The sequence below is a fragment of the Gemmatimonadota bacterium genome, assembly GCA_041390105.1.
In the GTDB taxonomy this organism is placed as follows: domain Bacteria; phylum Gemmatimonadota; class Gemmatimonadetes; order Longimicrobiales; family Gaopeijiaceae; genus JAGQIF01.
In genome coordinates, this window is the sequence record JAWKQO010000002.1 from 519,043 (window position 1) to 576,713 (window position 57,671).

Genomic DNA, 57,671 nt, shown 5'->3' on the forward strand with positions numbered 1-57,671 from the left:
CTCTCGACCCAGGCCGGGAAAGCCAGCGTCAGCGCGGCCGCGGCCGTACACGCGATGCACGTGATCATCTGGACCCACCAACGGATCCCCAGACGTCTCAACATTTTGTTCTCCTTTGGAAGGTGAGCGGGGCCACCGTCGCGGTGGCCCCGACCCGTCGCTGATTCAATCAGCGCTCGATCAACCGTTTCAGGAGCCGGTGCTGCTGACGCAGCTCCTCCAACAGCTCCTTGCAGCAACGTTCGAAGCCGCCCGACCCCCCTCCGCCACCCGGTGGCGTGCTGGTGCGAGGGAGCACGGCCTTGTCGCGGAACGCCTCGCGCACCACGGGTTCGCCGTCCCGGCTATAGCCGGTGGCGCGGAAGCGGAAGTGGTACGTTCCCGGCTGAACGGTGTGTGTGAACGAGCTCCCGTAGTCGCCGTCGTCCGCCGACCCGTCGGCATGAGCGCCGTCGTCGTGCAGACCTTGCGTCCAGGTCGCGCCACCTGGGGCCGTGGTCTCTACGGAGACCGTGCAGCCGGTCACCGGTAAGCCGGCCTCCGTCACGACCGCCGTCAGTTGGATGGGATCACCTACGTAGACCGGTCCCGGAGTCACGTAGGGCATCATGCGGAAGTTGCTCCCGACGCCGATGGCGATGCCGTAGAGCAGCGGGTCCTTGTACTCGCCGCAGTCGCGCGGCAGGAAGCCGAGGCCCCTGGCCTTCTGGCTGGGCGTTCCGCGACAGACCATCCCCGGGTGTTCGACCATGACCCGCCAGCGGCCGGCGTACCGATCGGGCTCCTTCAGCGGCATCTTGAATTCGACGATGCGCGCTTGACTCGTCGATCCCGCTCTCAACTGATATCCGGCCGGTATCGCACCAGGGTCGATGACCTCACCGGCAGGTGAGACGCAGAAGAAGGGAAGTCGCATTCCCTTGAAGTCGTAGAGCACCACCAGCGCGTCGACGTCACCGCGCAACACGTCGAACTCGATCTCGTGCTTCTGACCAGGAGCGATCCAGAACATCGGGTCGGCCACAGAGGACGTACCCACGATGTCCATGAAGATCTGCGTGTAGTACTTCTCCAGCTCGAAGTATTTCGCGCCGGTCAGATCTTGATTGACGTGCAGATAGTGGTTGGCGCTCCCTGCCAAAGCCTCGAGCTGGGCCGCGTCGATGTCCGTGTCCCGACCGAGTCCGATGGAGTAGAAGTCGACGTTCCCCGGCTTGACCACCGGCGACGTGCTGACGTTCCCGCTGGCCGGTAGGGGCTGCAGCATGTTGCCCCCCAGGATGCTGAACCAGTTTCCGCTGCCTGAGGGGTCCTCGAAGCCCGTGTTTTCGATTCCGTCGCTCAGGACGACCACGGCACGCTTCAGGTTGGCAGGCGTGGTGGCGCGCGGCTTGAGTACCTCACGAGCGCCGGTGATCGCCCCGGCCGCGATGGCCGTGTTCCCTTGCGCGGGCGGGAGATTGGCGGGTACCGACTGAAGGATCTGGTTCTGGGTGGGCACGCCGGTCGTGGTGATCGGCGTCATCGGCGTGGGGACGTCGGGAAGGTGGTTGAAGCGCACGATGGCTCCCCGGTCGTCCAGATCGGGACGCAGCAGCTCCACGAAGAGCTGCGTGGCCGAGACGGCTGCCTCCATCTTCACGCGGGATCCGAGCGGATCGTTCATGCTGCCGGAGTGGTCGACCACCACCGCCACATCCAACGCCACCGGCGGCGTGATCTCCGCGGTCAGCGGAAAGACCCAGGTCTGGCCCACCGGAACGTTGGTCGCGTTGCTTCCAGACAGGGTCAGGCTGGCGGTGGCGACCCGAGGCGTGTCGGCTGCCACGAACGAGACGGCGACCACCGTCTTCCCGCTTCCAGCCGCACCGGGCCCGCAGGGCGAGACGGGCAGCACGTCGTAGACGCGGGTCCCGGGGGCGTTCGTGATCGAGCCCTGAGGGTCGGGGAGCCCGAACAGGGCGGCGTCCGCGCCAGAGATCGTCCCGGTGAACTGGAGCGGGCCGTCACCGGGGTTGCTGACCTCGATGAAGCGCACTGTACGGAAGCCTTGCTCCACTTGCAGGAAGTCGATGGGAGCCGAGGGGGGTACGGCGATCTCCGCGTTGGCGACACAGCCCTCTCCGTTCAACGTGATGGTGTGCGGGCTGCCGGGGGCGCCGCTCACGACGCTGAGTGTGGCCGTCTGGGGCCCCTCTGCGGGGGGTGTGAATCCGAGGGCGATGGTCTGCGCCTGCCCACAGTTCAGCGTGCCGTTGAACCCGGCGCAGGTGAATCCCGACGCGCTGAGCACCGGCACGCTGACCGAGAGGGGTAGGCTCCCTGTGTTGGTGATGGAGAGCGTCTTGCCGGGTGCGGGCGTGCCGACCGGGTGCTTGCCGAAGTTGAAGGACGTGGCGCTGAACGTCACCTTCGCCTGGGCCGCGACCGCTTTGCCCTTGCACTGGAGTCGATCCGCCCCGTTCGCGGGGGACCGGGTGATCATCAGGTCCTGCGTGTTCCAGTTCCCGACCGTGGTCGGGTTGAACGCCACCGTGACCGTCATGGTCTCGTTCTTGGCCAGAGTCGCTGGCAGTGGCGTCGAGGTGGATTGCACGGAAAACGGTGCCGCGTTGGCGATGGCGCTGATCGTAAGGCAGTCGTCGCCGGTGTTCTTGATCGTGAACTGTTTGGTTTCCGGCGTGAACGGACAGCCACCCACGGCCACGTCCGCGAAGGACTGCAGTGACGGTGTGACCTGACAGTTCCCGGCCGGAAGCGCACAGGCCTGCGTGTGGCTGGTGCCACCGGTCGAGAAATGGATGATCAGCTGCGTGGCTGTGGCCTCTCCGGCGGTCTGCCCCGTGGGGACGATGGGGGAGCCCAGCGAGCAAAGCGTGGCACCGGTGTCGCTGCGATGGATCGCCACGCTGGTGTGATTGGTGCCGTCCTGCCCAAACGCGAGGAACACAGCCCCGTTGCCCTGGCTCTCGTTCACGATGGGGGGTGCGACCGCGGTCGAGCTCGTGAGGACCGTCAGGATATTGACCTCGGTCCAAGGACTCTTGGTGAAGTCGACGAGCGAGACGCTGCGTGTGCTGGGGCTCGTGGTTTCGCTGTCCAGAATCACGAGGAACTTGTTGCCCAGCACTCGATAGCGCAGCGTGCGGTTGGCGAGTTGTGGGTGGAAGATGTTGTTGCCGCCCTGCTGGACCGACAGGCCGGGACTGCCTCCGGTGGTGGTCAGTGTCAGCGACTTGCCGTCGAACGTCTTGGAGGGCGTGTTCTCCCAGATCGAAGCGGTCAGGAACAGCCCCGGGGTGATGGAGAGCGGGGTGCAGGACATGCGATCGAGCTCCCTGGAACGGGGCCCGCAGTGGGTCGGGCCTGCCCGGGCGGGGGCACGTCCACCGGGCCCCCGGGGACGGCGCGACGCTCAGGCCTATGAGCGCAGGCACGAGCGGGGACCGGCCAAGGTGAACAGCAGACGAAGGCACCTGTCATCCGACGGGAGTCGGCACCGGAAGGAGCGACCTACCACGCGTGGTGGCCACCCTCGGGGGTGGGCCGATGGATCGTGGTTGGAGCCAGTCCCTGCGCTTCGTTCCCCCACTGCGCAAACGCGCGCGGGCGCTGCCATGGAAGCGGGGCCGTTTCCGGGGTTCCGGTCCGTAGGGGGTCCCACCACAACGAAGGCAGAATGGTCCCTACGCCGTGGGGCCGCTGCGCCCGACTACTTTGGAAGACGATGACCCGCTTCACCCCCGCGCCCGGCCCCCTCGAGCGCGGGAAGGGGACCAACCATGATCGGCATCGTCTTCCTGCTTCTCGGTGCCTTCGGGGCCGCGGTCATGGCTCTGATCATCGTCATGTTCTTCGACGCAACCCGTGGGGGAGCGGACCGCGTCGCTTCCGAGCGCGAGCGAGAGGCGCGGCAGTGGCTGCCTCCGTTTGCCCGTGGTGCCGAGCTCGTGTACTGGGCGTCCCGGCGTGCTCGCGGCGCCGTGCGACGGGCATTGGAGGGCGAGCCCGGAGCGTCCACGCCGAGGACCATCATCACGGCGCTGCACGACGGTGCCACTCGTGCCATGCTGCCCAGGGTGCGGGCGCGCGACCGGGCCCGACCGGTGGCGTGCCCCCGCGAAGGTCAGGGGACCATCGGCGTCACGGGGATCGAAGCGCTCGCGCTGGCGGAGCACCTGCGGGAGGATCTCTCCGCCTCCGAGTTGGCGGCTGTGCAGCGGCGCTCCCGCGAGATCGCCGCGCTGCTCGCGAAAGGGGACCCAGCCGCGGTTGTGCCGCCGTGTGCCCTGCAGAGTGGTGACTGCATGTGCATCGCGTATCCGACTCGACCTTTGAACTGTCGGCCCCTGCACGCTGCGGCGACCGCCGATCGCCTCGGCCTGGATGGCGGCGTCCCGGGCGGCCGGGTACCGCTCTGGCTGCGGCACGCCGAGACGGTGGCGGCAGGTGTGGAGCAGGGCCTCCGTAGCGCCTTGGAGCAGGCGGGCCTCGACGGTCGGATCTACGAGCTCCATAGCGCACTGGCCTGCGCTTTGGAGCGCCCCGACGGCTCCAGGCGCTTCATGGCTGGGGAGAATCCCTTTGCCGCCGCCCGCCCCCTGCGGGCGTAGGGAGCACCCACAGAGCTCCGCCCGGCGGGAGATCTGGCAGGCTGGGGGTGGCCGCCGCATGTTGGGCGCTCCCAGCGGCGGCCGGTGGCCGTCGTCCGTTCCCGGCCTCCGGAGACCGAATCCATGACTGCGCGCCCGCAGCTTCGCGCCCGCAGGTTCGTTGCACCCATCGTGTGCCTGCTGGGAGCCTGCACGCAGGCTGCCCGCGCCCCCGAGCCTTTCGACGTGGTGGAAGCCACCATCCCCGAGATGCAGCAGGCCATGGCGGAGGGTCGGGTCACGTCGCGGCAGCTCGTCGAGGCCTACCTGCAGCGCATCGCGCTGTACGAGGAGCGCATCAACGCGACCATCGCCGTCAATGAGCACGCGCTGGCAGAGGCCGATCGTCTGGACCAGGAGCGGGCGGCCGGGAGCGTGCGGGGTCCGCTGCACGGCATCCCGATCGCGCTCAAGGACAACGTCCACACCACCGACATGCCGACGACGGGCGGCGCGTTGGCCTTCGAAGGGTTCGTGCCGCCCTACGAAGCGACGCTCACCACGAACCTGCGGGAAGCCGGTGCCGTCATCATCGCCAAGACGGTCATGACGGAGCTGGCCAACTTCATCGCCAACGGCATGCCGGGAAACTACAGCTCCAAGGGCGGCTATGGCCTGAATCCCTACGATCCGCGCAGGGACCCGCGCGATGACCGCTACGACGGGCGCCCCGTGATGGGAACCGGCGGCTCGAGCTCCGGCATCGGGACGGCTGCGAACTTCTGGGCGGCGAATGTAGGGACCGAGACGTCGGGCTCGATCCTGTCGCCGTCGAACTCCAACATGCTGGCGGCGGTGAAGCCGACCGTGGGGCGCGTGAGTCGTTGGGGCGTGATCCCGATCACCGGCGATCAGGATACGGCGGGCCCCATGGCGAAGACCGTCACCGACGCCGCGATCCTGCTGGGCGCGCTCGAAGGTGCTGCGCCGGACCCCAACGATCCCGCGACATCGCGTTGTGAGCCACCCGCCAACCGCGACTACACGGCATTCCTGAACCCGAACGGTCTGCAAGGCGCACGCATCGGTATTCCCCGGGCGCTCTACTACGATTCGGTCCAGGTGCCGGGCTCCGACCGCTGGCGGGGCGGGATGACTGGCGAGCGTCGCGCCGCCATGGACGAGGCGATCGCGATCCTTCGGCAGCAGGGCGCCACCGTTGTCGATCCTGCCGATATCCCGAGCGTGTTGGATCCGGATCCCGAGAACAACCTCATGGGCCCGGGCGCGCGCAGCGTGGTGCTGCACTACGGGATGAAGCGTGATTTCAACGCATGGCTGGCGTCGCTCGGCGCGTCGGCGCCCGTCAAGACGCTCACCGAGCTGCGCGAGTGGAACCTCGCGCACGAGCGGCTGGGCACGCTCAAGTACGGTCAGGCCAACCTGGACACGTCCGACGACTTGGACCTCGAGAAGGACCGGCCGCGCTACGAGGAGGACCGGGCCCGTGACCTGCGGCTCAACGGGGAGCACGGAATCGACGAGGTCATGGCGGCGCACGAGCTGGATGCTCTCCTCTTCCCCGGGTCCGGGGGAGCCGGGATCTCCGCAAAGCCCGGCTATCCGACGGTGATCGTCCCCTTCGCCCTGGTGCAGGCGGAGATGGATCCGCCCCTGCCGGACGGGTTCGACATGCGGCCTTCTCCGTTCGGCGTAAGCTTCGCGGGCACCGCGTGCAGTGAGCCCCGGCTGCTGGAGCTTGCCTACGCGTTCGAGCAGGCCACCAAGCGGCGCGTGCCGCCTCCCGGGCTGCCGTAGCCCCCGGCCAGAGCCTGATTGACCGACTCCCGCCGGGCCTCCAGGGCCCGGTGGGAGGCTCTGGACCTCCTCTTTCGAAGATCTCCCCACAGCGCCGCAACCCCGCCCGTGTCGAGCTTCACACAGCGCCCCCCGACGCTGGTTCGACAGGGTGGGAATCATGAAGAGGAGAATCCTGGTCGCCGGTGGCACCGGACTCCTGGGGGAGCCTGTTGCCCGAAGGCTGCACGAGGACGGATTCACGGTCCGCGTGCTGGCCAGAGACCCGGAGAGAGCTCGACGCCTCTTCGGCGATGCGTTCGAGATCGTCGCGGCGGATATCACCGACCTGAAGGCTCTGGAACGGTCGCTGCTGGGGTGCTGGGGTGCGCACATCAGCATCGGCGGAGCCGTCGATCAGGTCAGCGCCGAGAACGTGGCGGACCTGGCGCTCGCAACTGGGCTCCAACGGGTCGGATACATCTCCGGAAGCACAGTGTGCGAGGAGAATGGCTGGTTCCCGATGGTCGCGCAGAAGCTCATGGCCGAGAAGGCAGTGGGCGCGTGCGGCGCGCCCTTCACCATCTTCTGCCCCACCTGGCCCTTCGAGACGCTGCTGCGTTTCGTTCGAGGCGGGCGCGCTACCCTGATCGGGAAGCAACCAACGCCCTACCACTTCTTCGCAGCCGAGGATCTCGCTCGGATGGTCTCCCGCGCCTATCGGAGCGACGAGGCCGCCAACAAGCGTCTCTACGTCCACGGGCCGGAGGCCATTCCCATGCGCGTGGCCCTGGAACGCGTCTGTGCTGCGCTGTATCCCGAGATCGAGTCGGTCTCGGTTCTGCCCATCGGGCTCGCGCGCATCATGGCGCTGCTTACCCGGAACGCGGGCCTCAAGTATGCCACGGAGCTGATGGCGTACTTCGACAAGGCCGGGGAGCCGGGGGACCCTGCGGAGGCCAATCGCCTGCTGGGCGCGCCGACCCTGACCCTGGAACAGTGGATCGCGAAGCGATTGAACGGGGCCGCGGCCGAGAGCGAGCCGGTGGCGGCGGGTTGATCCGGGCCCGTGCATCGGGCCCTTCCCGAAACCGACGTCTTCACACCGGACCGATCATGACGATGGAGAAGATCAAGATCGAGCAGCACAGCATCGCCGGGACCCTGTGGTTCGGCGCGTGGCTGTTCACGCTGGGATTCTTGAAGCTGGGCTTCTGGAAGGCCGTTCTGGCTCTGCTGGTCTGGCCCTACTACCTGGGCGTGACCTTCAGCGGACTGCTGCCGTCCTGAGCGCGGGTTTGCACGGTGCCGGCCGCGTCCCGGGGCCCTTGCCCCTCCCGCGGTCGCGGGGATTTCCCTTCTTGCCACACGCGGTCGGCCCGACCAAGGTCGGTGGATGGACTCCAGGGATGGAGCCCTTGGAAACCCCTGTTCCGGCGTGAGGCTGGCTCGCGCTGGGAGTGGATCCCGACCGAGGTAACCCGATGAACCGCCTTCCGGGTCTTTCGGCCCCGAGCCTTCTGGCTCTCCTGGCCACGATGCTGCTGGCCGCCGACACCGCAGCGCAGACCTATCCTGCCGAGCTCTACGAAAACCTCGAATGGGAGAACGTGGGGCCCTCCCGAGGCGGACGGTCCACCGCCGTGGCGGGCTCCGAAGCAAGACCCCTCGAATACTACTTCGGCGCCAGCGGCGGAGGTCTGTGGAAGACCACCGACGCCGGGACCACCTGGAACCCGGTGACCGATGGTCAGCTGGGCAGCGCATCGGTGGGCGCCGTTCAGGTCTGCGCGGCCGACCCGGACATCGTCTACATCGGAATGGGCGAGTCCGAGATCCGCGGCAACATCCAGCAAGGGGACGGCGTCTACCGCTCCGACGACGCGGGCAAGACCTGGAGGCACCTGGGGCTGGCGGAGAGCCAGGCCATCTCGCGCATCCGCATCCATCCGGACAACTGCGACATCGCCTGGGTCGGGGCCTGGGGCCTGCACTCCATGCCCAGCGAGGAGCGTGGAGTCTACAAGACCACCGACGGGGGTCGGTCGTGGAGGAAGGTGCTCTACCGGGATGCCAACACCGGCGCGCAAGATCTGGCCCTGGATCCGCGCAACCCAGACGTGATGTACGCGGCGCTCTGGGAGGCCTGGCGCCGCTCCTGGGGAATGAGTTCCGGCGGGCCCGGCTCGGGCCTGTTCAAGTCCACCGACGGTGGCGAGACCTGGCAGGAGTTGACCCGCAATCCGGGCCTGCCTGCAGGGACGATCGGGAAGATCGGCCTTGCGGTGAGTCCCGCGGATCCCAACCGCATCTGGGCCCAGGTCGAGGCCGCCGAGGGCGGCCTGTTCCGTTCCGACGATGCGGGACGCACCTGGGAGCTGATCAACACCAGTCGGGATCTGCGGCAGCGGGCGTTCTATTACACGCGGGTCTATGCCGATCCGCAGGACCGGGACGTGATGTACGCGCTGAACGTGGGGATCTACCGCTCGCGCGATGGCGGCAAGACGCTCGAGTCCATGCAGGTCCCACACGGCGACAACCACGACCTCTGGATCGCGCCCAACGATCCGAACCGGATGATCGAATCCAACGACGGAGGCGCCAACGTCAGTTGGAACGGCGGGGAGACGTGGACGGAGCAGGACTTCCCCACCGCGCAGTTCTATCGGATCACCACCACGAATCACTTCCCCTACCACATCTGCGGAGCGCAGCAGGACAACTCGACCGCGTGCGTGCCCAGTCGCGGGTGGGATCACCTGTACGGCGGCGACATGCCGCAGACGTTCCTGTACGACGCGGGCGGGGGTGAGTCCGGCTACATCGCCGTGAACCCCGACAAGCCCTGGATCCTCTATGCGGGGTCCCACTCGGGGACGCTCACGCGCAAGAACCAGCAGAACGGTCAGCAGCGAGCCATCAACGTGTGGCCCGAGAATCCGATGGGGCAGTCATCGGCTTCGCTGGTCGAGCGCGTGCAGTGGACGTTCCCCATCGTGTTCAGCCCCTTGGACTCCAACGTGCTGTACACCACTTCGCAGCACGTGTGGAAGACCACGAACGAGGGGCAGAGCTTCCGGCGCATCAGCCCCGACCTGACGCGGGCCGTCGATTCCACCATGATCGAGTCCGGCGGACCCATCACCAAGGACCAGACCGGTGTCGAGGTCTATGCCACCGTGTTCGCGCTGGCGCCCTCCTATCACAGCGCCGACGTGATCTGGGCCGGCTCGGACGACGGTTTGGTGCACGTGACCCGCAACGCCACGGCCGCGAGCCCCGACTGGAGGAACGTGACGCCTCCGGATGCGCCCTACCTGCTCCGCATCAACACGATCGAGGCGTCGCCCAACACGCCTGGGAAGGCCTACGTGGCGGGAATCCGCTACCTGGTGGAAAACGACCGTCATCCCTACGTGTGGAGGACCGAGGACTACGGAGCGACCTGGACCAAGATCGTAGCAGGCATCCCGGACGATGACTTCGTGCGCTCGGTGCGGGAGGACCCCAAGCGGCCGGGTCTGCTGTACGCGGCCTCGGAGCGCACCGTCTACGTGAGCTGGGACGATGGGGGCCACTGGCAGCCCCTCAGCCAGAACCTCCCCAACGTGCAGGTCTCCGACATCCAGGTGAAGGACAACGATCTGGTGATCGCCACCCACGGGCGGTCGGCCTGGGTGATGCGCGACATCACTCCGCTGCGCGAGATGGGCCCCACCGTGGCGCAAGCGGATGTGTACCTCTACCCGCCGGTCCCCACCTACCGAGGGGTCGACCCCGGTGTGCAGATCCGGTACTACCTGGCGGAGGACGCCGACATCCGCCTGGACTTCCTGGACGAGAACGGGGCCGTCCTCGAGACCTACTCCGGTGACGCCAGTGTGGAGCCGTCCCGGCCCGGCGGTGGCCGGCGGCGCTTCGGCGGAGGCGGGCGGCCGCAACCCACGGGAAAGGCCGGAGCGCGGACGTTCATGTGGGACCTGCGCTACCCAGGGTTCGTGGACTTCGAGGGAATGATCTTCTGGAGCGGAGCCAATCAGGGCCCGGTGGTCCTGCCGGGTACCTATACCGTGCGGCTCACCGCGGCCGGGCAGGTGCTGGAGCAGCCCTTCGAGATTCGTCTCGATCCGCGCAACGAGCCCGTCACCATCGCGCAGCTGCAGGCCCAGCTCGATCTCGCGCTCGAGGTCAGGGACAAGGTGACCCAGGCCAACAATGCCGTCATCGACATCCGTGAGATCGAGGGACAGATCGACGACCGGACCGGTCGCACCCAGAACGCGCAGATCCACGAGACCGCGGACGACGTGCGCGGGAAGCTGAACGACGTCGAGCAGGAGATCTACCAGGTCAAGAACGAGAGCCGGCAGGATCCGCTCAACTTCCCGATCAAGATCAACAACAAGCTCGCGGCGTTGTTGGGTGGGGTCTCCCAGGGGGATTTCCCGCCCACCGAGCAGTCGCGTCAGGTCTTCGAGCGACTGGACGGGTTGCTGCAGGCAGAGATGGTGCGCCTGCAGCTGATCATCGACCAGGACATCAGTCGCCTGAACGAGCTCCTGCAACAGGAGGGACTGGATCCCATCTTGATCCGCAGGCTGATCAGCTAGGGGACAGCGGCCACCGTCCCACGTTGGAAGGGGGGGCCGATCCGATCCGGGTCGGCCCCCGGGTTTTTCTGGAGGGCCAGGCCGTGGTCAGGGCCCCGCCAGGTTGGAGCCGCCAGCGACCATCGCCGCGATCCAGTCGCGCACCCAGGGCCAACTCGCGTCCGCGATGCGCGCTGCACCGAGTGCATTGGGATGGGGATCATCGGGGAACAGCAGCGCATCCAGGTTGCCGCCCACGCTCGCCTTCAACTCGGGTCCGATGTCGTGGTAGGGGATGCCGAGCTCTGCGAAGAATCGCGGCGCGTCCGCGTAGAAGGTCCGCGCCGCGGCCGTGGTGGGCTCCATGCGGCTGAGGTCCGCGTCCAGGAACCCGGTGCTCAGCACGAGCAGGGGAAGACGTCGTTCCCGGCAGAGCTCCTGTAGACGCTGAAAGAGGGCCTCGGCGAGCTGGACGTGCGCCTCGGTGCCCCGGGGGTGCGGATCGATCATGGGCGCGGCCCGCTCGGGACGCTGCAGGAGGAGCCGCCGGGTCGCCTGGGCCAGGTGGGAGTGCTCCAGCAGGAAGTTGTATCCGGGGATCGAGCGGGCGACTTCGCGGAAGCCCTGGGAGCGAGGGGGTGGTGGCCTCCGTCGCAGTCCCGCTTCCGGAGTCCACTGGTAACGGTTGCCGTCGAAGGACCGATCCACATCGAAGGCGTTGAGGTACACCAGGACTCCGTCGATGTCGAGCGACTCGGCGTAGCGCTCCACGAAGTCGACGTAGTCCGCCGCCCCCCATCCGGAGTGTGCCCCGTTCAGCAGCTCGATGCCCTTGTCCGGGAAGGCGTGCTCGATGGAACTGCGTAGCCGGGCCACGTAGGTGTCGGGTTCATCCAACCGCCAGCCAAACGTGTAGGAGTCGCCAAGCACGAGAAGGCGGACGCTGCCGGACGCCGCAGTACTGCGCATGCCAGTGGGGGGGATGCGCAGACCCCGTGCGTCGAACCTGTACGTGACACCGGAGGGCAACCTGATGCGGCGATTCGGTTGATGCAGTGTGAGGCCCTGAGCGTCACGGATCCGGAAGGTCCCGGTCAGCTCCTGGGGAGCCACATGGGCCACCACGACCTCGGCTGCCAGCAGGGAGATCGCGAGGCTGATGGCCAGTAGCCCCGCGTTGGTCCATGCTTTCCCGGCCGTTCCTCGTTTTGGCACCCGGGCTCCCTTTCCCCTGTGGGATCTCGCGATACGGCCTTTGGCAGGGTACAACGGGCGCGCGGCTCGGACCAGCCGCAGCGAGACGGGCGCCCCCCGAGTACCTTGCTCGGCTTCCGGACTGCGGACCTCGAACAGGAGCCCCCGTGCCAGGTACCCCCGCCAGCAGGGCGGCCGCTGCTCCTGTGGCGGAGCTTCGTCGGGCGATCCGACTGCCGCAGGCTACCGCCATGGTGGTGGGCACCATCATCGGTGCGTCCATCTTCGTTCAACCGTCCGAGATCACGGGCCGCATCCCCTCGGCCACCGGTGTCGCGGCCGTGTGGATCCTGGCCGGGCTGCTCACGCTGCTGGGTGCCTTGGTATGCGCCGAGCTGGCCTCGACGTTCACGCAGTCGGGCGGCGTCTACGTCTACCTGCGCGAGGCCTACTCTCCGCTGCTGGGCTTCCTGTGGGGCTGGGCCATGCTTTGGGTGATGCATTCCGGCATTCTGGCGGCGATCGCCACGGTCTTCGCGCGCTATGCCGCGGTTTTCATTCCCGTGGGTGACCGCGGCACGCGCGGGATTGCAGCCGGTGTGATCGTCCTCTTGTCTGCGGTCAACGTCGTCGGCGTGCGTCAGGGAACGATGGTGCAGACGCTGTTCACCGCGGGCAAGCTCCTGGCCATCGCCATCATGGTGCTGGCTGCCTTCCTGCTTGGTACACCGGCAGGGGGATCATCGGAGGTGATGTTGCAGGCGGGTCCCACCGATTTCCTGTTGGCCATCGCGGCGGGCCTGTTCGCATTCGGCGGGTGGCACATGGTCACCTACAGTTCTGAAGAGACCGTGGAGCCGGAGCGCACCATCCCGCGGGCCTTGGTGGCAGGAACGCTGATCGTGACCCTGTGCTACGTGCTGCTGAATGCGGCCTACCTGTATGTGCTGCCCCTGGAAGCGGTCGCGTCATCGACACGCGTGGCGGCGGACGCGGCGGATGCGGTCCTGGGGACGGGCGGTGCAAGGGCCATGTCCGCTCTGGTGATGTTCTCCACGTTCGGGGCGCTGAGCGGCATCGTGCTGGCGGGACCCCGAGTGTACCTGGCCATGGCGCGGGACGGATTGCTGTTCCGGGGACTGGCCGCGGTCCATCCGCGCCGGCAGACACCCCATCGCGCGATCGCCTTGCAAGCCGTGATCTCGGTGGCGCTCGTCCTCACCGGCACCTACCGCACGCTGTTCACCCGCGTGGTCTACACGGAGTGGATCTTCTTCGGGCTCATGGCCCTGGGGCTGATGCGGCTGCGCCGCCGACCGGATCTGGCGCGCGGTTACTCCATCTGGGGCTATCCCTGGGTGCCTCTGATCTTCGCGTTGTGTGCCTTCGCGATCGTGGTCAACCAGATCGTCTCCGAGCCGGCCCAAAGCCTGACGGGCTTGGGTCTCGTGCTTCTCGGCGTTCCTGTCTATGCTCTCTGGGCCCGCTCCACTCGCCAGGACGCGACGTCATGATCATCGACTTCCACAACCACTACTATCCGCCCGAGTACCTCGAGGAGTTGCGTCGGGGCTCCAGCCGCTACCGCATCACCGAGGATGCGGACGGGAACCCCGTCCTGCACTCGCCGGGTGACTACAACATCGTGGTGCCGGGGCACCGGGACGCGGCCTTCCGCACCACGGTGCTGGATGACGCGGGGGTGGACCGCCAGGTGATCACGTTCACTGCGCCCGGGACCGCGATGGAGACACCCGAGCGTGCAGTGGAGCTGTGCCGCATCGTCAACGACGCTCTGGCCAAGGTGGTCGCGACCTATCCTGACCGCTACGCCACGTTGGCCACCCTTCCCATGCAGGACCCTCAGGCCGCCACGGCCGAGCTGCTGCGCGTCATGGACGAGCTGGGATTGAAGGGCGCCATGCTCTACAGCAACGCCAGCGGAGTGGCGTTGAGCGACCGACGTTTCTGGCCGCTCTATGAGAAGGCCGCCGAGCGAGACGCCGTGCTCTACATCCACCCCACCTATCCCGTGGGTGTGGAGGCGATGACCGAGTACATGTTGATGCCCATGGTCGGCTTCCTCATGGACACGACGCTGGCGGCGGCGTCGCTGGTCTATTCGGGGACCATGGAGCGGTTCCAGGGCATCCGCTGGGTACTGGCGCACCTGGGTGGGGCCGTGCCCTACATGGCGGAGCGCTTCGATCGCGGATTCGAGGCCTACCCGGAGTGTCGGGAGCACATCCGCACCCCGCCCAGCGAACAGTTGTCCCGCTGCTACTACGACACGGTCAACTTCAACCCCGACGCACTGGCGTTCACCATCCGCTTCGCCGGCGTGGACCGGATCCTGGCGGGCAGCGACTACCCCCACCAGATCGGGAGCCTGGCGAAGATGAAGTCGAGCTTGGCAGCCGTGGACTTGAGCGACGGGGATCGCGCCAAGATCCTCGGGGGGAACGCGGCTCGGTTGTTGGGGCTGTAGCGCGCGCGCTCGTCTCCTCTATTGGCACGATTCGCGGGCCCCGGTCAACCACAGGCAGGGCGCTTCCAGAGCACGGCATGGCTTCCCTGACCCTGCAGGGGATCGCCACCCATGGGATAGTGCCCCCCTGCGATCCAGCCGCACGAGTTCAGCGCAGAGGCGGTCCACTGGTCACCGGCCGGACCGGGTGCGGGCAGGTCGAGCGTGGTGCCACCCAAGCGAGTCCAGGCCCGCAGACCGACCCTGGACCGCGGTCCGTCCCAGCGAGCACCGGCGATGCGGCCGGACGCGTTCACGTCGTGCGCAGAGGCCGTGTAGCCCAGCCCCAACCCGATGGGCGTTCCCAGTCGAGGGGACCACACCAGCGCCTCCTTGGTCCCGTCTGGACGCAGACCATAGCCCACCGCCACCCGCGAGCTACTCAGCGCCCAGCCGATGGTCTTGGTGAGACCGGACTGCGTTCCCAACAGCGACGGCGTGCCCGCTGCGTTCCACAGGTACGTGCGTGTGCCAGCGTTTCCGAGAACCACACCCGCGTCGTTGATGTCCGTGACGTTCAAGGACGTCGCCCCGGACGGGACGCCCATCCACTGGACTCCTGATCCCGGGGTCCAGCGCCACGGCACTTCGACGGAGCCGAAGCGAGTGTAGCCCGCGATCACCCCGGTGGCGTTGATGGCGGCAGCGCGGGACGGCGTGCCTACGCCGGAGAGTGCTTCGATGGCCTGGCCCGGGACCTTGCGGAAGGCGCGATCCGCGGAGACGCCTACGATCACGCCCGCCCCATTGATGTCGAGGGCGTAGGTCCCGGTGGAGGCTCCCGGGAGATGTCCGATGGAGATCTGGGGGCCTCCGCCGACCGAATAGGCCGATTCATGGAACGTGACGTCCACCCGCGAGTTCACGACCAACACCACGCCCCAGTCGCTGACGGCGGTGGCCTCGGACTGGTGGAATCCAGGCAGCACCCCGAGATCGATGGGGGCGAGGTAGGCGGGGTCGGTCGGCAAGGCGGCTGCCGCGAGCGCCACCGGTCCGTCCTCCCGCGCGGCGTCCGGCGCGGTGAGCAGGTCGTCCGGAGAGCAGGCGCCAAGCAGGAGGAGCGGAAGCAGCCACGCGCGACCGGTGGCGCGGCCACGACGGTGGCGATGAGCAGGTGAAGGGGTGTCCATGTTGGGTCTCCCAGGGCGGCAGGGAAGCGCACAGGCGCTCGCTCCGGAGGCATAGACGCAACTCCGGGGACCTGGGGGACACTGAGGGTATTGAGGGGCCCGACTACGGCGACCACTCAGGCGCGGGTTCAGCGCCTCAGGGTCGTCCCCGTCAGCTCCGCGATCGCCGCCAACGTGGTCTGGGCCGCGTTGAGCCCCAAGCGGAAGTCGTCATCCGAGTAGGTGATGAAGACGTCGGTCGGTTGGTGCCAGTTCGGATCCCATCCCGCGCCCACCTGCGCGCCCCGCTCGTTCTCCCTCAGGCTGATCGAGGGGACGATGTCCATGAAGGGAGTGGAATCGGTGTTGGTCATATGTGGACCCACCGTGGCCGGATAATCCGTGGCGTAGCGTTCATTGGCCGACTTGAAGAAGAACGCCAGCCCCATGGAGTCGCTCGCCCGTTCCGAGTTCGACTGGAACTCGATGTTGACGTCTGCCTCCGGACGCTGATCCCGGCTCACCGTCCCGTCGGGTCGGGGTGCGCCGTGATCCCAGAGCATCATGTCGTGCTGGACCATGCCGAGCCAGCGTGGCTCTGGATACTGCCCAGAGCCCCGGGGCTGCTCGATGCCCTGGAGCGCCTGACGCTGCTCCACGTAGGCGCGCGCACCGTTGAGGCCCGTCTCCTCGTTGTTCCAGAGCACGAAGCGGATGGAACGCTCGGTCTGGACGTCGGGTGCGCTGAAGATGCGCGCCAGCTCCATGACCAACGCGGTGCCGGACCCGTCGTCGTTGACGGCTTCGTTCACGCCGTGGCCGTCCATGTGTCCGCCCACGATGTACATCTCGTCCGGATGGGTGGTCCCCACCTTGGTGCAATAGACCTGTTGCCGCTCCCCGTCGACCGGCTCTTCGGCGTCGAGCGCGCGGATGCGCTCATCCGGCTGCGCCATCGGATCCCGGTTGACGCCCGTGGGTCCGCGGTGCCCGAAGATCATGCTGCCTCCGGGGCCCGACCCGCGCCGTCCCACCCGACCCCCCGTGGGCGTGGTGAGATCCTCGACTTCGGGGGCACGGCGGCCTGCAGGGGGCCCGCCGCCGCCACGCGGAGGTGGCGAGGTGTACTCGTAGGTGATGCGCTCGGTGTTGGTGCAGCCGAATGCCTTCAGCTGCGCCTCGATCCAGTCGACGGCGTCGCGATTGCGCTGCGTTCCCTGACGGCGGTCTCCGAATTGGGTCAGGCCCTTGAGCGTAGCCTTGTACTGCTCCAGGTCCAGGCGTGCCACCAGCGTCTGAATGCCCTCGTCGGCCTCTTGGGCCGGTTGCTGGGCGGCCATGGGCGGCGTGAAGAGCAGCGGGGCGGCCAAGACGACCAGCGAGGACAGCGGGGCAGGGCAGCGAGGCATGGGCGCGCTCCGGACGGTCTGAGGACGGCGATCGGGTCTAGGCTATGCCCAAACCAACCCGAACGCGAGCCCTCGCCGCCGGGAGCCCGCGCGCCAGGACCGCCGCATCCTCATCCTGACTGGCACAACACCAGCGCCCGGGACGTATTCCCCAGAGCCGGGCGCCGTTCCGGCGCCCCGGGTGGAATCTGGGAGGTGATGATGGGAAGGCTCATGAGCGGGCTCCTGGCGCTGGCGTTGCTGGCCGGCGCGCCGGTCGCATCGCTGGCGCAAGAGAAGCCCTTCGAGTTTGCATTGTACAGCCCGATCCAAGCGCGTTCCGAGACGGACGCCATCCAGGTCTTCCGCTTCAGCTTGCTCTATGGACGAAACGTGTCCGTGAAGGGACTGGACGTGGGGTTGGTGGCGCGCAACACCGGCGGGATCTCCAAGGGGCTGCAGTATGCGCTGGTCGGAATCGTGGATGGGGATTTCGTCGGGTGGCAGAACAACGGCGTGAGCATCACCCGCGGTCGCTACACCGGGCTGCAGACCGGCGTGTACACCGAGATCGCCGAGGGTGAAGCCATGCAGGTGGGCTTCGTCAACCGGGCCCGCAACGTGAGCGGGTTCCAGCTGGGGCTCATCAACGTGGCGGACAACCTGTACGGCGTGCAGATCGGCTTGCTGAACGTGATCTCGTCCAAAGACGCGTTCGGCGTGCTCCCCCTGGTCAACTGGAAGTTCTAGGGCGTCAGCTGGAAGTTCTAGTCGAAGGGGCGGGTGGGGGGCGCCGGGATCCGGCACCCCCCACGCGTGTACGCACGAGGCCATGGAGCTTCTCGTCCCCATCGTGCTGGGCCTCAGCCTGATTGGATCCGCGGTGACCGCCATTCCCACCCTGGTGGTCGAGTGGGCCCGTCATGACACGCCGGAGGTGGTCTTCTACGCTGAGACCTCCCAGCCTGTGGTGGCGCTGACGATCGACGACGGCCCCTCGGAGGCGACCTCCGAGATCCTGGAGGTCCTCGACGAATACGGCGTGCGCGCCACCTTCTTCCTGATCGGAGAGCACCTGCGCGCGCATCTCGACCTGGCGCGTCGGCTGGTGCGGGACGGGCATGAGCTGGGGAACCACATGATGGTGGACGAGCCCTCCATCGATCTTTCGCCGGAGGCCTTCCACAGCCAGCTCCTGCAGATGGATCGCCTGCTCGAAGGCTTCGGCGGCAGTCACTGGTTCCGGCCGGGGTCCGGCTGGTACGACGACCGCATGGTGGAGGAGGCCGGGCGCCTCGGATACACCACGGTGCTGGGCTCGGTCTATCCCTTCGACGCCCAGGTCTCCGCCCCCTGGCTCTCCAGCTGGTACGTGTCCAACCTGGCCAGCCCGGGCGCCATCATCGTGCTGCATGACGGGGCGGAGCGGGGTCCCCGGACGGCGGACGCGCTGCGGTCCATCCTCCCGGACCTGCTGTCGCGCGGCTACCGGGTGGTGCCGTTGGGCGAGTTGCTCGGGGAGAGGGGCAGAGGAAACACGTCTCCTCCCTGAGCCAGGGCGCGGGACGCATGGAGCAGCGCTTCTGCCGCGTCGTCTTCCAGGCCGCCGTAGCGGAGCAGCGCGCGGACCTTCTCGTCCAGAGACCGATCGTCCAGAGGAGCTTCCGGATCGCCGCGGGCAGCCTCACAGCGGGCGTGCGAGGTCCCCCCCTCCCGCCAGTCCACCTCCACCGCGGCGCCCCAGCGGGCAGGGTAGGCGGCTTCGAGGTCGGGAACCACGGACACCTCGGTGCGGCGGAGCAGTGCCCGCACTGCTGCATCCTCCAGCCGGGGTGATTCGAAGGACGCCAGCTCGGGCCGGCCGCGCAGCAACGCGGTGGCGACGCAGAACTGGATGCTGAACTTGGCAGCGTACGGCACCTGCGGATCCGGGTCATCGGTGACCTGCCGGGCAGCCGAGTAGGTCTGCACCCGGAGGGCGCGTACCGCCGAGACGTCCAGCCCGGCCTCAGCGCGGGCATGCTGGATCTCCAGGGCGGCGTCGATGGCGGGGTGCGTGTGCCGACAGCAGGGATAGGGCTTGAGGGAGGTCTCGGCGAGCTTCCACCCGTAGGCTCGCTCCAACACCGCTTCGGGACGGGCGTCCGGACAGAGTGCGCGGAAGAAGCCCTGCTCTCCTTCCAAGATGGCGCTGGGTCCGGTGAAGCCACGCTGGGCCAGCAGCGCCGCCCGCACACCCGCCTGGGCCGCGTGTCCGGCATGCAGGTGTTTGGACATGCTGGCGTCGTGCTTGAACTGCCACAGCCCTGCGGCCTGCGTCCCGGCATTCCCCAGTGCCCACACCCACTGGTCCTCGTCCAGGTCGAGCAGACTGGCTGCCGCGGCCGCTGAACCGAACACACCGGCGGTGGCGGTATTGTGGAACAGACGGTAGTGAGCGGGCCCCAGCGCCTCGCCTACCCGCAGCATCGCCTCGTACCCGGAGAGCACGGCGCGGAGCACGGCGGCGCCACTCGCGCCCAGGGAGTGCCCGAGCACCAGCGCGGCAGGAATCACAACGCAGGCCGGATGCGTCACGGACGCCCTGTGCAGGTCGTCGGTTTCCGTGATGTGCGAGAGCGCCGCCGCCAGGAAAATCCTCGACTCCAGATCCTGCTGGCCGTCTGCGTAGGCGAGCAGGGCGCGGCCCGCGGGTGTGGCGTGGCCGGCCACCAAAGAGCCGACCCAATCGCGCACGTAGCGCTCTGCGCTACGGAGATCGTCGGGTGCCACCGGTGCTGTGCGAACGAGGCGCGTGAGCTCTCGTGTGAGCGTAGCGGAGTCGAGCGCGCTCATGTGAGCCACGTCCGCTGCGGTGGTGCGAGTGCGCTCATGTGAGCCACGTCCGCTGCGGCGGTGCGAGTGCGAACTCTGCCGTGGCCGCCATAGCGCTGCTCCGGTCGGTGCCCGCCCACAGCTCGAGGGTGTGGGAGTCTCCGTCCATCTCTCGTGCGTGCAGGAGCACCCGCTCACCGCAGAAGACGGGAGAAAGCGCGCGATACGAGAAGCGCGTGACCGTGGCGGTGGCCGATGTCTGACGCGCGACCCGCCGGGCGCCGTCCAGGAGCAGCAGCGCCAGGAGAGGCCCGTGCACCACGAGACCGGGGTAGCCCTCCACGCCGGTGGCGTAGGGCTGGTCGTAGTGGATCCGATGCCCGTTGAAGGTGAGCGCCGAGAACCGGAACAACGCGACCGGATCGGTGGCGAAGGATCCGATGGAGCGCGCGTCGGCAGGCGGCGCTGCTCCACCCGCGGGCGCGCGCGGGGGCACCTCGCCCGGCACCGGGTCGCGGTAGACGAGATCCTGCTCCTCGCGCACCGAGGGGCCCTCAGCGACACTGACCTCGTGCCCGACCGTCACGAAGACCAGGGGCCCGGAGCGCCCGATCTTCTCCTCTACCGTCTGGATGGTGGAACGGCGCCAGGCCATCTGACCCAACCGGAGCGGCGGTCCGAACTGGAGCCGCCCGCCGGCCCACATACGGCGGGGCAGGGGCACGGGGGGGAGGAAGTCACCCCGACGCTCGTGACCGTCCGCCCCCAGTGCCGAGGAGGGGGCCGGCTCGTGGAAGTACAGCCAGTGCCAGCCGTCCGGCAGAGCGGCGCCGGTGTCCAGCGCAGCGGGATCGCGGTCCAGCAGCGCGCACATGGCGCGCGCAGGGAAGGGCGCGAGCAGATCGGTGCTGGAGCGCGTGCGGCCGATCCAGTCGGTCAACGTCTCGCCGCTCATGCGTCCTTCCGCGCGCGCGCATCCATGGACCGCGCCCGCGCCAGCGTCGCGCGGGCCGCCCGAACCACCGGCGCGTCGATCATCTTGCCCTCGACCACGAACACGCCTTCCTGCCCCGCCGCTGCGGCGTCCGCAGCCTCGACCAACTGTCGGGCCCGCTCGACCTCGCTCGGGGCGGGGGTGAACACGTCGTGCAGGATGGGCACATGACCGGGGTGGATGGCCATCTTCCCCTGGAAGCCCAGCCGCCGCACGCGCGACGCCTCTCGTTCGAGGCCCTCCAGGTCTTCGACATGGGTGAAGGGGACGTCCAGCGCCGCGATGCCGGCCAGAGCTGCGGCATGCACGATCCGTGAACGGGCGTAGAGCAGGCTGTCCCACTCGGGGACCGCGCCCAGGTCCGCCGCCAGGTCCAACCCTCCCATCGGCAGCGCAGCCACGCGCACGCTCGCACAGGCCACCGCCTCGACCTGGTGGAGCCCGGCTGCGCTCTCGATCAGGGGAAGAAGCGCAGCACCGGTGGCCGAGTGCGTCTCCAGGTGCAGCGCGACTGCGTTCACGTCGTCGGGGCCCTGCACCTTGGGCAGCATGAGCGCATGGGGCGCGGCGCAGCTCTCCTCCAGCGCCGCCAGGTCCAACGCGCCCGCTTCGCTTCCGAAGGCATTGATGCGGAGGATCAGCTCCGGGCCCGAGTCGACGCTGCCGGGCACGCACACCGATCCGATGAACTCGAGGGCGGCCGCGCGCGCCCGGGCCTTCGCCGACGCGGCCACGGCGTCTTCCAGATCGATGCAGACGGCATCGGCGCCCGAGGCGCAGGCCTTCTCGAAACGATCCGGCCGGTCGCCCGGGACGAAGAGGATGGTACGCCGTGGTCGCAGGCGGGGATGAGCGAGGGGCACGCGTGACTCCGGTTCAGAACGATCGGGGCATGCCGAGCACGTGCTGACCCACGTAGCTGAGCACGAGGTTGTTGGAGATCGGGGCCACCAGATAGAGGCGCGCCTCTCGGAACTTGCGCTCGATGCCGTATTCCTCGGCCAGCCCGTACCCGCCGAACGCGTCCATGGCCGCATTGGCGGCGTCCCAGGCCGCCTCCGACGCCACCAGCTTGCACATGTTGGCCTCGGCCCCGCACGGGAGCCCGGCGTCGTACAAGGCGGCGGCCTGGTCACGCAGCGCCGCCGCGGCGCGCGTGCGCACGTACGCGGCGGCGATCGGAAACTGCACGCCCTGGTTCTGTCCGATGGGCCGACCGAACACCTCTCGTTCGGAGGCGTAGCGGGTGGCGCGATCGGTGAAGTAGAGCGCATCGCCCACGGACTCCGACGCCAACAGGATGCGCTCCGCGTTCATTCCGCTGAGGATGTAGGAAAAGCCCTTCCCCTCCTCGCCCACGAGGCTGGAGGCTGGGATCTCCAGGTCGTCGAAGAAGACCTCGTTGGTCTCGTGGTTGATCATGGTGTCTACGGGCTGCACGCGGAGCCCCTCACCCACCTCCCGCAGGTCGATCAGGAACACCGACAGACCCTGGGTCTTCTTCTGAACGTCCTCCGGTCTGCTCGTGCGGGCCAGCAACACCATCAAGTCCGAGTGCTGCACGCGGGAGATGAAGATCTTCTTGCCGCGCACCACGTAGCGATCGCCTTCGCGCCGCGCGAAGGTCCGGATGCTAGTCGTGTCCGATCCGGCGTCCGGCTCGGTGACCGCGAAGGCCTGCAGGCGCAGCTCGCCGCGGGCGATGCCGGGCAGGTAGCGCTCCTTCTGCGCCTCGGAGCCGTGCCGCAGCACGGTGCCCATCGTGTACATCTGCGCGTGGCAGGCGGCCGCGTTGCCTCCGGAGCGGTTGATCTCCTCCAGGATCAAGCTGGCCTCGCGCATCCCCAGCCCGCCCCCGCCGAAGTGCTCGGGGATCAGACAGGAGAGGTATCCGGCCTCGGTGAGCTCCCGGACGAACGCCTCCGGGTAGGAACGCGTCCGGTCCAGCTCCCCCCAGTAGCGGTCAGGGTAGCGGCTGCAGAGGCTACGGACGGCTTCGCGAAGCTGATCTTCCATCCCCCGCTGGTCTCCGGTCTGTACGGTGGGGCACCCCCGCTCGCGAGGCTGCGAATGTAGGCGCCTTCCCCCCTCTGGACACGATCCTGCCGCATCCGTATGATGCCGAACAAACACCGAAAATAAACGCTCCTCGTTCCTGAACGCACTGTCCGTTTGGCCATTTCTGAGACCGTCGACCGGCACGACCCCGTGCGCATCCTCTTCTTCGCGGACTCGCACCTGGGCTTCGATCTCCCAGCGCGGCCCCGCGTGAAACGCCGCCGGCGTGGCTACGATTTCCAGGCCAACCACGAGCGGGCGCTGGAGGCCGCGGTGCGACTCAAGGTGGATGCGGTGGTTCACGGGGGGGACGTCTTCCACCGCTCGCGGGTCGCTCGCTCCCTCGCGCACCAGGCGTTCGCGCCCTTCGAGCGGGTGGCGGACAAGGGCATCCCGGTGTTCGTGGTGCCCGGCAACCACGAGCGCTCACGCATGCCTCACGGCCGGGCCGCGGCGCATCGCCAGGTTCGGGTCTTCGATCGCGCCCGGACCTACGTCATCGATGTGCGCGGCACCCGGGTGGCTCTGGCGGGCTTCCCCTACGAGCGCAGGGGAGTGCGACACTCGTTCGCTGACCGCTTGGCGGCGACCGGGATCGACTCCGCGCAGGCCGACATCCGAGTGCTCTGCATGCACCACTGCGTCGAAGGCGCACGGGTCGGTCCGTCCGACTACACGTTCCGGGGGGCCGCCGCCGTGGTGCGGGCACGCGACCTACCCTCCGGCGTCGCCGCCGTGTTGTCGGGGCACATCCACCGTCATCAGGTGCTGACGCAGGACCTGTCCGCTCGGCGGCTCCCGGCGCCGGTCCTCTATCCTGGTTCGGTGGAGAGGACCTCCGTCGCGGAGGCCGGAGAGACCAAGGGCTTCCTTCTGCTCACGCTGGCCGCGGGGGGAGCGGGAGGGGTACTTCGTGACTGGCGCTTCCTGCCTCTGCCGGCGCGCCCGCTGGTCCGTTGCGAGCTCGAGCCGGACGGCGCTTCACCGTCCCGCAGTCACCTCGAACGCATGGTGCGGCAGGCCCTGGCCGCGTATCCGTCGGACGCGGTGGTTCGTCTTACCCTGCGGCAGGTGGCGGGTACGCCGCTGCCGTGGCCGTCCGCGGACGTGATCCGTCGCCTCGCCCCGCCGTCGATGAACGTCGACGTGGTCCTGCGTGATGCGCGCGGAGCACGCGTTGTTCTGCCACAGCGTAGACGCAGGAACGCGCAACCGCGGCTGGCCGACTGGTAGGGAACGCTACTCGGCGCGCAGCGTGCGCACCGGGTCCACGCTGAGGGCTCTGAACAGTGGGAGCGCCACCGCCAGCGCCACCGCGATGAGCAGCACACCCGCCGCGGCCGTGAGCGCGAGTGGATCGCCGGGTGCGACGCCCCACAGGAGATCGGCGATGCCGCGAACGGCCAGCAGGGCGAGTCCGCCCCCCAGCAGCACGCCCAGGCCCAGCGGCCGGGCCAGCGTAACGATCACCAGACGGGCGATCGAGCCTCGATCGGCACCGACGGCCATGCGGATGCCGATCTCGCGCCGCCGGCGCGTCACGGCTAGAGCCACCACGGCGAAGATCCCGGCCGCGGCCAGCAACAGTCCCAGCGCGGCGGTGATGCCGAAGAGCTCGGCGTTCATGCGTTGGGTGTAGAGGAAGCCGCGCACCACCTCACCGTACGGGAGGATGTTGACGATCGCGATCCGGGGGTCGACGCGCCGCAACTCCCCTTCGAGGCGGTCCGCGGCTTCGCCGGGTGGCCCGGCGACCCGGACCAGGAAGGCGTTGCCGGGCGCGGAGTAGTGCTGCGGCAAGGAGAAGAAGGCCGTGGGCTCCGGGTCCTCGAGCAGTCGCGTGATGCGCGCATTGCGGACCACACCCACCACATCGTATCCGCGATCCGGCTCTCCGTCCGCGCCCGGCCACCAGAGCTTCTCCCCGAGCACGTCACCCCCGGGCGCCATGCGTGCAGCCAGGGCCTCGTTCACGATCACCACCCCTGCGGCCACCGCCGTATCGGTGGCCAGCAAGGAGCGCCCGCGCACGATCTCCATCTCCAGTGTCTCGAAGTATCCGGGCCATACGCGGGCCACGGTCGTGCGCACCGGGGTGGACAGACCGGGAAGCCGCAGGTCCTCGGACGGATGGTCGGAGAGCGGCGCGCTCTGTGCCACCGTGGCGGCCTCGACCCACGGCTGTTCCTGGAAGCGCTCGATGAGCTGCTGGAAGAAGCGGTGCCGTTCCTCGACCGGCACGCCCATGCTGCTGGTGCTCACGTAGCTGGCCAGGGTGTGCTCCACCGCGAAGCCGGCGTCCACGCGCCCAGCGACGTCGAACGTGCGCACCACCAGAGCGGCGACCAGAAGCAGCACCACCGAAAGCGCCACCTGCACGGCGATGAGAACGTCCCCCGAGGACACCAGCCATCTGCGCCGTCCCGAACTCTGCTCCCCTTCGGGACCGGTGGCCAAGGCCGCGGCGGGATCCCGGTGCGCCACCCGCAGGGCTGGAAGCAGCCCGGTCACCAGCCCGGCGACGACCGCGATCAGCACACCGAACGCCAGGACGCGGAGGTCGGGCTCGATGGTGCGCGACACGTTGGAGCCCCACACGCTCGGGCGAGCGAAGTAGGAGCCCAGCCGCGCCCCGGCCGGGCCCGCGAAGAGCAGGGCGGCGCCTCCTGCCAGCAGCGAGAGCAGGACGCTCTCCACCAGCAGCTGGCGAACCAGCCTCCAGCGCGAGGCCCCCAGCGCACTGCGCAGGGACAGCTCCCAGCGCCGGCGCGCACCCGCCGCCAGCACGATGTTGGAGACGTTGGCGCAGGCCAACAGCAACAACGCGGCGGCGGCGAGCTTCAGCACGCGCGTGGTCGCGGCTTCCGCCTCCCGCGTGGCGGGGCTGATCCAGGTGGCGGGCTGCAGGGTGAACGTCCGGGTGCGTTCGGGTAGGGGTGCGGCCCGGTCCAGGCCGTCGGCCAGCGTGGAGAGAGCCTCCGATGTGGGACCGAGCTGGGAGCGGTCGGCGAGGCGGAGGAACGGCAGCATGACCCGGGCACTGCGGTCGTTCCGCGTGTCGGAGCGCGCCCAATACACGCGCATGTACGACTCGAACGGGAGCCAGATCTCGGGCCGGAACGCGGAGCTGGTGCCGAGGAACTCCGGGCCGGTCACCCCCACGATCGTGTAGGGATCGTTGTTGAGCAGAAGCGTGCTTCCCAGCACGTCGCTGGAAGATGCGTAGCGCCGCCGCCAGTACTCGTGCGAAATCACGACCGCCGCTGGCGCGTCCGCCCGGTCGTCTCCGGGCGTGAGGGCGCGGCCGAGTGCCATGTCCACGCGGGCCACCGGGAAGAACGCGCCGGTCACCGCCTGGCCGAACACCACCTCGGTGAGTGACTCGTGGCGGGCGCTGGCGGCGAACAGGCTCTGACCTACCCCGGCGAGCTCGACCGGGGCGCCTGCGCTGGCGACCAGGTCCTCGAAGTCCGGATAGGACAGCGCGTCGTACGGGGTCGCGGGCGAGTGCTGGTAGATCTGGTACAGTCCGCCGGCATCGGCCCCCGGGAAGGGCTGCTGGTAGGCGTTCACATAGGTGAAGACCGCCGAGCTCGCCGCGAGACCCAGGGCCAGCGTGCCGACCGCGAGTAGCGTGAAGCCCGGGCGATGCGCCAGGTGGCGCAGTCCGTCCTTGAGGTCCCGCATCAGTCCCATCCTGGGCCACAGGATGCGGGGCGCGGGGCAGTCGGACAAGCCGAAGGGCTGGGAGGGCTACCGGGCGACCCCCGGGCCTCGCGGCTCCCTCCGGGACCGGGGGCTATTGACGCTGGCGGGGGCTTCCGCGAGACTCCTGCCACGGTTCCGCGAGGGACCGACTCTCTGAAGGGGCGGCGGTCTCGTTCGAGGAGATCGCTGCCCCGGTCATATTGTGACCATGGGTGGTCACATACAGCGCGGGTCTGCCGCGCACGTCAAGCAGTCGGCAAGTACGCGTCATCGTGGCTCCGACTCGGACAAAACCAGGAGCGCGATCATGCGTACCAGAGGCAAAGTGAAGTGGTTCAACGACGAAAAGGGCTTTGGTTTCATCACGCCCGAGGACGGGAGCAAGGATTGCTTCGTCCATCACACCGCCATCCAGGGATCGGGGTTCAAGACCCTGGCTGAGGGAGCGACGGTGGAGTTCGACGTGGTGGCCGGAACCAAGGGCCCCGCAGCGGAGAACGTCTCCGTAGTCTGAGGAACCACGGTCCACGTGACCTCGAGGGCCGTCCCGCGTTGCGGGGCGGCCCTTCGTCGTTTCGGCCTCGGAGCTCCCGCCTGGGCGGTGGTGTGGGGGTGTCGCGCCATCGCTCATGGAGCGCTGGGCCCGCGCTCCTTCCGGTCGACCTGCGCTCGGGCCCGCTCCAGACGTGCCCTCCGGCTCCGGCCCGCGTCTCCCTCCGGGATCCGTTCCGATGCCACGGCCAGAAGAGAGTCCGCCCGCAGCGTGTCGCCACGCGCCGCCTCCGCCTGGGCCAGGACCAGCAGGCCGGCGAACACCACGTCATGCTGCTCGCCGAGCGACCGGGTCAGTCCGTCGAGCGCACGCCCCAGGTGCGGCACGGCGGCAGAGGCGTCCCCGCGTTCCAGGAGCGTCTGCCCCAGCCCGAAGGCGTAGACCAGCGTCTGGGGATGGTCCTCGCCCTGCGTCCGCTCCGCGACCGCCACCGCTTCCTGATGGTAGTTCACCGCGGCGTCGTAGCGCCGCATGGTTCGGAGCTGCTGTGCCAGCGCGTTCGCCTGTTGGGCGACGCTCGGGTGCCCGTCTGGATAGAACGCGCGCAGGATGCGCATCGCTTGGGTCTGTAGGTCCAGCGCCTCCTCCAGACGGTCCTGAGCAGCGACCGTGCGGGCGACCCAGGAGAGGGCCTCCGCCTCCTCAGACCGGGAGCCGCCCTGCGGAAGGGAGCGTTGCACGATGGAAAGCGCCCGGCGGGCATGCTGCTCGGCCTCGGCGGCCTGGTTCGCTGCCAGCAGCGTCGTCGCGAGCGCCTGGTGACTGGCGACGAGGTCGGGATGGTCGGCGCCCAGCACGCGTTGCCGGCGGGCGAGCACGTCCCGGTACTCGGCAGCGGCGCCCGCCCGGTCTCCGGCGACGTCGCGCATCACGGCCAGGTTCTGCTGGGCGACCAGGCTGCGTTGGTGGTCGGGCCCCACGGTGCCGCGCAGGGCCGCGAGCGCCTGCTGCCCCAGGGATACGGCTTCGTCGTAGCGCCCCTGTGTGTAGCGCAACGCGGCCAGGTTGCTCGTCGTCACCGCAATGCCCCGATGGGGGCCCGGGTGGGCGGCCCGGCGGACTGCGAGCGATTCGGTGTAGGCCGCGGCTGCCTCGTCGTAGCGCGCCTGCTCTACGAGCACCAGACCGAGATCGTTGAGGGACCGGGCCAGATCGTCCAGGCGATCGGCACCCGTGCCCCGGCGCAGCGCCACCGCCCTGCGCAGCAGGGGTTCTGCCTTATCGGAGAGGCCGCGGTCGCGGAGGATCAGCCCCAGTGTGCCCAGGGCCGCCGCCACGTCGGGGTGCTCGGAGCCGAGCAGCTCCTCGCGCAGGGCCAAGGACGCCCGGGCCAGCGAATCGGCGCGCTCCAGCCGCCCCATGCGCCGATACCCTTCGGCCAGCACCTCCTGCATTTCTGCGAGGATGGCCGGCTCGGCGGCGTACTCCCCGTCCAGACCCGCCATGGTACGATCCAGCAGCGCTCCGGCCGTGAGCGAGTCTCCCGCCGCCCGCCCCGCGCCAGTGGTGCCGAACATCTCGATGAGGAATGAACGGACCTCCAGCGCCTTGTCGCGCTCCGCGCGGACGCGCTCCGCCTCGGACGCGATGCGTCGGGATTGAGCGAGCGAAAGCGCTGTGGCGCCGACCAGCATCAGCAGCAGAGCTGTACCCGAGGCGACGGCCAGGCGGTGACGGCGTGTGAAGGTGGCCAGGCGGTAGGTCAGCGTGTCAGGGCGAGCGAGGATGGGAAGTCCTTCCTGGTAGCGCTCGAGGTCGTCCGCCAGAGCCTGGGCCGAGTGGTAGCGCCGCGAAGGCTCCGTCGACAGCGCCCGCAGCACGATGGTATCCAGGTCGCCGCTCAGGCGGCGGCGGAGACGGGTGGGGGTATCGGCGCGCCGTGCGCTCACGTCCTCTGGGGTGAGCGACTCCTGACTACCGTCCGGACGTCGGCGCACGAGGCGCGTGTTGACGGCTTCGCTGGGCTTGGTGGGCACGCGACCGTCCGGAGGCCGCACCTCGACATCGGCGAGGAGCGTCGAGGCGTCGAGCGGTCGCCGACCGGTCAACAACTCGTAGAGCACCACGCCGAGGCTGTATACGTCGCTGGCGGTGGTGACGGCCTCCCCGGCGATGTGCTCCGGGGAGGCGTACTCCGGCGTCAACAGGGGGCCTTGGACGCGCGTGTGCCCTGGGTCCGACGCTGCCAACAGGCGCGCGATGCCGAAGTCGAGGAGCTTGGGTGTTCCATCTTCGGTCACGAGGATGTTGGACGGCTTGAGATCGCGATGCACCACCAGATTCTGGTGGGCATGGTGCACTGCCTCGCAGACGCGCCGGAACAGGGCCAAGCGCTGGCCTACCGAGAGCCGACGCTCGTCGCAGAACACGTCGAGCGGCAGCCCCTCGATGTATTCCATCGCGAAGAACGGGCGCCCGTCGTCCGTCGTTCCACCGTCGACGAGCGTGGCGATGTTGGGATGGCGGAGGGTTGCGAGGATGCGCCTCTCCGAACGGAAGCGCGCCATGACGTCTTCGGTGTCCAACCCGCGGCGGATGACCTTGAGGGCCACGTGCCGTTGGAAATCGGCGCCCTCGTGCACGGCGAGGTGGACTTCGCCCATGCCACCCCGTCCCAGCGGACGGATCAGGCGGTAGGGGCCGACGCGCGTGCCCGCATCGGGCGGCGCCGCCTCGGGTGCTCCGATGCGCAGGAACGGCATCTCCAGGAACGCAGGCGAGGCTTCGTGGGTGGCCAGCAACTCCTCGACCTCGGCACGCAGTTCCTCGTCGCTGCCGCACGCCTCGTCCAGGAAAGCGGCGCGCTCCGAGCCGTCGCGCGCGAGCGCGTCGTTGAGCAGCTCCGACACCCGGGCCCAACGCGCGGCCCCGGTCATGGGCTGGCCTCGAGGCCGAAGTCGTCGCCCAGTTCCCGCCGCAGCCAGACCCGCGCACTGGTCCAGGCACGACGCACGGTGATCTCGGAGACCCCGAGCACCTCGGCCACCTCCCCGTGGCTCAGGCCTCCGAAGAACCGGTAGGTGACGACGTGGGCGCCGCGAGGATCGAAGGCCTGCAGACGATCCAGCGCATCTCCGAGCGCCTCGATGCCTTCAGCCTCGCGGTCGCTGGAGAAGACCTGCGTGTCGTGGAGGTCCACGTGGTCGTGGGCTCCCCCTCGCTTCTGCGCGTTCCGTGCGCGGGCGTGGTTGACCAGGATGCGCCGCATCGCCTCGGAGGCGACGGCGAAGAAGTGCCCGCGACTCTGCCACTGCACCTGGTCCTGATCCACGAGCTTGAGATAGGCTTCGTGAACCAGGGCGGTGGCGTTCAAAGTGTGTCCGTCACGCTCCCAGCGCAGACGTCCCTGGGCCAGGGATCGCAGTTCCTCATAGACGGCCGGCAAGAGCCGGTCGAACGCTGCGCGATCGCCGTCGCGCGCTTCGACCAGGAGTCGGGTGATCTGATCCTTGGAAGAGTCGGCAGGCCTGGACATCTCGATTCTCGGGGGTGTGCCCGAGAATGGCCCCGCCCTCCGTCCCGATCAAGCAGACACCCGCGCGCTCCGGGCCCAGGGGTCCGGCCGGGGGCCGGGTCTCCTCAGGGGCGGGTCAGCGCCCGCACCGCATCCAGCCGGGAAGCCCGACGGGCCGGGATCCAGGCGGCCAGCAGCGCCGTGACCACCAACGCCAGCACCGCGGCACCCAGGACCGCGGGATCGGAGGCCCGCACGCCGAACAGCAGACTCCGGAGCGCGCTGCCCAGCGCCGCCGCGATCAGAAGTCCGGCGCCGAGGCCCAATCCCGTGACCGTGAGGCCCCGCAGCAGGATGAGCCAGACCAGGGTGCCGCGCTCCGCGCCGAGCGCCATGCGGATGCCCATCTCACGGACGCGTTGGGACGCAGTGAACGCGATGAGCCCGTACAGGCCGACGGCGGCCAGCACCAACGCCAGGCCAGCGAAGACGGCGATCAAGAGCCCGATGGTGCGCGTCTCCTGCAGGGACGACGCGACGGCGCTCCGTAGATCCACGACGGACGGAACCGGCAATCCCGGATCGACCATCCCGATGACGGTGCGCAGATCCGGGGCGGACACGGTCCTGCCGGGTTGTGCGCGCACGTGCAGCACCATCAGCGACGAGTAGCGCGCATCCAGGGGATGATACACCGCTGGACGCGCCGGTGCGCGCAAGCTGCGCATCTGTACGTCGGCGGCTACGCCCACCACACGAGCCGAGGGTTCGCCCGCCAGATACTGCCCGATCGGGTCCTGCCCTGGCCAGAAGAGCTCTGCCAGCGCCTCGTTGATCACCACGACCGGCTCGGGTTCCTCTCCGGGTCCGCGGAGGGCTCGGCCCCGATGGATGGGGATTCCCAGGGTCTCGAAGTAGCCCTTCCCAACGATGATGTTCTCCGCCTCGTAGTCCACGTCGTCGCGGTCGAGGGGACGGACGGTGGCGCGGGAGTGTCCGCCCGCAATCGGCATCTGGTTGGCGAGCGTCACCGCCTGCACGCCCGGGAGGGCGGCCACCGCGTCGGAGATGCGCCCGAAGAGCGCTCGGCCGCCCTCCGAGTCATAGCGTCCTGTGGGGTCGAGGTAGAGCACGGCCGTGGTGAGGCCGTCCGGCCGGAAGCCAGGGTCGGCGGAGCGGGCGTTGAGGATGCTGCGGCCGAGCAGGCCTGCCGCCGCCACCAGACCGAGCGAGAGTCCGAGTTGCGCCACCACCAGTCCGTCGCGGGCCCGCTGGCGCCGCCGGCCGGCGGTCGGAGCACCTTCCCTCAAGGTGCCGGCAAGGTCGCCCCGTGTGCTCATCCAGGCGGGCAGCACTCCGAACAGAATGCCCGCGGCGACCCCGAGGCCCAGCAGCACCGCGAACACCGAGGCGTCCGGCGCCAGCGAGGCCGAAAACGAGTAGGGGAAGAGCGCGGGCAGGAACCGTCCGCTGGACAGCACGATGGGAAGCGCTACCACCGAGGAAGCCAGGCCCAACAACACGCTCTCGGTCACCAGGTGTCGCGCGACGCGCAGGCGTCCCGCGCCCAGGGCCTGGCGCACGCCGAGCTCGCCGCGGCGCCCGCTCGTGCGCGCCAGGAAGAGGCTGGCCACGTTGGAGCACGCGATCAGCAGCACCACGCCCACGATCAGAAAGAGGATCAGCGAGATGCGCGTGGCCTCCGCGCGCTCGCTGGGATCGAGGCCGACGCCGGGCTCGAGCAGCACGACCATGTCCCGGTTGGTGGCGGATGCCTCGCGTAGGCGGGTGGACACCACATCCATGGAGGCGCGAGCCGCAGCGAACGTGACTCCCTCCCGCAACCGCCCGATCACGTCATACGAGCTCCACCCCCATTCGTCGAAGGGAAGTCGGCCGGCGACCGGCGGAGACTGCATGGTCGGTACCCAGAGGGCAGGCTGACCGCCGAGCGCGCGCACGCCCTGGAAGCCGGCCGGTGCGACGCCCACCACTTCAAACGGTTGACTACCCAGACGGATCGAACGGCCGATCACCGAGGGATCACCTCCGAAGCGACGGATCCAGAGGGAGTGGCCCAGCACCACGACCGCATGAGCGCCCGGCTCCAGGTCGTCGGAAGGATACAAGAGCCGACCGGCGGCGGGCGTGAGCCCGAGGAGGGGGAAGTAGGAGCCGGTGACGTACTGTCCGTGCACTTGCTCGACGTCGGCACCCTCACCGATCACGAAGGCGGCATCTTGGACGCCGGCCACCGACTCGAACGCGTCCGCCTCGGACTCGATCAGCTTCAGCGCCGGCCAGGAGAAGTTGTCCCAGCGCGGGTCCGTCTCGTAGGAACGAGCGATCTGGACCAGGCGCTCCGGATTGCTCACGTCCGCGGGGGGGCGCAGCAACAGCCCGTTGATCAGTGCGAAGATGGACGCGTTGGCAGCGACGCCCAGCGCCAGCGTCACCGCGGCCGCGATGGCGAAGAGCGGGTTCCGCCTCAGGCCGCGTAGCGCGTAGCGCAGGTCCATCCTCACGCTGTCCATCGTCCACCCCTCCCGTTGTGTCCACAGGGCGTGCGGCAGTGCGCCCAACGCAAAGCCTGCCAGTCCCGGCAGTCCGGCGGAGCGACGCTCGGCGGCGCTCAGGCGCTCCAGTACCGCGAGTTCCGCCAGCCACTCCTCCAACCACTCCGACCGTCGATGGGAGGGGACGAAGGCACTGAGGGCCCGGATCAGGCGCCGGGCGGTGTCGCCACTCATCCGGCGCCACGCACCGCGTGCCGAAGGTCGCGAGCGAGGCTCGAGACGCGGGCCGCACCCTCCGTCAGCGCCCGTGCGCCCTCTGCGGAGACCTCGTAGTAGCGCCGCCGCGGCCGCCCTTCCCGCTCGGCGCGCCGCTGATCCTCCCAGGAGGCGCGCACCAGTCCCCGCTGCTTGAGGCGTCCCAGCGTCGGGTAGACCGTCCCGGACGGCAGCCCGGTGTGGGCGACGATGTCGAGCCCGTAGGTGGCTCCGTCGCGGATGGCACCGAGGATCTGCAGGCTGGTCACTCCCAGCGGGCGTGGCATGGGGAATCTCCGGCTTTGGATAGAAGTGTAAGATAAGTAGTAATGCATGGGCTCGACCCGGGCAATGAGCGGGGCCCACACGCCGGCGGCCTGGGCGACCCCGCGCGCGTTGCCCCGTCGGCGCCGCCCCGTCACAATGGACGCTGGTCCAACCGGCGGAGCGGCCCACCGCGGCGCGCCGATCCTGACGAGGCCCGTGATGCCGACATCCACTTCAGCGACGGGCTCCGTTCGCAGTGACGCACGGCCCGCGCGCCTGCGCGACCGCCTGGTCCGCTTGGCGTCGGTGGGTTTGTTGGCGTTGGCGGGGTGCGCCCAGGGCTCCGACGCGCCCGTGGCGCGGGTCGGTACCTGGGCGTTGTCCCAGGAGCGACTGACGGACCTGCTGCTGTTGGCCCAACCGCTTCCGCTCGATTCCGTGACCGTCGCAGGGCTGGTGGACCATTGGGTGGCGATGTCCGCCCTGGCGCAGCGGATGGCGGAGGGCGTCGACCTCGACGCCCCCGAGCTGGTGGACGCCTCGTTGTGGCTGGAGCGTCGTGAGGCGGTGCTCGCCGCGGAGCGGACCGCCCGCCTCGGAGTGGCAGCGTCCGTATCCGTGGCGTCTGCGAGTCGCGAGTTCGCGGCCGACAGCCTCGTGCTGCTGGCCCATGTGCTGCGCCGCACCACGCCCGCGACCTCCGAGGCGGAGCGGCAGCTGCAGAAGCGGACCGCGCAGGAGATCCTGGAGCGGCTCCGCGCGGGCGGAGGATGGCCCGAGGCAGTCGCGCGTAGCGAGGACGACGAGACGCGAGACGACCTGGGCCTGCTGGGCCTGGTGCGGCGGGAAGACCTACCGCAGCCGCTCGCGATCGCCGCCAGCGGGTTGCAGCCCGGGCAGGTGTCCTCGGTCGTCGAGAGCGCGCAGGGGTTCCACGTGCTCTATCGCCCGCGGTTCAGTGAGGTCGAGAGCTTGTACCCGAGGCTGCTCTCGGAACGGCGGCTCGCGGGCCTCGACCAGGCGGCCAACCGCGCCTTGTTGGATTCGCTGAACCTGGAGGTGGGCGCCAGGGCGATGGAAGTCGTGCGCGCTTTGGCCGGGTCGCCGACTCCCGAGGGGGGGAGCGAGCCGGTCCTGTCCTGGCAGGGGGGCCGTCTGAGCGAGGATGTCGTCGCCCGGCACGTGGCTGCGCTCCCGCCCGATGCGCGAGCTCGCCTCCGCGACGCCGATGCGGACGCCATCCGTGTCTTCCTCGACGAGCTGGTGGCCCGTGAGGCCCGCCTGGCTGGGGCTGCACGCGCGGGGATCGACGTGGACTCCGAGACGCGGGAGGCGTTGAGGGCAATGCACCGCCGCGACGTGTCGGAGTGGCATGCGGCGCTCACGGGTCGGTCGGGCGCGATGCCCGGTCCCCAGGACCTGGATCGCTACATGGAGGACCTGGTGGCGAGGCGCGTTCCGCTCCAGCCCGTTCCGCCGCTCCTAAAGGTTCGACTCCTCGAGGGTCTGGCTTGGACAGCGGACGCTCGAGCGATCCGCAATGCCACGGAGACTGCCCGCACGCTGCTGACCACCGTGACCCCCGGGCGGGGCCCCTGATGCGGCGGAGCACCCGCTTCGCGTCTGCGCTCGTCGTCAGCGCGCTCACGGCTGCCTGCGCCGAGCCAACCGCCACGGGCGCGGCACCCGGCGAACGGCTGGCGGCTCTCACCGACGAGGAGCGCGCCCGCTTCCTGTTGGGCCGGGCGTTGTTCGAGCGCATCGCCACGCCCGAAGAGGGATTGGGGCCGCTCTTCAACGCCGAGCGCTGCTCAGGCTGCCACGACCAACCGACCGTGGGGGGAGGGGGTGCGACGGTGCCGGTGCTCAAGGCCACACGCTTCGTGGATGGGACGTGCAGCCAGCTGCAGGAGCTGGGTGGTGACAACCTGCAGCAGCGGGTGACCCCGCTGGCGCGGGCAGCGGGCTTCGGCGCCGAGTCGCCTCCGCCCGAGGCCACCGCCACGGTGGCGGTGGTCGCGCCGCCCCTGTATGGACTGGGCTTGATCGAAGCGGTGGCCGTGCAGGAACTGGAGCGGCGGGCGGACCCCACGGACGCGGACGGGGACGGGATCTCGGGGCGGCTGCCGCTCCGCTCCGACGGGCAGGTGGCCCGCTTCGGACGCAAAGGGGATGCGGTCACGGTCCGGGAGTTTGTCGAGAGTGCTCTTCTCTTCGAGCTCGGCTTCACCACGGACGCATCTCCGGTCGATGAGGCGCACAACGGAACGGCCTTGCCCGCGTCGGTGGACCCGGCACCGGATCCCGAGATGGATGCGGAGACGGTGGGGCTGCTCACGGACTACATCCGGTTGCTGGCATCCGTGGCCCCCGCACCGGTCGAAGGCGGGAGCGCCGACTCCGTCCGTGCAGGCTCCGACGTGTTCGGGCGCGTCGGGTGTGCCCGCTGCCACACGCCGGAACTCACCACGGGTGACGCACCCGAGGGTGCCCTGCGCCACCGGACCATCGCGCTCTATTCCGATCTCTTGCTCCACGACCTCGGTGGCGCCGAGTCGGACGTGTGCACGGCGGTCGCGGCGCCCGGTGAGCTACGAACCGCGCCCCTCTGGGGACTGCGTTTGCGCCGGTCGTTGATGCACGGCGGCACGGCGCCGGACGTGGAGGCGGCCATTCTCCAGCACGGCGGCGAGGCGGCGGCGGTCGTGGCGGCCTTCAACGGACTGGAGGCGCCGGAGCGGGCGGCCCTCCTGCGCTTCCTTTCCAGCCTCTAGGAACCCCCCTACCATGGCGGGAGTAGGTGTTGCCCGCAGGGTGGACGCCCGGTTCCAGGAGGTACCTATGGCTCGGCGCGGTATGGCGGTGCTTCGGATGCTCATCGCGGGCACGGCGTTGGCTGGCGCGGTGGGTGGCTGCAAGAACCTGGGGCTGGCAGGGGAGCCCGAGGAGATGACGGTGGACGTTCAATCGAGTGACGTCAGCCAGGTCACGATCATCACGTCGACCCGGTGGAACCTCGAGAACGACCCGGCGTGTGACCCCAACCAGCAACAGTGCGACCTGGTGCTCCGGGTCCTCGAGGCGGACACCACCTCGGTTGGGGTCCCCTTCAAGCGCACCTACGGCTTCACGGACACGTTCCGCTATCTGGTGGAGGCCTACCCAACGGGCGATGTCGGCGGGACGCTGGCCTTGAAGATCGACATCGATGGGCGCCCCTGGTACGAGGATTCCCGCCCGCTCGCAGCTCCCGATGCGAACGGGGAGCGAGAGAGCCTGTTGTTCACCTACATCTGGCAGGAACCCACCATCAACTAGTGTCAGCGGCCCCGATGGGTTTCCGAGCGCTGTGCGGTGCACACCACCGCTGCTCCTTCCCGGCCGGTGCCGCTCCAGCGCGGCTCGCGCTGCTCGGCCTCGCGGTGTTCGCGGTGGCCTGCGCGCCGCCGGCTCCCCTCCTCGTCGAGGCCGAGCCCGGGGCGCACCTGCCGGGACTCAGCACCGAGGAGCGGGCGCTCTTCGAGGCGGGGCGGGCTCTGTTCACCCAGCCGTTCACTCCGGCGCAGGGACTCGGGCCCCTCTTCAACCAGACCCAGTGCAGCTCCTGCCATGATCTCCCCACCAGCGGCGGCCATGGCGCAGAACCGGTTCGCAAAGCGACGCGCTACGAGGCGGCCAGCGGGTGCGACCTGTTGGAAGATGCGGGTGGAGACCTGCTGCAAGCCTATGTGACCGCCGAAGGACGGGCGGCGGGCCTGACTCCGGAGATGATTCCCGCCGAGGCAACGGGCATCAGCGAGATCCATGCACCGCCACTTTTTGGACTGGGGCTCGTGGAAGCGCTTTCGACCGAGCGCGTGGCAGCGACGGAGGATCCCGACGATCGGGATGGCGACGGCATCTCCGGCCGGATGGGGCGCTCCGCGGACGGACGGCCCGCGCTCTTCGGGCTGAAAGCGGTCCATCCCACCCTCCACTCATTCATCGAAGGGGCGACGCGTGGGGAGCTCGGGCTCACGACACCGGAGCACCCCGAGGAGGAGCGTGCGGCGGGGAGCGCCGTCCCGGCCGCGGCCGATCCCGCACCCGATCCGGAGGTGGATGCCGCGTTCCTGGAGGCCGTCAGTGCCTTTGTGCGCCTGCTCGCTCCGCCCGCCGCCGCAGTGCCCGAGGACCGCGCTGCCCAAGAGGCTGCGCGACGGGGAGAGCGCGTGTTCGCGGAAGCTGGCTGTGACGGGTGCCACACGCCCCTGTGGACCACCGGGGTGACGACGTCGGCGGCTCTGTCCCGGAAGACCTTCCGTGCCTACTCCGACTTCCTGCTCCACGACATGGGGCCGGGGCTGGCCGATGTATGTGCGGTGGGCGTCGCTCCGTCCGAGTGGCGGACGGCGCGACTGGTGGGCCTGCGCCTGCGCACCACCTATCTGCACAACGGACGGGCTCAGCGCGTGGAGGACGCCATCCTCCTTCACGGCGGCGAAGCGCAACGCTCGCGGGACGTATTCGCCGCACTGGGTTCGCAGGAGCGCCAGGACCTCCTCCACTTCCTCGGAACGCTCTGACACACCGGGTCTGGGGCTTGGCGCCAGGCCGACCAGGCGGGGACGGGTAAGTGCGGCGCCCTCAGCGGTTCCGCAGCGGCACGCGCGTCCAGATCACCACGGTGCCGCACAGATCGTTGAATTTCCCGGGTCCGCCCCCCGAGTAGACCTCGATACCCTCGATGTGATCCGGACGGAGATAGTCGTATTCGCGTAGCCCGGAGCGGATTCCGTCCAGCCACAGGCTCGGCTCGCAGCCGCGGCCCCCGTCCCGGAAGTTCACGCTACGGCTCATGATCAATCGTGACCCATTGACCACCTCGACGCCCTGCACCAAACGGAACAGGTCGGACACGTTGAGCGGATCGCGATCCTCGATGGTGGCGCGATCCAGGAAGGTGCCCCGGAAGCCCTGCGCCTGCCGGTCGTAGAATCCCCGCGTTTCCAGCAGAAGCGAGCGCAGGCTGACCACGATCTCCTGGAGGGGCACCGGCTCGACCGAGATGGCCAGGCTCACGCGCACCGAGGCCCCGAAGGGGATCGAGACCGAATCGCTGCGTGATTGATAGCCGAGCCGCTGGGTCACGATGACCTGGGCCCCGATCGGGACGCCGTCGAAACGGAAGACGCCGGCCCGGTTCGTGGTGGCGGTCAGTCGAGTTCCTTCGAGCGAGACCAGCACACCCTCGACCCCTTCGCCACTTCCGGCGTCCACCACCACCCCGGAGAGCGCCGCGCCGGCCTCGGGTTGCTGTGCCCGCATCGCGGTAGGGACCGCCACCCAGGTGGCCAGAGCCAAGAGGGCGCAGCAGGGCAGGGCCATCCTTCGGCGCCCCTGGTACGCCCGATCCCAGCACCGTTGGGTCATGCTCCTCCCTTGGGACGACACGGGGCGGTACCCCGCTGCTACTAGGGTACCGCCCCGGCCGACTCTTCTTACCGCCGAATCAGGACTTCGGTAGGCACCTCTGCGCCAGGTCGTTGGGGATGTTGGCGTTCAGCACTGCTTCGTTGTCGCTCATCGAGAACTTGGTGGGACGTCCGGTGGCCGGACGCTCCGGGTCGCTCATTGCCGCGAAGACGTCGTGCGTGATCCCGAACCGGTACAGATCGACGGCACGCATGCCCGTCATGTACAGCTCGGCGAACCGCTCGCTCAGCAGGATCTCCTGCATCTCCGCCATCGTGGTCGGAACCGCGATCGGAGAAAGCCCCACGTTGTCACGCAGCGTGTTGAGGATGTTCATCGCGCCGACGAAGTCGTTGTTGCGCATCATGACTTCCGCCTCGATCAACCGCATCTCGTCGCCGCTCACCATGGGGATGTCATCCGTCTCCAGGGTGTAGCGCCACTGGCTGTAGTGCGGCGTGATGTTGTCGGTGGAGAGCTCCCCATTGTAGTACACGGGGATACGGTGGTCGTACTCGTTCGTGTACGCGTCGTGCATGAACGTGGGACCACCGGCGTTGGAATCCACCCGCCCCCACCACTTGTCCCGCAGCCCTGCCGCCTTGTTGAAGGTGGCGGTCGTGACCGTCACCACCCAGTTGGCAGACTGGTTGTTGAACTTGGCCGCATAGAGGAAGCCATCGGGGATGGCCCCTGCATCCGCTGCGGCTAGTGCGTAGTTGCCGAGCATCAGGTGCGCCTTGGCCCGTCCGCCCTGTGCCGCCAGCGCCATGTCGGTTTCACCCGCGGCGTTCGCGGTCTCCATGGCCGCGGTGAACTTGTCCACGGCCTGCTGATACAGGACGTTGTCGGCCACTGCCGGGCCGTCGGGCTCGGCTGGGGCCTCACAGAAGGCCATGGCGATGTAGAGATCTGCCATGGCCCCGCCCAACCGCGCCTGTGCGGTCAGAGGGCTGCGTGCCGCCTCCGCATCTCCCAGGACGCGCTTGAAGCGGTCCTCGGCATCGATGGCGAACCAGCGAGCCCGCAGCAGGCCGTCCATGGTGCCGCGCATGTCGTGCGTCCCGTACTGGAACCGCCCATGGTCGATCTCGTCGTAGCCTTGCCACGTGCCCGTGTGCTGGTATTCATCGGACAGAAGCGCCTGATACACCACCCAGGTATCCATCACCTCGTGCACGGCGCCCTCGACGCCGTTGGCCACTGCGGGGAGGGCCGTGTCGAGGTCCTCGCTCGTGTACCGCTGGGGGTCGGACACCGTCAGGATGTCGCTGCAGGCCGATAGGCCGAACGCCACCATCCCCGCGGCCACTCCCCACGCGAGCGTGCGTAGGGAGGCCGACCGGGCCCCAGGGGAAGTTCTGGTCATCGTCTTCATGGCCTAGAACCTCGTCCTGAAGGAGAACAAGAACTTGCGTGGCTGTGGGAGCCCCAGGAACGGGCTGGTGCTGAAGTTCGCACCGCCCTGGTACTGCTGGTTGGGGTCGGGGCAATTGCAGTGGTCCCACCACCACAGGTTGTAGCCGGCCAGCGTGATGGAGGAGTTCTGCAGGCCGATGCCTCCCGTGAGCCACTCCGGAAGCTGGTAGGACAGCGCCACTTCCTGGAGGCGGATGTGATCACGCGAATCCGCCGGCGTCACCAGTCGCATGTAGTCCAGCACCGAGTCGGCCGCCGGCGTGGGATCGCCGTTGGCATCGAGGTGCTTGTTGTACTCGTCGTACGCGTACTGGCGCACGCCGTAGGAACGGTCGCTGTTGGCCATGACCGCACCCCACTCACCCCGGAACTGCACGTTCAGGCGCAGGGCCTGGCTGAGCTGGAAGTCGTTGTTCCAGGAGGCCAGGTGGTCCGGGAAAAGCTGACCAAGGTACGGACTATAGGTAGACCGAATGTGCGTCCGGCTCGCCGCGTCCCAGCCTACGATCATCCGGTTCACGAAGGTGCCGACCGGATAGCCGACCCGGAAGGTCTGGTTGTTGGACGACAGGCTCTTGTGGTAGTCCCAACGAATGACGTTGTCGCCGCCGTTGGGGTCGTAGACCGGCAACGAGTCGGGCAAGGCGGTCTCGCCCAGGTCCAGGATCTCGTTGTGGCTCCACTCGTAGTTGATCCCGCTGCTCCACCGGAAGCTGCTGCCATCGATGATGGTGGAATTGATGGCCAGCTCCACGCCGCGGTTCAGGATCTTGCCGACATTGCGCAACTGAGCGTCCGAGAAGCCCAAGCTCGGCGGCAAGCCGATCTCGAGCAGCGCGTTGTCGGTGGTGGCGTTGTAGAACGTGGCGTCGATGCCCACCCGGTTGTCGAACAGACCCAGGTCGAAGCCGAGCTCCCACTCGGTCTTGTTCTCAGGCTCGAGGTCGGCGTTGCCGGGGTTGAGTGGTGCCACCCCCGCCTGGTCGTCCAACACCGTGTTGGGCGCGTAGGTCTGGAACTGATCGAAGGCGCCCGGCGCCTTCCCGGCCGTGCCCAGCGCCGCGCGGAGCTTAGCGCTGCTGAGGAAGTCAGGCAGCACGTTCTCGGGCATGTTGTAGGCCAGGTCCGCCTTCGGGTAGACCTGGAAGCCGTAGTTCTCACCGAAGGCGCTGTTTCCGTCCATGCGCACGGCGGCGGTCAGGAACAGGTTGCCCAGATCGAAGCGGTTCTGCACGAACCCGCCGATGTTGATCTCCTCGTTGAAGAGCTCACCACCGAAGGTGCGGGCCGCACCGCCGACCGTGGTGACACCGGACCCGGCGTAGTCTTTCCCCGTGGCCATCGACTCGGAAGCCACGTCCCAGTAGCCCTGTCCACCGAAGGCGAAGCTGCCGGAGAACCAGGGCAACTCGTAGTTCAGGTTGCCCAGGTAGTCGGCGGTGAACTTGCGACCGTTGCGGTAGCCGATGTTCCGCTCGCCGTTGGTGCCGATGTACGTGTAGTGCCGGCCGAAGGGCAGGATGCGTGTCTTCTGGTCGGTGAGCGCGTCCAGCCCGATGGTCGCCTTGTGCGTGAAGTTCTGGCTGGGCGTGTAGCTCATCGACACCGCCCCCGTCCAACGGTCCGCGTCGGAGTAGGTGGTGATGGCCTTCGAATCCTCGACGCTCACGTCGAGACCGCCGCCGTAGGGCTCGTCCACGCTGGCGTTGCGCGGGTTGCTGAGCAGGGCGTTGGTGTAGATGCCCAGCCAGTTGTTGCCCGACTGCAGCGAGAAGATCTTGTTGCGCACGTACCCGGACGTGACGCCGACGGTGAAGTTGTCGCCGACCGTCCAGTTCAGGTTCACGCGCAGATTGCCGCGCTTCTGGTCGTTGGGCTTGACCGAGCCCTCTTCGTAGCCGAAACCACCGGCAACGAAATAGGTGATGTTCTCACCGCCGCCGTCGACCGTCAGGTCGTAGCTGTTGATCAGGCCGTTCTCGATGAGCGTCTTGTTCGGGTCCCAGGCTTCAAAGCCGTCCACGCCGCGGATGGGGAGCTCGCTCCTCAGGTGCGTCGGGAAGTTCTCCCGGTGCCGGTTGAAGCCCAGCGTCGAGGTGAGGCTGAAGTTGGCCGGGCTGTTGGCACGGCCTCGCTTGGTGAAGATCTGGATCACGCCACCGGAGGCCTCGGAGCCGTAGAGCGTCGCCGCCGCCGGGCCCTTGATCACCTCGATGCGATCGATCTCGTCCGGATTCAGATCGGAGAGGCGATCCTCTCCGGCGCCGCCCGAGAACGCGCAGCAGGTGGTGCTGGACGAGCCCATGTCGCTACCCCACTCGCCGCCGCTGGCGTCCACGCGGACACCGTCGATGTAGACGACGGGACGCTGCCCCAGCGAGAAGCTGTCGGTCCCGCGGATGCGGAGCTCGCGGGTGGTTCCCACGCCGCCCACGGTGCCGATGGAGCGAAGGCCGGGAATGCGTCCTTCCAGCGTCTGTCCCAGCCCGCTGATGGGTTGCACGTCCGTGATCTTGGAGACGTCGACCGACGCCAGGGACACGCCGATCTTGCGGCGTTCCACCGCACCGGCGGTCCCGGTCACGACGATCTCGTCCAGCGCGACCGCCGAGACATCGAGGCGGAAGTCCGCCACTGCGGTCCCGCCGCTGCTGACGGTAATCTGCTGGCTCTGCGTGGCGTAGCCGACGTAGACCACCGTGACGGTGTAGGTGCCTGCCGGCACCCGGGTGACGAGGAACCGGCCGCTGGCGTTGCTGAGCGTGCCCAGCGAGGTCCCTTCCAGGGTGATTTGTGCTCCGTTGACGGGCTGGTTGGTGGTGGCGGCCATCACGGTTCCGGTGACGTTACCGGTCTGTGCGGCGACGGCTGCCGGCATCGCGATGCCGATCAGAGCCGCCAGCGCCACCGTCCAGCCGGAGCGGCTGACTTGGTGTTGCGACATACGTAGGTCTCCCTTGCTGGGGTCGAAGCTGCCTCTTCCTCCCCTTCCAGCGCCGCGTGCGATTGGGGGACGCGACGTAAGGCTATTCCACTGTCTATAGGGGCCCACGAGGGCAGAAGCAAGCAACACGGCGGTCGGGCGCTGGACCCGCCTCCGGCGGGCCCCCGTCCCCCGCCGATTGCCGCCCCACCCCCCACCCCTCAGCTTGCCGGATCTCCGGATCGCCCAGATCTGCTCCGGAGGTGGCATCCCCCGTCCCCGAAGAGGAGCCGCCCGTGCCCACGCGCCGCCTTTCGACTGCTGGTGTCCTTCTGGCCCTGACGGCGTGTACCGCCGAGCCGCCGGCTCTGGGTTTGGGCGTCATCGACCCGGTGGCCTTTACCCAGCTCCGCGACTTCGAGGCCTACCGCTCCTCCTCCACCAACCCCGATTCGACCAGCAACGACGACAGCGCCCGACCGATCCCCGGCGAGACGGAGGTGCTGGCCGACCTGGAAGGGCCCGGGATCGTCAATCACATCTGGCTGACCGTGGCGGGCAACGAGTACGGGTGGCCGCGGCTCCTGCGCCTGCGCGTCTACTACGACGGCAGTGACATCCCCAGCGTGGATGCACCGGTGGGGGACTTCTTCGGCGTCGGCCACGGGATGGAGCGGTCGCTCAACTCGCTGGTGATCCGCAACTCCTCCAGCGGACGGTCGCGCAACACGTACTGGCCCATGCCCTTCAAGCGATCGATCCGGATCACCATCACCAACGAGGGCACCCGGCGGCTCTACAACCTCTACTATCACGTGGACTGGCAGAAGTACGACCGCCTCCCGGCCAACACGGCCTACTTCCACGCGCGCTACCGCCAGGCCCTGCCCCCGCCCCAGGGGGACTGGTACGACTTCTTGAACGTGCGGGGTCGCGGGTTCTATGTGGGGACCGTGCTCTCTGCCGTGCAGGTGGCTCCCGGGTGGTTTGGCGAGGGAGACGACCTGTTCTACGTGGACGGCGACCCGGTGCCCGTGATGATGGGCACGGGCACCGAAGACTATGCCAACGACGCCTGGAGCTTCCGGGTGGGTGACGGCCCCTACGCGGGCGTCACGGTGGCGGACGGAACCGAGACGGGCGCCCGACTCACGGCCTACCGCTGGCACCTGAACGATCCCATTCCCTTCCGCACGTCGCTGCGGGCGGCCATCGAGCACGGCGGCTGGACCTTCAACGAGGACGGCAGCGTGCGCAGCGCCTTCGAGGAGCGACCCGACCTGTTCAGCTCGGTGGCGTTCTGGTACCAGGACGGCATCGCCTCCGACCAGCCCGAGCCCCCCTACGGCGCCGCGCGGCTGCCCCAGGGGAACGCCTACCAGATCGAGATCGAGCGCTCCATCGGTGAGTCGCGTGCGTCCGGGGGCAGTCTGGAGGTCCAGCCGGAGGTGTTCTGGGGGAAGGACCTGCTCTTCTTGAACGCGCGCGGACCGGGGGCCCGCCTGGACGTGCCGCTGGATGTGCCGGAAGACGGCCGCTACGAGCTGATCGCCCAGACCGCCCAGGCCCCGGACTACGGGATCTACCGGGTGGAGATCGACGGACGCGTGGCGGGGGTCTCCGGGCAGCTCGAACACGAGCCCGGCGCCAACGTCGGTTCAGGCTTCAACCTGGACGGATACTTCACGGAGGTGTTCGTGGGCGAGGACCGTGTCCTGGCCTGGCCCACGCTCACGGCGGGGCGCCACACGGTGAGCTTCATCAATGTGGGCAAGAACGCCCTGTCGACGGGCTACAACCTCGGTCTGGACGGGCTCGTGCTGGCCCGCGTGGCCAATACGCCCGGGGCGGCCACCCAGGACTCGGCGTCGGCGGCCGATCCCGTGGACCGGCTCCGACGTCTGGGCAACCGAGGCGGGGGTGCGGCGGCGGAGATGGAGTCGGTGCGAGCGGGGCTCGAAGACGGAGACGTGGAGATGCGCCGCGCGGCGGCCTGGGTGCTGACGCAGATGGGGGAGCGCGCGGCGCCGGCAACGGGTGATCTGGGAGGGGCGTTGGAGGATCCCGATGCGATCGTGCGCGGCCTGGTCGCGATTGCGCTGCGCCACGTTCCCGAGGTGGACGACGCGGTGGGTGCCGGGCTGCTCGCCCACCTGCGAGACCCCGACGAGAACGTCCGCATGGTGGTGGCCAACGCCATCGCGGCCCACCCCTCCGTCGCCCGCCGCGGGATGGACGCGCTCATCGCCGCCGCAGGGGCACCCGGCGAACACCGGCACGTGTTGAGGAGCGTGGCCACGGCGCTGGGGGCGATCGGGCCGGAGGCGGAGCCCGCACTACCGGTCCTGAGGCAGCTGGCGGCCGAACCGTTGATCCGCTGGCAGGCGGAGGCGGCGATCCGGAGGATCCAGGGTCAGCCCTAACCGGTCGCTGAAGGAGGGAGGCACCCCGCGCGCCACGGCCCAGCGGTGACTGCCGTGGCCGCGCGCGCGGGACGCGCCGCCTATGGGCGCCGGCGCTGCAGCGGCGCGTACCAGCCGTCCTGGGGAGCGGTCCAGCCCTGTTTGGACTCCGCGACCATGCGCAGCACCTCATCGATGAGCACCGCGTTGTCGAACACAACCCCGTCCTTGATCGTCCAGCGCACGCCGCCCCGACGCACCGGGGTTCCATCGGCATCCAGGGTCAAGGCTCCGAAGGCATAGAGGGTGCGGAGGTTCTCCAGCGGATTGCCATCGACGACGATCAGGTCCGCTGTGTAGCCGGTTTGCACGAAGCCAAGATCCGGCCGCTTGAGCGTGCGTGCGGCCGTGTAGGTGGCGGCGCGGATGACCTCGAGCGGCTCGAGACCGGCCTGCTGCATCAGCTCGAGCTCCCGGACGTTGCCCAGACCCGTGGTGTTCCAGAGGTAGGGATCGTCCACACCGTATGCGAGACGCCCCCCGCGGTCGTTGAACGCGCGGATCAGGTCCGACCATTTGCGGAAGGTGTCGGACCAGGCCTGCTCGTCCTTGGACGTCCAGTCCCAGTGGTGCGCGGCGTGGAATCGTGCATCCGGTCCGTACCATTCGATGAGCTGGCGGTGGGTGTAGAGCTCGTGCCAGGGGAGGCCCACGGCCCGGTTGAAGTCGCGGTTGACCTCGTAGGTGCTCATGGTGGGGACCAGTGCCACGCCGCTGGCGACCAATCGGTCCACCACCTCGCCGAGCAGCGCGGAATCGTCCGCCTGCTGCCAGACGACTCCGGCCTGTCGGAAGCGATGCGACTCGTCGTTGTAGTTGTAGTCGTCGGGGAAGGCGGGCAAGGCGCCCTCGCCGAGGCTGGCCTCCGCGTACCCGTAGTGATGCTCGATCATGGTGACCCCGAGCTCCGCGGCCCGCACCGCGTTCACAGCGGCCAGGTCGGAGGGAGGCAGGTGCACGGTGGTGATGCCCCCTGCGGCATCGACCGCGCGGCACACGGCGGAGAACAACTCAGGGTTCCAAGCCAGGCTGCCTACCCGCACCACGTGCGCGCGCCCGGGACCCACGACCTGCTGCACCAGCTCGTCCACCCGGTCGGGCTCGTGCCACGGTGCGATCTCGGAGGCGGGAGGAGCATGACCCGGATCGCGGCTGCGTGCGGGCCCCCAGTCCGCGATCGGAAACATGCGCGGAGCGGTGATCCGGTTCTCGTCGGAGAGCCGCTGTTGCTCCAGCGCTGCCTGCCACCCGCGATCGGCGCCGTTGACCATCGTGGTCACCCCATGCGCCAGCTTCAGGTTGTAGATGTACTGAAGCGGCAGGCCTTCCTCACGGATGTGCGTGTGCAGGTCGATCAGGCCCGGCATCACCGTCATGCCGGTCGCGTCGATGACCCGGTCCGCTCCATGCGTACCCGCAGTGGCCGGCCGGCCCGTGATGCCGTTGTAGGAGATGATCTGCCGGATCGTCCCCTGCTCGATGATGATGTCGGCGGGGCCATAGGCGGGCCCGCCGTGTCCGGGAATGACCATGGCATTGAGGATGGCCAGCCGCGTATAAGGGCCCTGGCGGGCCTCATCCGACGCAGTCTGTGCGGAGATCGCAGCGGTTCCCAGTAGCAAGCCCGTGATGAGCAGGGAAAGCGAGCGAGCGGAACGGCGGTACGATGCTGTCATTCTGGGGTCCTTGCCTTGGACGTTTCCCGGCACCCATGCTGGGCGGCCTGCAGGGCTACTGGTACAGGAGACACGACATGGAGCGCACGAGCAAGCGGGGTGGGGTGGGGGTCGCGGTTGCCTTGGGGTGGGCTCTCGTCGTGGCCTGCCCACTGCACGGCCAGCAGACGGACGGCTACGCCCGTTCCAGCGCCGGCACTCGCCAGCTGTCCTTTCCCAACGGCACCACCATCAAGCTGCTGTTGGAGGCGGCGAACCTCGGTAGCGACGAGATCGAGGTGGGCGAGATCACCTTCGCACCGGGCAGCAATCCGACCAGCGGGCATCGCCATGGAGCCATGGAGATGTTCTACGTCGTCGAAGGCGTGTTGGGGCACGTCGTGAACGGTGAGGAACACCGTCTGGAGCCCGGCATGGTGGGCGTGGTCAAGCCCGGTGACAGCGTTGCGCATCGCGTGCTTTCGGAGGGCCCGGTCAAGGCCGTGGTGATCTGGGTGCCGGGTGGGGAAGCGGATCGCATCGCGCCACCGGAGCGTTGGACTCGCATCGGAGGCGACACCTGACCGACCCGCCGTCGCTCCCCCGACTTCGGGTGGGGGGATGCGACCGAACGTGCGTGAACGAAGAAGCCCCCGGATGCTCGCGCGTCCGGGGGCTCGCTTCTTTCCTCGTGCAGGACCGCTAGTCCTTGCCCTTGGACGGGTCCGGACCGGTGAGGATGGTGTAGTAGCACCAGATCGCCAGGCCCCAGACGAAGCTCAGCGAGACGACCAGTAGCACCCAACCGCCTGCAGTCATCAGTGGCCTCCTCGGGATGCGTGCGAAAGCGAGATGTCCTCGGCGCCGTCCAGGTCCATCCCCATCTCCTTCCAGCGTCGCTCACCGATGCGCACGAACCAGAACAGCAGCAACAGCACGGCGGCGATCAGCAACAGCGCGCCTTGTGCCAGCGGCTGCTCTGCGATCTGTGCGATGGAAGCGGGAAGGTTGGCGATGCAGAATGCCACCAGGACGATCAACAGATAGAGCGGCGCCACCCACTTCATGATGAAGCGGAATACCGTCGGAATCTGGATCTGGGCGCCGTGATGGATCTCCTCCCACCCGCGATCGATGCCGAAGATCCAGGAGAAGCAGATGATCTCGACCATCGCCAACACCAGGATCAGGAACGTTCCGACCCAGAAGTCGATGGTGTTCCAGAACACGCCGCCTTCGGTGTAGTAGATGACCAGGAACGACGACACCAGGCAGATCAGCACCGTATAGAGCACCGAGCGCTGCCGTGCGACACCGAGTGCTTCCTGGATGAAAGCGGCGGCTGGCTGGTACATCGAGATGGAGCTGGTCACCGCGGCCAGGAACAGCATGAAGAACCAGATGGCCCCGATGAACGGTCCGGCCGCACCCATCTGGGCAAAGACCACCGGCAGCGTCTGGAAGCCCAGGCCGAAGGTCCCGGTGGCGACGGCAGCGACGGTGCCCGAGAGCCCGAGGAAGACGAACGAAGCGGTCAACGTGATCAGGCCGCCGAAGCCCACCTCGAACAGCTCATTGGTGGCCGCGGCCGTGAGCCCCGAGAGTGCCACGTCCTGCTTGGAGCGGATGTAGGACGCGTAGTTGATGATGATTCCGAAGCCCACCGAGATGCTGAAGAAGATCTGACCGGCTGCGGCCAACCAGGTCTGGGGGTTGGCCAGGGCCGCGAAATCGGGGTTCCACATATACCCCAGCCCGTTCATCACACTCTGTTCCGGCAGGGCCGGGTCCGGCGTGCCCAGCGTCAGCACGCGGATGAGCACGATGAACGCACAGACTGCCATGAGCGGCATGGCGAAGGAGACGAACTTCTCGATCCCCTTGGAGATGCCCCGCACGATCAGATAGATGTTGGCCGCGAAGGTGATCACCCAGAAGACCACGGTGGGCGGCCCACCCGCGCCGAACATCACGCCGTTTCCGTCCGTGCCGGTGAAGGCGTGGTAGAAGGCAGTCGAGGCGGCGGTTTGATCGGTGATGCTCGTGGTGGGATCGATGCCGAAGGAGCCGGTGAGGTAGGCCCAGAAGTAGCCCAAGCACCAGGCGGCGATGAACGTGTAGTAGAACGACACGGCCAGGGGGATCAGCACCCCCAGCACCCCGGCGTAGCGGGCCGCTCGGCCCTTGCCGATCACGCCCATGATGGCCGGCGCGGAGTGGAAGCCCTTCATGCCGCCGTAGCGCCCCATGGCCCACTCGGCCCAGCAGATCGGAATGCCGAGCAGGATGAGGGCCGCGAAATAGGGGATGAGGAAGGCTCCACCCCCGTTGGCTGCCGCCTGACCGGGGAACCGGAGGAAGTTCCCCAGTCCCACGGCCGATCCCGACACGGCCAGGATCACCCCGAGTCGGGATCCCCATTGCTCCGTCTTTTCGGTCATCCACCACCCCCGTCGCGCGTTGAGTCCGACACGGTCGGCCCCAGGCCCGGGAGGCGGTGGGGTCCGCGTTTGGCGGTGTGACTATTCGGTCGGACCCGCCGGCGGGTCAAGTTGGGGGCGGATCGGTGGTGAGGGGGCCGGCTCAGCTTTCTCTCAGCACCTCCGCCGGATCCACCGTCGTGGCGTTGCGGGCCGGGAGCCAGCAAGCGACCAGGGAGGCCAGCAGAAGCACGCCTCCGGTCGTGGCGAGCACGAGCGGATCGGCGGGACGCACACCGAACAGGAAGGCACGCAGCACTCGGTGGGCGGGCAGCGTGGCCACGAAGCCGCACAGGAGGCCACCGGCCGCGATGGTGAGGCCCCCCCGGAAGACCAGTCGGACCACGGTGGCGCGACTCGCTCCCAGCGCGACACGAACCCCTAGCTCCTGGCGCCGCTCCCCGACCGCATGGGCCAGAGCTCCGTAGAGACCCAGGGCGGCCAGCAGCGTGGCGACGACCGCGAAGCCGCCGATGATCACGGCGTGGAAGCGGGGCGCGATGCGCGTCGCGGCCATGCGGTCGTCCATCGTCTGGATCGGGTTCGGGGGGAGCACCGGATTGAAGCGGCGGGCCGCCTCGCGCAGCCCGGTCCGGACCACCTCCGGGGCAGCGTCGCTGCGCACAAGCGCCTCCATGAACGTCCACTCCGATTGTCGGTGTGGAACGTAGAGCGCGGGCAGGGCTCCCTCGTCCGTGCGTGCCTGGACGATGTTCGCGACGACGCCGACGATGTGCGCGGTGACGTCCTGGTCACCGTCCACGAGTCGGATCGGGGTCCCGAGCGCGACCCGACCTCCGAGCTGGGTCTGCACGAACGCGTCGTTGACGACCGCCACTCGCGCAGCGTCGGGTCCGTCGCCGTCGGTGAACACCCTTCCCTCCAATACCTCGGTGCGGAGCGTCGCGAAATATCCGGGCGTGACCGCATACCCGGCGATGCCTTCGCGCTGCGTGTCCTCAGCATCTCCCGGAAGCAGCACCCTGGGGGCCCAGGACGGCGTTCGAAACGGCGGATCGGTGACACCGGCCACCGCGGTGATGCTCGGGACACCCGCCAGCTCAGCGAGCAGGCGGTCCCAATCCTGCCAAGGCTCCAGCTCGGGAGCGCCGGGGCGCTTCAACGGAACTCTCAGCGTGGTCAAGCCTTCGGCGTCGAAGCCCGGATCGGTGCTGTGCAGGTGCACCAGCGATGCGAACAGGAGGGAGGCGCTGGACACCAACACCATGGCTACGGCCATCTGACTGCCGACCAGCAGGGAGCGCAGCCGAGCGGCGCCTTTGGGTCTGCCACGCGCGTGCAGAACGCCCGCCCGGAACGGCAGGCGTGCGGTCAGGCGGGCGGCGGGAAGGACGCCGGCGACGAGTCCTGCTCCCACCGACGTCAACAGCGCGATGGCGAGCACCCTGCCGTCGACGCCGATCTCATGCAGTCGGGGAATGGAGGGCGGCGCGTACCGCACGAACACGGCGACCCCCGCGTAGGCGGAAGCGACGCCGAGTGCTCCTCCCAGCAGAGCGAGCAACCCTGCCTCACCGACCAAGAGGCGCATCAGTTGAGCACGCCCGGAACCGAGAGCCATCCGGATATCCAGCTCGCGCATACGCTCGAGCGCGCGAGCGAGCAGCAGCGTGGCGGCGTTGAGCGAGGAGAGCGCCAGGAGCAGAGCGGCAGCGCCCAGGAAAAGGCGCAGGATAGACGCAGAACGTCCCACCGTCTGTCCGAGCAGCGTATTGACGCCGATGCCCAGGTGGGAGCCGTCGGGATACACGTTGCTTGCGGGGAACTCCTGCGCCAGGGCCGCGGCCACGGCGCGCGCTTCCGCGCGCGCGGCCGGCACGTTGGCTCCCGTGCGGAGCCGCCCGATCACCACCAGGGTTCGGCGCCCCCGCTCTGCGTAGCGTGGGTGGTCCCGTCGCAGAGGAAGCCAGAACTGGGGCGCCTCGTTGAAGAACGTCTCGGGTGGCTGGAACCCCTCGGGGAGCACGCCGACGACGGTAAGCGCGCCACCGAAGCGATCGAGTGTCCTTCCCAGGATGCCGGGGTCAGCGCCGAAGCGCTGCTGCCACGCTGCATGCGAGAGCAGCACCACATTCTGGACCGCGCTGGACTCCTCTTCGGGGAGGAACGTACGGCCCAGGGCAGGGCGCACACCCAGGATGGTGAAGAACTCCGATCCGACCTCCGCGGCGCTCACCAGCTCGGGACCGTCTCCCTGGTCCGGGATCAGCACGCTGGTGCGCTCGATCGCGGCCAGCCGCTCCAGCGTGTGCGAGCGTTCCTGGAAGTCATCGAGATTGGCCAGCGACATTCCCGCGAGATGCTGAAGCTGTTCGCTCTCGTCCTCCCACTCCCGTCCCGGAAAGGTGGCTCCCAGCGCCACCAGCCTCCCCGGCTCTTCGTAGTCCAGGGGGCGGAAGAGCACGCCGTCCACTACCGAGTAGATCGTGGTCGTGGCCCCGATCCCCACACCCAGCGTGAGCGCGACGCCCAGGGCCAAGCGCGGCCGCCGGAACAGGCCGCGTGCAGTGATCATCGCTTCCTGTCGCCAGCCCCCCATCCTCCACCTCCTCGTCGTCAACCCACCCCTCCTGGAATCGCGCTGCGCCGTCCGAGCCCGGGCAGCTCGCCAACGGACACGCACATGGGCGGGTCGCCACCATGCCCAGAGGGCACCGATGATCTGCCGGCGCAGACGCCGTCGGACGACGCTCACGGGCAGGCCCCGCTCGAGGTCGTCCTGGTATCGCTCGAGCACGTCTCCGATCAGGGCTTCATTCCCCGCTCCGCGCAGGGCCTGCTGCAGGAGCCACAGCGCGACGCGGGGCGGCTGGGAGTCGCTCACGCCGATTCGCCCGCCGCGAGGGCGTCGAGCTTCGGAAGCAGCCCCTGCGCCATGTCACGCAGCGTGCGGGTGCTGCGCTGAAGCTCGCGGGCGCCCTCAGGCTCGATGCGGTAGAGCCGGGTGCGGCGCCCGCCTCGGCGCGGAGTGGGTGCGCCTTCGCGGGCAGTCACAAAGCCTCGGGTGGTCAGGCGCTCGAGCGCGGTGTAGATGGCCCCGGCCGAGATCGCACGCCCGGTGCGGTCCTCGATCGTGCGCCCGATGGCCGCGCCGTAGGCCTCTTCTTCCAGATCCACGATGGCGAGGAGAATCAACACCTCCAGCTCCCCGAGGGACCGTCCCATCGTTCACCTCCCTATATACACTCCACTGTAGTGTATATTACGGGGCACCGCCCCCGGGCGCCATGGGCAGTCCCGTCATCGGGCTCCGGCGACGCCCCGACCGAAGCTGGTCAGCGCGGAGCCCGCGATCAGCCCACCGGCCAGCACGTACATGGGGGATTCGGCAGCCGAGCCGAAGCGTCGTAGCAGCAGGACTCGCAAAGCGAGCGCGACGCACACCGTCCAGCCTGCCGCCGCATTCAGGATCAGCAGGCCGGTGGCGAACAGCACGCCGAGCTGGCGGGAGGGGCCACCCAGCCACTGCAGGGCCGCGCCAGGCAGCGCCCACAGCAGCAGCGCGCGGAGCAGGGCGGGGTCGGCCCCAGCCTGGAGGGTGGCCAAATAGACCCGGTCCACCGGAGGAAACAGATCGGCGGAGAAGTAGCGGGAATAGGTGAGGGCGACAAAGAGGGCCGCCACGCCAAACCCCAGCAGCTCCGCCCCCAGTTGCGCGCGTCGCCCCGCCCGTTCGTAGGCGGGGCGGCTCCCCCGACCGCGCAGGAGCCAGCCTGCCTTGAGGTCGTAGCCCATGTCGGCGAAGGCAGGGCCGGTAGACGCGGTGAAGCCCACCAGGAACGCGAGTGGCAGCGGGGGGAAGCCCAACTGGATGCCCAGTACCAGGAAGATCAGGGCGGTCGCGAACGCGGGGAACCAACCCGCGTGCATGGCGGCGATCCCCACGATGAGCTCGGAAGCCAGCGCTGCCACTGCCGCGAACACCACGAACAGGGCGAGTTGTGCCGGAGGCATTGCGGCGGGGAGACCGGCCAGCAGCGCGATCAGGGACGCCGCCGCGGCGAACGCGAGGAATCCTCCCGCCACGGAACGCGGGAGGCGAGTCGGGGCGTCAGGCCCTTCCCCCTCTCGCTCATCGCTGTCTTCCCGTGCGCGCCCCACGGCCCGCACGATCTGCAGGAGCGCCACCAGCCCGGCACCGATCATGAACCCGTGGGGCACGTACATCTGGTTCAGGTCGAGCCCCAACAGGGGTGCGTAGGCGCGAGCCAGCAAACCCGCGCCGAACAGAGCGAGCGCCCACACGTTGCCGATCCAGCACACGCCGAAGACATCCATGGGAATGCCGAACCACTGACCGAGCGCACCAGCGCCGGCACCCAGCCCCAGCAGCCGGGCGCGGCTTCCTCCCTGGTCCCCCGCGATCAACACTTCGGCGGTGGCTACGCCCGAGGGCCATGATCCGGTGGCGGGATAGACGCTCGAGTCGAATACGCGGTACAACATGAGCGCGTCGATGAGCAGGCCGAGGGTGGCGCCGATCAGCATCACCGGCACCAGGTCGGCGCGCCCGATCAGCCAGATCACGCCGATGGGAAGGAGCAGGGCGTTGGCCGCCCCGAAGGTGGCGCCCGAGATCACGGTCTGCATCAGGTTCTGGCGCGCCGGATCGCGAAACGACGCCAGGGCCGTCAGCGGAATCCGTGCGATCGCCATTGCCACGATGGCACCGATGATGGAGCTGTTGGGTGTGATCCCCACCCGGGTCAGCAACTCGAGGCCGATCACGGTTCCCAGCACGGCCAGGGCCGCCCCGACCAGAAGCGTGAGTGGCTCGAACAGCGTTGGATGACGGGGGGTGCGCGGCGGCTCCACGCCGGGCGGCCGGTCGTTCACAGCAGTTGCCGCAGGGCGCCCGCGACCAGCCGCCGTGCCAGCAGGACCGGAGCGCGCGTCGCAGCGCGCACGCGCGCCAACATGGCTTCGTCGTAGCCCATGCAATGCATCACGATGAGATCGGCGTCCGCCAGCTCCCGGGCCGCCTCCGCGAAGCGGCTGTCGCGGTAGGGCGTGGAGTGCGACGCGACCACGCGCATCTCCCCGAGCGGCCAGCCGCGGCGCTCGGCCTCCCGGGCCTGCGCTTCGTGCGGCACCAGCACGCCCAATGTGCGCACAGCGGCCGCCAGCGCGGTTACGCCATGGTCCACCACCGCCTGGGCTGGGACGAACGGTGTCTGCAGCGCCGCGGGCGGGAAGTGGCCCGTGCACAGCAGGACGATGGCGTCCAGGGCCTGCCCGTCCAGTTCGGTGAGCAGCGCGGACACGCGCGCGTGCACACGGGCTGCGGCGAGGGTCGCTTCCGACCCATCTCGCAGTCGGCTCACCAGGCGGGGCTCGTCTCCAGTTGGCTCGAGGGCGCGGATGGCATCGGGCGAAAGCCCGTCCAGCGCCCCCCGCTCGACCGCGGTGAAGGGGAGGCCGACCCAATCCCGGATCTCGGGCACGATGTCGTCCCGGGGAGACTGGCCGATGGTAACGAAGCCCACCCGGGCCGGGCGAGCCGAGGATGACATGTGTGGGTCGGCGTGCATGCGCTGGGGTGGGGGAAGTGTCTTGCCCGCACGGTACGGCACGGGCATGATCCTGCGCCATGCCGGACCTTGGAGACCCACCCAAGTTGGACCGCGCCTCGGGTTGGCGCGCCGACGGCACCCGCGAGATCGCGCCGGGAGAGCTGGAGTTGTTGGCCACCGGCGCGTGGATTCTGGGCGCCGGCGGAGGCGGGAGCCCCTACCACGCCTTCCTCAACGCGCGTGAACAGGCCGGGCGCGGCGTCCGAGTGACATTGCTCGATCCTCGGCACCTCGACGACGACGACCTGGTCGCTGTGGTCTCCAACATGGGGGCGCCGCTGGTGGGGCAAGAGCGGCTCTCCGATCCCGCGTTCGCGGTCAAGCCGCTGCGGCTCATGGAGCGCTATCTGGGACGGTCCTTCCGTGCGGTGATGTCGCTCGAGATCGGCGGCGGGAATGCGCTGCAGCCCCTGTTGATCGCCGGGGAGACCGGGCTGCCGGTGGTCGACGCCGATTGCATGGGGCGGGCCTATCCCGAGGCCCAGATGACAACCTTCGCCATCGGGGACCTGGAGATGTTTCCGCTCACGTTGGCGGACATCCGGGACAACGAGGTGATCGTGGCCCGGGCGGCGTCCTGGAAATGGATGGAGCGTGTGAGCCGGGCCGCGTGCACAGCGGTGGGCTCCATCGCGGCCACCTGCAAAGCGCCACGCACGGGGCGCGAGGTGAAGGAATGGGGCGTCTTGCACACGGTGACCCAGGCCATCCGTCTGGGGCGGGCCGTGCACCGGGCCCGAGTGCTCCATGGCGATCCGGTGGCGGCGGCGGTGCAGACCGGGGACGGCGTTCGCATCCTGGTGGGGAAAGTCACCGATGTGGTTCGCCGCGCCACCGAGGGCTTTCTACGGGGTGCCGTACGGATCGCGGGATTGGGTGAGGATGTGGGTTCCGAGCTGGCCATCGACTTCCAGAACGAGTGGACGGTCGCCCGTCGGGACGGGATTCCCGTGGTCACCGTGCCGGACATCATCGCCGTGCTCGACACGGAGTCGGGCGAAGCGGTGGGAACCGAGACGATCCGCTATGGCCAACGGGTCACGGTCATCGCGCTGCCGGCCCCCCCGCTACAGACCACTCCCAAAGGGCTCGACCACGTGGGCCCCCGGGCCTTCGGTCACGATCTCGATTTCGTCTCCCCCTTCGCCGGTCGCTCGGATTGGGCGCAGCGGGAGGGACCGTGAGGCGCATCGGCATCGATGTGGGCGGTACCAACACGGATGCGGTGCTCATCGAGGGCAGCGAGGTCGTGCGCTGGTGCAAGACCCCGACGACCGAGGACGTCACGCAGGGCATCCGTGTGGCGCTGGCGACGGTGTTGGAGCCCGATCAGGACGGGGGGAGCTCACGTGCCGCAATCGATGCGGTGATGATCGGGACGACCCACTTCACCAACGCGGTCGTGGAACGGCGGGAGCTCGATCCCGTTGCCGCCGTGCGGATCGGCCTCCCTGCCAGCGCGTCGCTGCCCCCGTTCGTGGATTGGCCATCGGATCTGGCCGAGCTCGTGCGCGGAGGCGTGTTCCTCGTAGCCGGAGGCCACGAATACGACGGGCGCCCCATCGTTCCCTTCGACGCAGCGGGAATGAGGAGTGTCGCTGAGCGCATCGCGGACTCCAGCGTCCGATCTGTCGCGATCTCCAGCGTCTTCTCGCCGCTGACGTCCGAGTGCGAGGAGGCGGCTGCCGAGATCGTTGCGCAGGTCGTCCCGGGGGCGCGCGTCACGCTTTCGCATGCGCTCGGTCGGATCGGGCTCCTGGAGCGCGAGAACGCGACGATTCTCAATGCCACGCTCCGGTCTCTGGCGGATCGCACGCTCGCTGCTTTCGAGCGCGCGCTGGTGGAGAGCGGCCTGGACTGCCC

Annotated in this window: 42 protein-coding genes (2 of these 42 only partly in view); 19 read left to right on the forward strand and 23 right to left on the reverse strand. The window is 68.8% G+C overall.

All coding sequences use genetic code 11. From position 1 onward, the window contains the following. On the reverse strand, positions 1 to 104 hold the 5' end (the start) of the coding sequence (locus tag R3E10_11590; protein ID MEZ4416378.1) for a hypothetical protein. The gene continues 136 nt to the left of window position 1, outside the view; only the first 104 of its 240 coding nucleotides appear in the window; its start codon is at positions 102 to 104; its stop codon lies off the left edge, out of view. 65 nt (positions 105 to 169) lie between these two features. Beyond that, positions 170 to 3,325: a choice-of-anchor D domain-containing protein gene (locus R3E10_11595; protein ID MEZ4416379.1), complete on the reverse strand. Its 3,156-nt coding sequence runs from the start codon at positions 3,323 to 3,325 to the stop codon at positions 170 to 172. Positions 3,326 to 3,782: 457 nt separating this feature from the next. Between R3E10_11595 and R3E10_11600 the strand changes: the two genes are divergently transcribed. The 5 genes from R3E10_11600 (at position 3,783) to R3E10_11620 (ending at position 11,002) form a co-directional block, all read left to right on the forward strand. Further along, a complete protein-coding gene (locus R3E10_11600) occupies positions 3,783 to 4,613 on the forward strand; it encodes a hypothetical protein (GenBank protein ID MEZ4416380.1) in 831 nt (276 codons plus the stop codon). Positions 4,614 to 4,736: 123 nt separating this feature from the next. After that, positions 4,737 to 6,410 (forward strand): amidase family protein, encoded by a 1,674-nt coding sequence (locus R3E10_11605; GenBank protein ID MEZ4416381.1) that lies wholly within the window; start codon positions 4,737 to 4,739, stop codon positions 6,408 to 6,410. Positions 6,411 to 6,570: 160 nt separating this feature from the next. After that, a complete protein-coding gene (locus R3E10_11610; protein ID MEZ4416382.1) occupies positions 6,571 to 7,449 on the forward strand; it encodes an NAD(P)H-binding protein in 879 nt (292 codons plus the stop codon). A 56-nt stretch (positions 7,450 to 7,505) separates the two neighbouring features. Further along, positions 7,506 to 7,679, forward strand: coding sequence for a hypothetical protein (locus tag R3E10_11615; protein MEZ4416383.1), 174 nt, complete (start codon positions 7,506 to 7,508; stop codon positions 7,677 to 7,679). A gap of 194 nt (positions 7,680 to 7,873) precedes the next feature. Continuing rightward, positions 7,874 to 11,002 carry a glycosyl hydrolase gene (locus R3E10_11620; GenBank protein MEZ4416384.1) on the forward strand — a complete coding sequence of 1,043 codons (3,129 nt, stop codon included), beginning with the start codon at positions 7,874 to 7,876 and terminating at the stop codon, positions 11,000 to 11,002. An 87-nt stretch (positions 11,003 to 11,089) separates the two neighbouring features. Here R3E10_11620 and R3E10_11625 read toward each other — a convergent pair whose 3' ends face one another. Next, positions 11,090 to 12,196, reverse strand: coding sequence for a hypothetical protein (locus R3E10_11625; GenBank protein ID MEZ4416385.1), 1,107 nt, complete (start codon positions 12,194 to 12,196; stop codon positions 11,090 to 11,092). Positions 12,197 to 12,342: 146 nt separating this feature from the next. Here R3E10_11625 and R3E10_11630 point away from each other — a divergent pair, with 146 nt between their 5' ends. Together R3E10_11630 and R3E10_11635 are read left to right on the forward strand one after the other, a co-directional pair. Then, positions 12,343 to 13,689 (forward strand): amino acid permease, encoded by a 1,347-nt coding sequence (locus R3E10_11630; protein ID MEZ4416386.1) that lies wholly within the window; start codon positions 12,343 to 12,345, stop codon positions 13,687 to 13,689. Further along, positions 13,686 to 14,663, forward strand: coding sequence for an amidohydrolase family protein (locus R3E10_11635; GenBank protein MEZ4416387.1), 978 nt, complete (start codon positions 13,686 to 13,688; stop codon positions 14,661 to 14,663). The genes R3E10_11630 and R3E10_11635 overlap by 4 nt, the downstream gene beginning before the upstream one ends. 44 nt (positions 14,664 to 14,707) lie before the next feature. Here R3E10_11635 and R3E10_11640 read toward each other — a convergent pair whose 3' ends face one another. Together R3E10_11640 and R3E10_11645 are read right to left on the reverse strand one after the other, a co-directional pair. Beyond that, on the reverse strand, positions 14,708 to 15,835 hold the full coding sequence (locus tag R3E10_11640; protein MEZ4416388.1) for a hypothetical protein: 1,128 nt from the start codon (positions 15,833 to 15,835) through the stop codon (positions 14,708 to 14,710). Positions 15,836 to 15,963: 128 nt separating this feature from the next. Continuing rightward, a complete protein-coding gene (locus R3E10_11645; protein MEZ4416389.1) occupies positions 15,964 to 17,223 on the reverse strand; it encodes a M20/M25/M40 family metallo-hydrolase in 1,260 nt (419 codons plus the stop codon). A gap of 213 nt (positions 17,224 to 17,436) precedes the next feature. On the opposite strand from R3E10_11645, the gene R3E10_11650 reads away from it, so the two are divergent. Together R3E10_11650 and R3E10_11655 are read left to right on the forward strand one after the other, a co-directional pair. Then, entirely contained in the window at positions 17,437 to 17,952 is a 516-nt protein-coding gene (locus tag R3E10_11650; GenBank protein ID MEZ4416390.1) for a hypothetical protein, read from the forward strand. 82 nt (positions 17,953 to 18,034) lie between these two features. After that, positions 18,035 to 18,754 carry a chitin deacetylase family protein gene (locus R3E10_11655; protein MEZ4416391.1) on the forward strand — a complete coding sequence of 240 codons (720 nt, stop codon included), beginning with the start codon at positions 18,035 to 18,037 and terminating at the stop codon, positions 18,752 to 18,754. Here R3E10_11655 and R3E10_11660 read toward each other — a convergent pair. Genes R3E10_11660 through R3E10_11675 form a run of 4 tightly spaced genes read right to left on the reverse strand, consistent with a single transcriptional unit; the run spans position 18,688 to position 23,026 of the window. Then, positions 18,688 to 20,037, reverse strand: a complete 1,350-nt coding sequence (locus R3E10_11660; GenBank protein MEZ4416392.1) for an MmgE/PrpD family protein — start codon at positions 20,035 to 20,037, stop codon at positions 18,688 to 18,690. The genes R3E10_11655 and R3E10_11660 overlap by 67 nt on opposite strands. 34 nt (positions 20,038 to 20,071) lie before the next feature. After that, on the reverse strand, positions 20,072 to 20,971 hold the full coding sequence (locus tag R3E10_11665) for a MaoC family dehydratase N-terminal domain-containing protein (protein ID MEZ4416393.1): 900 nt from the start codon (positions 20,969 to 20,971) through the stop codon (positions 20,072 to 20,074). Continuing rightward, entirely contained in the window at positions 20,968 to 21,873 is a 906-nt protein-coding gene (locus R3E10_11670; protein MEZ4416394.1) for a CoA ester lyase, read from the reverse strand. Before R3E10_11670 ends, R3E10_11665 begins: the two co-directional genes overlap by 4 nt. 13 nt (positions 21,874 to 21,886) lie before the next feature. Beyond that, positions 21,887 to 23,026, reverse strand: a complete 1,140-nt coding sequence (locus tag R3E10_11675; GenBank protein ID MEZ4416395.1) for an acyl-CoA dehydrogenase family protein — start codon at positions 23,024 to 23,026, stop codon at positions 21,887 to 21,889. Between the two features lie 192 nt (positions 23,027 to 23,218). Between R3E10_11675 and R3E10_11680 the strand changes: the two genes are divergently transcribed. Then, positions 23,219 to 24,301 (forward strand): metallophosphoesterase, encoded by a 1,083-nt coding sequence (locus tag R3E10_11680; GenBank protein ID MEZ4416396.1) that lies wholly within the window; start codon positions 23,219 to 23,221, stop codon positions 24,299 to 24,301. Between the two features lie 6 nt (positions 24,302 to 24,307). Here R3E10_11680 and R3E10_11685 read toward each other — a convergent pair whose 3' ends face one another. After that, entirely contained in the window at positions 24,308 to 26,755 is a 2,448-nt protein-coding gene (locus R3E10_11685) for an ADOP family duplicated permease (GenBank protein ID MEZ4416397.1), read from the reverse strand. A gap of 328 nt (positions 26,756 to 27,083) precedes the next feature. Between R3E10_11685 and R3E10_11690 the strand changes: the two genes are divergently transcribed. Continuing rightward, complete coding sequence (locus tag R3E10_11690) at positions 27,084 to 27,290, forward strand: cold-shock protein (protein ID MEZ4416398.1); 207 nt, start codon at positions 27,084 to 27,086, stop codon at positions 27,288 to 27,290. A gap of 113 nt (positions 27,291 to 27,403) precedes the next feature. Here the strand turns inward: R3E10_11690 and R3E10_11695 are convergent, their stop codons facing one another. The 4 genes from R3E10_11695 to R3E10_11710 all read right to left on the reverse strand — a co-directional run bounded on the left by R3E10_11695 (position 27,404) and on the right by R3E10_11710 (position 33,841). Next, entirely contained in the window at positions 27,404 to 30,205 is a 2,802-nt protein-coding gene (locus R3E10_11695) for a serine/threonine-protein kinase (protein ID MEZ4416399.1), read from the reverse strand. Beyond that, positions 30,202 to 30,804, reverse strand: coding sequence for a sigma-70 family RNA polymerase sigma factor (locus R3E10_11700; protein ID MEZ4416400.1), 603 nt, complete (start codon positions 30,802 to 30,804; stop codon positions 30,202 to 30,204). The genes R3E10_11695 and R3E10_11700 overlap by 4 nt, the downstream gene beginning before the upstream one ends. A gap of 104 nt (positions 30,805 to 30,908) precedes the next feature. Then, positions 30,909 to 33,533: an ABC transporter permease gene (locus tag R3E10_11705; GenBank protein ID MEZ4416401.1), complete on the reverse strand. Its 2,625-nt coding sequence runs from the start codon at positions 33,531 to 33,533 to the stop codon at positions 30,909 to 30,911. Then, entirely contained in the window at positions 33,530 to 33,841 is a 312-nt protein-coding gene (locus R3E10_11710; GenBank protein MEZ4416402.1) for a PadR family transcriptional regulator, read from the reverse strand. The genes R3E10_11705 and R3E10_11710 overlap by 4 nt, the downstream gene beginning before the upstream one ends. A gap of 199 nt (positions 33,842 to 34,040) precedes the next feature. On the opposite strand from R3E10_11710, the gene R3E10_11715 reads away from it, so the two are divergent. From R3E10_11715 to R3E10_11730, 4 genes are all read left to right on the forward strand, one after another. Next, positions 34,041 to 35,420 (forward strand): peptidylprolyl isomerase, encoded by a 1,380-nt coding sequence (locus R3E10_11715; GenBank protein MEZ4416403.1) that lies wholly within the window; start codon positions 34,041 to 34,043, stop codon positions 35,418 to 35,420. Beyond that, positions 35,420 to 36,595, forward strand: a complete 1,176-nt coding sequence (locus R3E10_11720) for a di-heme oxidoredictase family protein (protein MEZ4416404.1) — start codon at positions 35,420 to 35,422, stop codon at positions 36,593 to 36,595. The genes R3E10_11715 and R3E10_11720 overlap by 1 nt, the downstream gene beginning before the upstream one ends. A 67-nt stretch (positions 36,596 to 36,662) precedes the next feature. After that, the gene (locus R3E10_11725) at positions 36,663 to 37,139 is read left to right on the forward strand and encodes a hypothetical protein (protein ID MEZ4416405.1); all 477 of its coding nucleotides are present in this window, start codon (positions 36,663 to 36,665) and stop codon (positions 37,137 to 37,139) included. A 14-nt stretch (positions 37,140 to 37,153) separates the two neighbouring features. Beyond that, on the forward strand, positions 37,154 to 38,386 hold the full coding sequence (locus R3E10_11730; protein MEZ4416406.1) for a di-heme oxidoredictase family protein: 1,233 nt from the start codon (positions 37,154 to 37,156) through the stop codon (positions 38,384 to 38,386). A gap of 61 nt (positions 38,387 to 38,447) precedes the next feature. On the opposite strand, the gene R3E10_11735 is transcribed toward R3E10_11730, so the two are convergent. The 3 genes from R3E10_11735 to R3E10_11745 all read right to left on the reverse strand — a co-directional run bounded on the left by R3E10_11735 (position 38,448) and on the right by R3E10_11745 (position 43,638). After that, positions 38,448 to 39,233 (reverse strand): TonB-dependent receptor, encoded by a 786-nt coding sequence (locus R3E10_11735; GenBank protein ID MEZ4416407.1) that lies wholly within the window; start codon positions 39,231 to 39,233, stop codon positions 38,448 to 38,450. A 79-nt stretch (positions 39,234 to 39,312) separates the two neighbouring features. After that, positions 39,313 to 40,644, reverse strand: coding sequence for a RagB/SusD family nutrient uptake outer membrane protein (locus R3E10_11740; GenBank protein MEZ4416408.1), 1,332 nt, complete (start codon positions 40,642 to 40,644; stop codon positions 39,313 to 39,315). A 12-nt stretch (positions 40,645 to 40,656) separates the two neighbouring features. Beyond that, positions 40,657 to 43,638: a SusC/RagA family TonB-linked outer membrane protein gene (locus R3E10_11745; protein MEZ4416409.1), complete on the reverse strand. Its 2,982-nt coding sequence runs from the start codon at positions 43,636 to 43,638 to the stop codon at positions 40,657 to 40,659. 275 nt (positions 43,639 to 43,913) lie between these two features. On the opposite strand from R3E10_11745, the gene R3E10_11750 reads away from it, so the two are divergent. Continuing rightward, entirely contained in the window at positions 43,914 to 46,040 is a 2,127-nt protein-coding gene (locus R3E10_11750) for a DUF2961 domain-containing protein (GenBank protein ID MEZ4416410.1), read from the forward strand. A gap of 80 nt (positions 46,041 to 46,120) precedes the next feature. On the opposite strand, the gene R3E10_11755 is transcribed toward R3E10_11750, so the two are convergent. Further along, a complete protein-coding gene (locus tag R3E10_11755; protein MEZ4416411.1) occupies positions 46,121 to 47,755 on the reverse strand; it encodes an amidohydrolase family protein in 1,635 nt (544 codons plus the stop codon). A 77-nt stretch (positions 47,756 to 47,832) separates the two neighbouring features. Between R3E10_11755 and R3E10_11760 the strand changes: the two genes are divergently transcribed. Continuing rightward, on the forward strand, positions 47,833 to 48,318 hold the full coding sequence (locus R3E10_11760) for a cupin domain-containing protein (GenBank protein ID MEZ4416412.1): 486 nt from the start codon (positions 47,833 to 47,835) through the stop codon (positions 48,316 to 48,318). A 234-nt stretch (positions 48,319 to 48,552) separates the two neighbouring features. Here the strand turns inward: R3E10_11760 and R3E10_11765 are convergent, their stop codons facing one another. From R3E10_11765 to R3E10_11785, 5 genes are all read right to left on the reverse strand, one after another. Continuing rightward, positions 48,553 to 50,175, reverse strand: a complete 1,623-nt coding sequence (locus R3E10_11765) for a sodium-dependent transporter (protein MEZ4416413.1) — start codon at positions 50,173 to 50,175, stop codon at positions 48,553 to 48,555. Between the two features lie 142 nt (positions 50,176 to 50,317). Continuing rightward, on the reverse strand, positions 50,318 to 53,059 hold the full coding sequence (locus R3E10_11770; protein MEZ4416414.1) for an ADOP family duplicated permease: 2,742 nt from the start codon (positions 53,057 to 53,059) through the stop codon (positions 50,318 to 50,320). Next, the gene (locus tag R3E10_11775; protein ID MEZ4416415.1) at positions 53,056 to 53,400 is read right to left on the reverse strand and encodes a PadR family transcriptional regulator; all 345 of its coding nucleotides are present in this window, start codon (positions 53,398 to 53,400) and stop codon (positions 53,056 to 53,058) included. The genes R3E10_11770 and R3E10_11775 overlap by 4 nt, the downstream gene beginning before the upstream one ends. A gap of 75 nt (positions 53,401 to 53,475) precedes the next feature. Then, positions 53,476 to 55,071 carry an OPT/YSL family transporter gene (locus R3E10_11780; protein ID MEZ4416416.1) on the reverse strand — a complete coding sequence of 532 codons (1,596 nt, stop codon included), beginning with the start codon at positions 55,069 to 55,071 and terminating at the stop codon, positions 53,476 to 53,478. Further along, entirely contained in the window at positions 55,068 to 55,808 is a 741-nt protein-coding gene (locus tag R3E10_11785; GenBank protein MEZ4416417.1) for an AroM family protein, read from the reverse strand. The genes R3E10_11780 and R3E10_11785 overlap by 4 nt, the downstream gene beginning before the upstream one ends. Positions 55,809 to 55,825: 17 nt before the next feature. Here R3E10_11785 and R3E10_11790 point away from each other — a divergent pair, with 17 nt between their 5' ends. Together R3E10_11790 and R3E10_11795 are read left to right on the forward strand one after the other, a co-directional pair. Further along, positions 55,826 to 56,992 (forward strand): DUF917 domain-containing protein, encoded by a 1,167-nt coding sequence (locus R3E10_11790; GenBank protein MEZ4416418.1) that lies wholly within the window; start codon positions 55,826 to 55,828, stop codon positions 56,990 to 56,992. Further along, positions 56,989 to 57,671, forward strand: the beginning of a protein-coding gene (locus tag R3E10_11795; protein MEZ4416419.1) for a hydantoinase/oxoprolinase family protein. It continues 874 nt past the right edge of the window; 683 of the gene's 1,557 nt are visible here — the first part of the coding sequence; it begins with the start codon at positions 56,989 to 56,991; the stop codon falls past the right edge of the window. The genes R3E10_11790 and R3E10_11795 overlap by 4 nt, the downstream gene beginning before the upstream one ends.

What these genes read in the sequence shown, in the direction of transcription:
- R3E10_11595 (MEZ4416379.1), bottom strand. Translation starts at nt 3,325, where the DNA reads ATGTCCTGCACCCCGCTCTCCATCACCCCGGGGCTGTTCCTGACCGCT.
- R3E10_11600 (MEZ4416380.1), top strand. Translation starts at nt 3,783, where the DNA reads ATGATCGGCATCGTCTTCCTGCTTCTCGGTGCCTTCGGGGCCGCGGTC.
- R3E10_11605 (MEZ4416381.1), top strand. Translation starts at nt 4,737, where the DNA reads ATGACTGCGCGCCCGCAGCTTCGCGCCCGCAGGTTCGTTGCACCCATC.
- R3E10_11610 (MEZ4416382.1), top strand. Translation starts at nt 6,571, where the DNA reads ATGAAGAGGAGAATCCTGGTCGCCGGTGGCACCGGACTCCTGGGGGAG.
- R3E10_11615 (MEZ4416383.1), top strand. Translation starts at nt 7,506, where the DNA reads ATGACGATGGAGAAGATCAAGATCGAGCAGCACAGCATCGCCGGGACC.
- R3E10_11620 (MEZ4416384.1), top strand. Translation starts at nt 7,874, where the DNA reads ATGAACCGCCTTCCGGGTCTTTCGGCCCCGAGCCTTCTGGCTCTCCTG.
- R3E10_11635 (MEZ4416387.1), top strand. Translation starts at nt 13,686, where the DNA reads ATGATCATCGACTTCCACAACCACTACTATCCGCCCGAGTACCTCGAG.
- R3E10_11640 (MEZ4416388.1), bottom strand. Translation starts at nt 15,835, where the DNA reads ATGGACACCCCTTCACCTGCTCATCGCCACCGTCGTGGCCGCGCCACC.
- R3E10_11645 (MEZ4416389.1), bottom strand. Translation starts at nt 17,223, where the DNA reads ATGCCTCGCTGCCCTGCCCCGCTGTCCTCGCTGGTCGTCTTGGCCGCC.
- R3E10_11650 (MEZ4416390.1), top strand. Translation starts at nt 17,437, where the DNA reads ATGAGCGGGCTCCTGGCGCTGGCGTTGCTGGCCGGCGCGCCGGTCGCA.
- R3E10_11655 (MEZ4416391.1), top strand. Translation starts at nt 18,035, where the DNA reads ATGGAGCTTCTCGTCCCCATCGTGCTGGGCCTCAGCCTGATTGGATCC.
- R3E10_11660 (MEZ4416392.1), bottom strand. Translation starts at nt 20,037, where the DNA reads ATGAGCGCGCTCGACTCCGCTACGCTCACACGAGAGCTCACGCGCCTC.
- R3E10_11665 (MEZ4416393.1), bottom strand. Translation starts at nt 20,971, where the DNA reads ATGAGCGGCGAGACGTTGACCGACTGGATCGGCCGCACGCGCTCCAGC.
- R3E10_11675 (MEZ4416395.1), bottom strand. Translation starts at nt 23,026, where the DNA reads ATGGAAGATCAGCTTCGCGAAGCCGTCCGTAGCCTCTGCAGCCGCTAC.
- R3E10_11685 (MEZ4416397.1), bottom strand. Translation starts at nt 26,755, where the DNA reads ATGCGGGACCTCAAGGACGGACTGCGCCACCTGGCGCATCGCCCGGGC.
- R3E10_11690 (MEZ4416398.1), top strand. Translation starts at nt 27,084, where the DNA reads ATGCGTACCAGAGGCAAAGTGAAGTGGTTCAACGACGAAAAGGGCTTT.
- R3E10_11695 (MEZ4416399.1), bottom strand. Translation starts at nt 30,205, where the DNA reads ATGACCGGGGCCGCGCGTTGGGCCCGGGTGTCGGAGCTGCTCAACGAC.
- R3E10_11700 (MEZ4416400.1), bottom strand. Translation starts at nt 30,804, where the DNA reads ATGTCCAGGCCTGCCGACTCTTCCAAGGATCAGATCACCCGACTCCTG.
- R3E10_11705 (MEZ4416401.1), bottom strand. Translation starts at nt 33,533, where the DNA reads ATGAGTGGCGACACCGCCCGGCGCCTGATCCGGGCCCTCAGTGCCTTC.
- R3E10_11710 (MEZ4416402.1), bottom strand. Translation starts at nt 33,841, where the DNA reads ATGCCACGCCCGCTGGGAGTGACCAGCCTGCAGATCCTCGGTGCCATC.
- R3E10_11715 (MEZ4416403.1), top strand. Translation starts at nt 34,041, where the DNA reads ATGCCGACATCCACTTCAGCGACGGGCTCCGTTCGCAGTGACGCACGG.
- R3E10_11720 (MEZ4416404.1), top strand. Translation starts at nt 35,420, where the DNA reads ATGCGGCGGAGCACCCGCTTCGCGTCTGCGCTCGTCGTCAGCGCGCTC.
- R3E10_11725 (MEZ4416405.1), top strand. Translation starts at nt 36,663, where the DNA reads ATGGCTCGGCGCGGTATGGCGGTGCTTCGGATGCTCATCGCGGGCACG.
- R3E10_11730 (MEZ4416406.1), top strand. Translation starts at nt 37,154, where the DNA reads ATGGGTTTCCGAGCGCTGTGCGGTGCACACCACCGCTGCTCCTTCCCG.
- R3E10_11735 (MEZ4416407.1), bottom strand. Translation starts at nt 39,233, where the DNA reads ATGACCCAACGGTGCTGGGATCGGGCGTACCAGGGGCGCCGAAGGATG.
- R3E10_11740 (MEZ4416408.1), bottom strand. Translation starts at nt 40,644, where the DNA reads ATGACCAGAACTTCCCCTGGGGCCCGGTCGGCCTCCCTACGCACGCTC.
- R3E10_11745 (MEZ4416409.1), bottom strand. Translation starts at nt 43,638, where the DNA reads ATGTCGCAACACCAAGTCAGCCGCTCCGGCTGGACGGTGGCGCTGGCG.
- R3E10_11755 (MEZ4416411.1), bottom strand. Translation starts at nt 47,755, where the DNA reads ATGACAGCATCGTACCGCCGTTCCGCTCGCTCGCTTTCCCTGCTCATC.
- R3E10_11760 (MEZ4416412.1), top strand. Translation starts at nt 47,833, where the DNA reads ATGGAGCGCACGAGCAAGCGGGGTGGGGTGGGGGTCGCGGTTGCCTTG.
- R3E10_11765 (MEZ4416413.1), bottom strand. Translation starts at nt 50,175, where the DNA reads ATGACCGAAAAGACGGAGCAATGGGGATCCCGACTCGGGGTGATCCTG.
- R3E10_11775 (MEZ4416415.1), bottom strand. Translation starts at nt 53,400, where the DNA reads ATGGGACGGTCCCTCGGGGAGCTGGAGGTGTTGATTCTCCTCGCCATC.
- R3E10_11790 (MEZ4416418.1), top strand. Translation starts at nt 55,826, where the DNA reads ATGCCGGACCTTGGAGACCCACCCAAGTTGGACCGCGCCTCGGGTTGG.